The 57,671-nt window shown below is 46.5% G+C and carries 54 protein-coding genes (2 of these 54 cut by a window edge); 34 read left to right on the top strand and 20 right to left on the bottom strand.

What is annotated here, in order from left to right:
* Positions 1-806 carry the 5' portion of an L-histidine N(alpha)-methyltransferase gene (locus RIF36_RS25515; RefSeq protein WP_350125800.1) on the bottom strand. It extends 175 nt beyond the left edge of the window, so only the first 806 of its 981 coding nucleotides appear in the window; the start codon lies at positions 804-806; its stop codon lies beyond the left edge, outside the window.
* A gap of 7 nt (positions 807-813) precedes the next feature.
* On the bottom strand, positions 814-2,079 hold the full coding sequence (egtB, locus tag RIF36_RS25520; RefSeq protein WP_350125803.1) for an ergothioneine biosynthesis protein EgtB: 1,266 nt from the start codon (positions 2,077-2,079) through the stop codon (positions 814-816).
* A gap of 184 nt (positions 2,080-2,263) precedes the next feature.
* Between egtB and RIF36_RS25525 the strand changes: the two genes are divergently transcribed.
* Genes RIF36_RS25525 through RIF36_RS25540 form a run of 4 tightly spaced genes read left to right on the top strand, consistent with a single transcriptional unit; the run spans position 2,264 to position 7,462 of the window.
* Positions 2,264-2,947, top strand: a complete 684-nt coding sequence (locus tag RIF36_RS25525; RefSeq protein WP_350070674.1) for a TetR/AcrR family transcriptional regulator — start codon at positions 2,264-2,266, stop codon at positions 2,945-2,947.
* A 12-nt stretch (positions 2,948-2,959) separates the two neighbouring features.
* Positions 2,960-4,705 (top strand): peptidase domain-containing ABC transporter, encoded by a 1,746-nt coding sequence (locus RIF36_RS25530; RefSeq protein ID WP_350070677.1) that lies wholly within the window; start codon positions 2,960-2,962, stop codon positions 4,703-4,705.
* A 4-nt stretch (positions 4,706-4,709) separates the two neighbouring features.
* Positions 4,710-6,065, top strand: a complete 1,356-nt coding sequence (locus RIF36_RS25535; RefSeq protein WP_350070680.1) for an HlyD family secretion protein — start codon at positions 4,710-4,712, stop codon at positions 6,063-6,065.
* Positions 6,062-7,462 carry a TolC family protein gene (locus RIF36_RS25540; protein WP_350125806.1) on the top strand — a complete coding sequence of 467 codons (1,401 nt, stop codon included), beginning with the start codon at positions 6,062-6,064 and terminating at the stop codon, positions 7,460-7,462. Before RIF36_RS25535 ends, RIF36_RS25540 begins: the two co-directional genes overlap by 4 nt.
* 94 nt (positions 7,463-7,556) lie before the next feature.
* On the opposite strand, the gene RIF36_RS25545 is transcribed toward RIF36_RS25540, so the two are convergent.
* Positions 7,557-8,096, bottom strand: coding sequence for a dihydrofolate reductase family protein (locus RIF36_RS25545; RefSeq protein ID WP_350125809.1), 540 nt, complete (start codon positions 8,094-8,096; stop codon positions 7,557-7,559).
* A 603-nt stretch (positions 8,097-8,699) separates the two neighbouring features.
* On the opposite strand from RIF36_RS25545, the gene RIF36_RS25550 reads away from it, so the two are divergent.
* Positions 8,700-9,671, top strand: a complete 972-nt coding sequence (locus RIF36_RS25550) for an alpha/beta fold hydrolase (RefSeq protein ID WP_350070688.1) — start codon at positions 8,700-8,702, stop codon at positions 9,669-9,671.
* 205 nt (positions 9,672-9,876) lie between these two features.
* On the opposite strand, the gene rapA is transcribed toward RIF36_RS25550, so the two are convergent.
* Positions 9,877-12,708 (bottom strand): RNA polymerase-associated protein RapA, encoded by a 2,832-nt coding sequence (gene rapA / locus RIF36_RS25555; RefSeq protein ID WP_350125812.1) that lies wholly within the window; start codon positions 12,706-12,708, stop codon positions 9,877-9,879.
* 270 nt (positions 12,709-12,978) lie between these two features.
* Here rapA and RIF36_RS25560 point away from each other — a divergent pair, with 270 nt between their 5' ends.
* From RIF36_RS25560 to RIF36_RS25595, 8 genes are all read left to right on the top strand, one after another.
* The gene (locus RIF36_RS25560) at positions 12,979-13,770 is read left to right on the top strand and encodes an alpha/beta fold hydrolase (RefSeq protein ID WP_350125814.1); all 792 of its coding nucleotides are present in this window, start codon (positions 12,979-12,981) and stop codon (positions 13,768-13,770) included.
* A 97-nt stretch (positions 13,771-13,867) separates the two neighbouring features.
* Entirely contained in the window at positions 13,868-14,431 is a 564-nt protein-coding gene (locus RIF36_RS25565) for a DUF7010 family protein (RefSeq protein WP_350125817.1), read from the top strand.
* Positions 14,432-14,553: 122 nt separating this feature from the next.
* A complete protein-coding gene (locus tag RIF36_RS25570) occupies positions 14,554-15,195 on the top strand; it encodes a DNA alkylation repair protein (RefSeq protein WP_350125819.1) in 642 nt (213 codons plus the stop codon).
* A 15-nt stretch (positions 15,196-15,210) separates the two neighbouring features.
* On the top strand, positions 15,211-15,747 hold the full coding sequence (locus RIF36_RS25575; protein WP_350125822.1) for an SRPBCC family protein: 537 nt from the start codon (positions 15,211-15,213) through the stop codon (positions 15,745-15,747).
* Between the two features lie 67 nt (positions 15,748-15,814).
* Complete coding sequence (locus RIF36_RS25580) at positions 15,815-16,441, top strand: class I SAM-dependent methyltransferase (RefSeq protein WP_350125825.1); 627 nt, start codon at positions 15,815-15,817, stop codon at positions 16,439-16,441.
* Positions 16,438-17,385: a M28 family metallopeptidase gene (locus RIF36_RS25585; RefSeq protein WP_350125828.1), complete on the top strand. Its 948-nt coding sequence runs from the start codon at positions 16,438-16,440 to the stop codon at positions 17,383-17,385. Before RIF36_RS25580 ends, RIF36_RS25585 begins: the two co-directional genes overlap by 4 nt.
* Complete coding sequence (locus RIF36_RS25590; protein WP_350125831.1) at positions 17,382-17,783, top strand: hypothetical protein; 402 nt, start codon at positions 17,382-17,384, stop codon at positions 17,781-17,783. The genes RIF36_RS25585 and RIF36_RS25590 overlap by 4 nt, the downstream gene beginning before the upstream one ends.
* Positions 17,784-18,009: 226 nt before the next feature.
* A complete protein-coding gene (locus RIF36_RS25595) occupies positions 18,010-19,128 on the top strand; it encodes a fatty acid desaturase family protein (RefSeq protein WP_350070713.1) in 1,119 nt (372 codons plus the stop codon).
* A 62-nt stretch (positions 19,129-19,190) separates the two neighbouring features.
* On the opposite strand, the gene glgP is transcribed toward RIF36_RS25595, so the two are convergent.
* Complete coding sequence (gene glgP / locus RIF36_RS25600) at positions 19,191-20,846, bottom strand: alpha-glucan family phosphorylase (RefSeq protein WP_350125833.1); 1,656 nt, start codon at positions 20,844-20,846, stop codon at positions 19,191-19,193.
* Between the two features lie 132 nt (positions 20,847-20,978).
* Positions 20,979-21,605 carry a redoxin domain-containing protein gene (locus RIF36_RS25605; protein WP_350125836.1) on the bottom strand — a complete coding sequence of 209 codons (627 nt, stop codon included), beginning with the start codon at positions 21,603-21,605 and terminating at the stop codon, positions 20,979-20,981.
* 134 nt (positions 21,606-21,739) lie between these two features.
* Here RIF36_RS25605 and RIF36_RS25610 point away from each other — a divergent pair, with 134 nt between their 5' ends.
* From RIF36_RS25610 to RIF36_RS25635, 6 genes are read left to right on the top strand one after another with little or no spacing between them, the layout of a single operon-like run.
* Positions 21,740-23,725 carry a vWA domain-containing protein gene (locus RIF36_RS25610; RefSeq protein WP_350125839.1) on the top strand — a complete coding sequence of 662 codons (1,986 nt, stop codon included), beginning with the start codon at positions 21,740-21,742 and terminating at the stop codon, positions 23,723-23,725.
* Positions 23,722-24,996, top strand: a complete 1,275-nt coding sequence (locus tag RIF36_RS25615; protein WP_350125842.1) for a dihydroorotase — start codon at positions 23,722-23,724, stop codon at positions 24,994-24,996. The genes RIF36_RS25610 and RIF36_RS25615 overlap by 4 nt, the downstream gene beginning before the upstream one ends.
* Before the next feature lie 6 nt (positions 24,997-25,002).
* The gene (locus RIF36_RS25620; RefSeq protein ID WP_350125845.1) at positions 25,003-25,524 is read left to right on the top strand and encodes a DUF4199 domain-containing protein; all 522 of its coding nucleotides are present in this window, start codon (positions 25,003-25,005) and stop codon (positions 25,522-25,524) included.
* A gap of 5 nt (positions 25,525-25,529) precedes the next feature.
* On the top strand, positions 25,530-26,048 hold the full coding sequence (locus RIF36_RS25625; RefSeq protein WP_350070729.1) for a DUF4199 domain-containing protein: 519 nt from the start codon (positions 25,530-25,532) through the stop codon (positions 26,046-26,048).
* Entirely contained in the window at positions 26,048-27,016 is a 969-nt protein-coding gene (locus tag RIF36_RS25630; RefSeq protein ID WP_350090620.1) for a glycosyltransferase family 2 protein, read from the top strand. The genes RIF36_RS25625 and RIF36_RS25630 overlap by 1 nt, the downstream gene beginning before the upstream one ends.
* 9 nt (positions 27,017-27,025) lie before the next feature.
* A complete protein-coding gene (locus tag RIF36_RS25635; protein ID WP_350125848.1) occupies positions 27,026-28,018 on the top strand; it encodes a glycosyltransferase family 2 protein in 993 nt (330 codons plus the stop codon).
* A 1-nt stretch (position 28,019) separates the two neighbouring features.
* Here RIF36_RS25635 and RIF36_RS25640 read toward each other — a convergent pair whose 3' ends face one another.
* A complete protein-coding gene (locus RIF36_RS25640) occupies positions 28,020-28,787 on the bottom strand; it encodes a class I SAM-dependent methyltransferase (RefSeq protein WP_350125851.1) in 768 nt (255 codons plus the stop codon).
* Positions 28,788-28,904: 117 nt separating this feature from the next.
* Between RIF36_RS25640 and RIF36_RS25645 the strand changes: the two genes are divergently transcribed.
* Both RIF36_RS25645 and RIF36_RS25650 read left to right on the top strand, forming a co-directional pair.
* Positions 28,905-29,384 (top strand): hypothetical protein, encoded by a 480-nt coding sequence (locus RIF36_RS25645; protein ID WP_350125854.1) that lies wholly within the window; start codon positions 28,905-28,907, stop codon positions 29,382-29,384.
* 153 nt (positions 29,385-29,537) lie between these two features.
* A complete protein-coding gene (locus RIF36_RS25650; protein WP_350125926.1) occupies positions 29,538-30,218 on the top strand; it encodes a 3-keto-disaccharide hydrolase in 681 nt (226 codons plus the stop codon).
* A 42-nt stretch (positions 30,219-30,260) separates the two neighbouring features.
* On the opposite strand, the gene purB is transcribed toward RIF36_RS25650, so the two are convergent.
* The 4 genes from purB to RIF36_RS25670 form a co-directional block, all read right to left on the bottom strand.
* Entirely contained in the window at positions 30,261-31,604 is a 1,344-nt protein-coding gene (gene purB / locus RIF36_RS25655) for an adenylosuccinate lyase (protein ID WP_350125857.1), read from the bottom strand.
* A gap of 114 nt (positions 31,605-31,718) precedes the next feature.
* Complete coding sequence (locus tag RIF36_RS25660; protein WP_350070746.1) at positions 31,719-32,120, bottom strand: PH domain-containing protein; 402 nt, start codon at positions 32,118-32,120, stop codon at positions 31,719-31,721.
* A 44-nt stretch (positions 32,121-32,164) separates the two neighbouring features.
* Positions 32,165-32,563: an SRPBCC domain-containing protein gene (locus RIF36_RS25665; RefSeq protein WP_350070749.1), complete on the bottom strand. Its 399-nt coding sequence runs from the start codon at positions 32,561-32,563 to the stop codon at positions 32,165-32,167.
* A 225-nt stretch (positions 32,564-32,788) separates the two neighbouring features.
* Positions 32,789-33,097: a hypothetical protein gene (locus RIF36_RS25670; RefSeq protein WP_350087418.1), complete on the bottom strand. Its 309-nt coding sequence runs from the start codon at positions 33,095-33,097 to the stop codon at positions 32,789-32,791.
* 160 nt (positions 33,098-33,257) lie between these two features.
* Here RIF36_RS25670 and RIF36_RS25675 point away from each other — a divergent pair, with 160 nt between their 5' ends.
* The 7 genes from RIF36_RS25675 (at position 33,258) to RIF36_RS25705 (ending at position 40,114) form a co-directional block, all read left to right on the top strand.
* Entirely contained in the window at positions 33,258-33,878 is a 621-nt protein-coding gene (locus tag RIF36_RS25675) for a TetR/AcrR family transcriptional regulator (protein ID WP_350070755.1), read from the top strand.
* A gap of 121 nt (positions 33,879-33,999) precedes the next feature.
* Positions 34,000-35,271 (top strand): TolC family protein, encoded by a 1,272-nt coding sequence (locus tag RIF36_RS25680; protein WP_350125863.1) that lies wholly within the window; start codon positions 34,000-34,002, stop codon positions 35,269-35,271.
* A gap of 12 nt (positions 35,272-35,283) precedes the next feature.
* Positions 35,284-36,180 (top strand): HlyD family secretion protein, encoded by an 897-nt coding sequence (locus RIF36_RS25685; RefSeq protein ID WP_350125866.1) that lies wholly within the window; start codon positions 35,284-35,286, stop codon positions 36,178-36,180.
* Positions 36,181-36,184: 4 nt separating this feature from the next.
* Positions 36,185-37,114, top strand: coding sequence for an ABC transporter ATP-binding protein (locus RIF36_RS25690; protein WP_350125869.1), 930 nt, complete (start codon positions 36,185-36,187; stop codon positions 37,112-37,114).
* Positions 37,111-37,836, top strand: a complete 726-nt coding sequence (locus RIF36_RS25695) for an ABC transporter ATP-binding protein (RefSeq protein WP_350070766.1) — start codon at positions 37,111-37,113, stop codon at positions 37,834-37,836. Before RIF36_RS25690 ends, RIF36_RS25695 begins: the two co-directional genes overlap by 4 nt.
* A gap of 28 nt (positions 37,837-37,864) precedes the next feature.
* On the top strand, positions 37,865-38,971 hold the full coding sequence (locus RIF36_RS25700) for an ABC transporter permease (protein WP_350087430.1): 1,107 nt from the start codon (positions 37,865-37,867) through the stop codon (positions 38,969-38,971).
* Positions 38,972-38,983: 12 nt separating this feature from the next.
* Complete coding sequence (locus RIF36_RS25705; protein ID WP_350087436.1) at positions 38,984-40,114, top strand: ABC transporter permease; 1,131 nt, start codon at positions 38,984-38,986, stop codon at positions 40,112-40,114.
* A 29-nt stretch (positions 40,115-40,143) separates the two neighbouring features.
* On the opposite strand, the gene RIF36_RS25710 is transcribed toward RIF36_RS25705, so the two are convergent.
* The 7 genes from RIF36_RS25710 to RIF36_RS25740 all read right to left on the bottom strand — a co-directional run bounded on the left by RIF36_RS25710 (position 40,144) and on the right by RIF36_RS25740 (position 45,029).
* Positions 40,144-40,761 (bottom strand): nucleotidyltransferase family protein, encoded by a 618-nt coding sequence (locus tag RIF36_RS25710; RefSeq protein ID WP_350070775.1) that lies wholly within the window; start codon positions 40,759-40,761, stop codon positions 40,144-40,146.
* A complete protein-coding gene (locus tag RIF36_RS25715; protein WP_350125872.1) occupies positions 40,718-41,920 on the bottom strand; it encodes an XdhC family protein in 1,203 nt (400 codons plus the stop codon). The genes RIF36_RS25710 and RIF36_RS25715 overlap by 44 nt, the downstream gene beginning before the upstream one ends.
* 103 nt (positions 41,921-42,023) lie before the next feature.
* The gene (locus RIF36_RS25720; RefSeq protein WP_152000656.1) at positions 42,024-42,488 is read right to left on the bottom strand and encodes a CBS domain-containing protein; all 465 of its coding nucleotides are present in this window, start codon (positions 42,486-42,488) and stop codon (positions 42,024-42,026) included.
* Between the two features lie 159 nt (positions 42,489-42,647).
* The gene (locus RIF36_RS25725; RefSeq protein ID WP_350125875.1) at positions 42,648-43,040 is read right to left on the bottom strand and encodes a (deoxy)nucleoside triphosphate pyrophosphohydrolase; all 393 of its coding nucleotides are present in this window, start codon (positions 43,038-43,040) and stop codon (positions 42,648-42,650) included.
* A 3-nt stretch (positions 43,041-43,043) separates the two neighbouring features.
* Positions 43,044-43,481: a hypothetical protein gene (locus tag RIF36_RS25730; RefSeq protein ID WP_350125878.1), complete on the bottom strand. Its 438-nt coding sequence runs from the start codon at positions 43,479-43,481 to the stop codon at positions 43,044-43,046.
* Positions 43,482-43,635: 154 nt separating this feature from the next.
* A complete protein-coding gene (locus RIF36_RS25735) occupies positions 43,636-44,160 on the bottom strand; it encodes a DUF2911 domain-containing protein (protein ID WP_350125881.1) in 525 nt (174 codons plus the stop codon).
* Positions 44,161-44,234: 74 nt separating this feature from the next.
* Entirely contained in the window at positions 44,235-45,029 is a 795-nt protein-coding gene (locus tag RIF36_RS25740; RefSeq protein WP_350125884.1) for a hypothetical protein, read from the bottom strand.
* Positions 45,030-45,249: 220 nt separating this feature from the next.
* Here RIF36_RS25740 and lepA point away from each other — a divergent pair, with 220 nt between their 5' ends.
* The 3 genes from lepA to RIF36_RS25755 are packed head-to-tail and all read left to right on the top strand — an operon-like array spanning position 45,250 to position 48,545.
* Complete coding sequence (gene lepA / locus RIF36_RS25745) at positions 45,250-47,037, top strand: translation elongation factor 4 (RefSeq protein WP_152000651.1); 1,788 nt, start codon at positions 45,250-45,252, stop codon at positions 47,035-47,037.
* Between the two features lie 10 nt (positions 47,038-47,047).
* A complete protein-coding gene (locus RIF36_RS25750) occupies positions 47,048-47,926 on the top strand; it encodes a bifunctional 5,10-methylenetetrahydrofolate dehydrogenase/5,10-methenyltetrahydrofolate cyclohydrolase (protein ID WP_350097383.1) in 879 nt (292 codons plus the stop codon).
* A gap of 37 nt (positions 47,927-47,963) precedes the next feature.
* Positions 47,964-48,545, top strand: coding sequence for a 7-carboxy-7-deazaguanine synthase QueE (locus RIF36_RS25755; protein ID WP_350125887.1), 582 nt, complete (start codon positions 47,964-47,966; stop codon positions 48,543-48,545).
* A 12-nt stretch (positions 48,546-48,557) separates the two neighbouring features.
* Here RIF36_RS25755 and RIF36_RS25760 read toward each other — a convergent pair whose 3' ends face one another.
* Together RIF36_RS25760 and RIF36_RS25765 are read right to left on the bottom strand one after the other, a co-directional pair.
* Positions 48,558-49,244: an MORN repeat-containing protein gene (locus tag RIF36_RS25760; RefSeq protein WP_350125890.1), complete on the bottom strand. Its 687-nt coding sequence runs from the start codon at positions 49,242-49,244 to the stop codon at positions 48,558-48,560.
* Positions 49,245-49,418: 174 nt separating this feature from the next.
* The gene (locus RIF36_RS25765) at positions 49,419-50,102 is read right to left on the bottom strand and encodes an MORN repeat-containing protein (protein WP_350125893.1); all 684 of its coding nucleotides are present in this window, start codon (positions 50,100-50,102) and stop codon (positions 49,419-49,421) included.
* 90 nt (positions 50,103-50,192) lie between these two features.
* Between RIF36_RS25765 and RIF36_RS25770 the strand changes: the two genes are divergently transcribed.
* From RIF36_RS25770 to RIF36_RS25780, 3 genes are all read left to right on the top strand, one after another.
* A complete protein-coding gene (locus RIF36_RS25770) occupies positions 50,193-52,118 on the top strand; it encodes an OmpA family protein (protein WP_350125896.1) in 1,926 nt (641 codons plus the stop codon).
* Between the two features lie 27 nt (positions 52,119-52,145).
* Entirely contained in the window at positions 52,146-56,210 is a 4,065-nt protein-coding gene (locus RIF36_RS25775; RefSeq protein WP_350125899.1) for a VPS10 domain-containing protein, read from the top strand.
* Between the two features lie 262 nt (positions 56,211-56,472).
* On the top strand, positions 56,473-57,671 hold the beginning of the coding sequence (locus RIF36_RS25780; RefSeq protein ID WP_350125902.1) for a SusC/RagA family TonB-linked outer membrane protein. Its footprint extends 2,107 nt past the window's final position; only the first 1,199 of its 3,306 coding nucleotides appear in the window; it begins with the start codon at positions 56,473-56,475; the stop codon falls past the right edge of the window.

A 57,671-nucleotide genomic window follows, 5' to 3' on the forward strand; every position in this document is an offset into this window, starting at 1 on the left:
TGCATAGTTACCTCTTGCTCTTCGGTGCTAACCAAATAGCTCTTGCATTCACCTGACTCTGGGTCGTACGATTGGTAGTGTTTGAACCTGTCCAAATCAAAATTGGCGCCGAGCTCGGTGTTAAGCCTCCTCAGCAAGTTCATATTGAAGTCTCTCGTAACGCCTTGCGCATCGTCGTAGGCACTGCGTATCACATGAGGATCCTTCTTCATATCGAAGCCAATAAGTGCCATGTCGCCGTCGGTCAGGCTCGCCCTGAGGGTGGAAAGGAAACCGATAGCCTGCTTTTGCCTGAAATTGCCAATATTGGAGCCCAGAAACAGCACCACTTTTCTCTGCCCATCGGTCTTTTGCATTTGGCTTAGCACTTCGAAATATTCACCTTCCATGCCCTGCACCTGTAGCGACGGAAGTTCGTTCGTGAGCGAGCCTTCCAATTCCTCCAGCACATTGCCTGATATGTCGATCGGCCGGTAGTCGAAGTCCGCATGTTGTTGAACAAAATGATGCAGCAATACCTTGGTTTTCCAACCGTCACCGGCACCAAATTCCATCATGTGAAAGGCTCTTCCCTGGTCAGCGAAATGCTGAAGCAGCAGCTCTTTGTTTTGATCAAAGATCGCATACTCGGCCCTGGAGAGGTAGTATTCATCCAGTTGCATGATTTTTTGAAACAGCCTGTCCCCTTCTGCGTCGTAGAAATACCTCGACGAAATGGCTTTGGGGCTTGCTGAGAGCCCAGCATCTATTTCGGACGCAAAGGTGTCGGTTGGAAGTACTACTTCCTCATTAAGTTCTTTTTCCATAGTTGGTTTAGATGTGTTTGGCCAGCCTGATGCCCGTAAACTGCCAGCGCAAGTTTGCCTGAAAGAAATTGCGATAAGTGGCCCTTATGTGGTTGGCTGGAGTAGCGCATGATCCCCCCCGCAGCACCATTTGGTTGACCATAAATTTGCCATTGTATTCTCCCACAGCGCCTTCTTCAGTTTTGAAATACGGGTAAGGCAGGTAGGCACTTTGAGTCCACTCCCAGGCATCCCCAAAGAGCTGTAAGTTGCCCGGCTTTTGTGCTACCGGGTGGTAGCGCTCGCTTTCAACAAAATTGGAGGTGGAGGGAGCCGAAGGACTTAGCTGACGAGATGCTGCCTCCCACTCAAACTCAGTAGGCAGCCTTAGTCCAGCCCAGCGGGCAAAGGCCTCTGCTTCATAATAATTGACATGTGTCACCGGAAGTGAGGGGTCGATTGCCTGAAGACCTCCGAGTGTGTACTGGTGCCAAACGCCATCCATTTTGTGCCAGTACATAGGTGCCTCTGCCTTTTCAGCATTCACCCAAGCCCATCCGTCCGACAGCCAGCACCGGAAGTCCTGATAGCCGCCTCCTTTGACGAACTCAAGGTATTCTCCGCAGGTAACAAGGCTGTTGCGAATCGCAAAAGGGTGAAGGAAAACCCTATGCACGCCTTTTTCATTGTCAAAATAGAAGCCTTCTCCCTGATAGCCAATGGTGTGCATGCTTTCCGGGAATTCTGAGAACGATAAATCATTGGTAGCAGTCGATTTTGCTATGACTGATTGCTTGTATGCGGGCTGCAATGGATTGTTGCCCAGTATGTATTTGATGTCTGTCAATAGCAATTCCTGGTGCTGCTGCTCATGGTTAAGGCCAAGCTCCAGAAGGGTGGCAGCCCGCTCCGGTATGTTTTCATTGTCTTGTAGCCAGGCCAACAAGTGTGTATCCACATGTTTTCTGTAAGCGAATACGTCGGCCACAGTTGGCCTGGAAAGATTCCCTCTGTCGGTTCGCACGACTCGCTTGCCCACTGATTCATAATAACTATTGAATACAAAATTGTAGGCATCATTAAAGACACTATAGCCCTTTACATAGGGTTGCAGGATAAAGGTTTCGAAAAACCAGGTGGTGTGGCCCAGGTGCCATTTGGGTGGGCTTACGTCCACAACCGGCTGAACCACAAAATCTTCCGTTTGAAGTGGCGTACATAGTTTTTCCGATTGGGTTCTTACCTGCTGGAATGACTCTTTTAGTTGGAGGGTTGGGCTTTCTATCAGTTCCATAGATGAATTTAGGTATTGCTTTAAAGTAAAACCATTTTAGCCCGCTATGGTTCCTGCGAAATAGAAGCGTCACGACATTTTGCAGAAAAAGCGCATGGAAATTTTTTTTTCGCAAAAACATAAACAATTCGATGTTTTGTTCGTAATAGTATTACTATCGTAATAGATACACTTACTTTTGAATATGTCAGTGGTTACTATCCAAATTGGAGAAAAGTATTATAGTAAAGACCCTCAGTCTACTGAGCTTGGCAGAAAAATAATTTCGGCGAGTATTGAGTTGCTTGATCAACTGGGCTTTGAGGAGTTTACTTTCAAAAAGCTTGCGGAAAGTATTGGTTCGACCGAGGCTTCGATTTACAGGTATTTTGAAAACAAGTTAAAGCTGCTGGTATACCTCACTTCCTGGTATTGGGCTTGGCTGGAGTATATGATCGACTACAAAACCCATCATATCCAGGATAAAGCGGTCAAGCTCAAAGAAATCATCAAAATTCTTTGTCATGCCGACCAGGGTGATTCGAGCATAGATATGCCGGGCGTAAACACCGTTTGTCTGCGGCATGTGGTGGTGAGTGAGGCCGACAAAACCTACCTCACCAAAAAAGTGGACGAGATCAATAACCAGGGGCTCTTCATGGGGTTTAAATCGCTTTGTCATAAAATTGCTTTGACTATTTCGGCCATTAGCCCGTCATTCGAGTACCCCCATGCTGTTGCCAGCACAATTCTCGAAGCGTCACATCAGCAAGCTTTTTTTGCGTTGCATTTGCCTTCTCTCACCGAGATAAGGAGGGATGGTAAAGACAGTGTGGAAAATCAGGTATACCGCTTTATTGACGTATTGATTTCTAAATTGCTGAAGTAAAAAATATCCAAAATGAAAGGTGACGGCCTCAACATAGAAAATAAGAGTGTAGGTGATGAATCAAAATTATCACCCGTCAAGCGTTTGTTCAGAATGCTGTCGCTCGACAAGCGAGAGATCTTTGTTATTTACGCCTATGCGATTTTCTATGGACTAATCAATCTGTCGCTGCCACTGGGCGTGCAGGCGATCATCGGCTTTGTCACCAGTGCTGAATTTTCCTCTTCCTGGGGTCTGCTGATTTTTATTGTTGTGCTGGGAGTGGCCACCGCCGGCATCATACAAATCCTTCAATTGTCGCTTACTGAATTGCTTCAGCGACGTATTTTTACAAGGGCATCTTTCGAGTTTGCTTATCGCATTCCCAGATTTAAAATGGAGGCCATTTCCGGTTTTTACCCGCCGGAGCTGATGAACCGTTTTTTTGATACACTGAACGTTCAAAAAGGGCTTCCCAAGATTTTAATAGACGCATCCACGTCCGTTCTTCAGATTTTGTTTGGGTTGATTCTGTTGTCTTTTTACCACCCTTTCTTCGTTTTCTTTGGCATTGTACTCATTGGCCTTATGTCCCTTATTTTTCTTGTCACGGGATCCAGAGGGCTTAAGACCAGTATCATGGAATCGAAGTACAAGTACCAGGTGGCGCATTGGCTGGAAGAGCTGGCCAGGGTGATGGGCACGTTCAAGCTTGCTGGAAAGACCAGCCTGCCGATTGATAAAATGAACTACTATGTCAGCAACTATCTCAAGTTCAGAAAGCAGCATTTTAATATCCTCATTCTGCAGTTTTCGAACATTGTGGCCTTCAAAACTATTGTTACTTGTGGTATTTTAATTCTGGGCAGCATTCTGGTCATCAATCAGGAAATCAACCTGGGACAATTTGTAGCTTCGGAGATCATCATTCTTTTGGTACTTAACTCTTCTGAGAAACTTATTCTTAGTATGGAAACGGTGTATGACGTACTTACGGGGCTGGAAAAGCTGGGACAGGTAACTGACATAGAATTGGAGAGTGATGAGGGCATCGATTTAAATGAAATCGCAAAAGGAAAAGGAATTTCTCTGGAAGTAACGGGACTTACCTACCAATTTCCCGGTACTGACAAGCCGGCTGTGAATGGAGTAGACCTCAAGGTGGCCGTGGGCGAAAAAGTGTGTATCACTGGTGTCAATCAATCGGGCAAGTCAACGTTACTGGCGTTGCTCTCAGGTTTGTACAATGATTATAGCGGTTCGATCCACTTCAATGGCATACCACTGGGCGACATCAACATTATGAGTTTTCGCTCTTTTATTGGTGACAACCTGGGCATGCAGGATCTTTTCTACGGCACATTGGAGGAGAATATCACAGTTGGAAAGGAGGGCATCAACATTGAAGACATGCTTTGGGCCATAGAGGAGGTCGGCTTAGGTGAATATTTCAGGTCACTTCCAAAGGGGCTCAATACCATGATTCAACCTGAAGGCCAGGGCCTGTCGACGAGTACCCGGCAGAAAATCATTTTGGCTCGAACAATCTCAGAGAGGCCTAAGCTGATTGTGATGGATCACACTATGCATGGGCTGGACTTTGAAGACAGAAAACATATCAGCTCCATACTGACGGATTCCAACGCCAAGTGGACATTACTGGCAGTTACCAACGACCCGCTCATGCTCTCAAAATGTGATAAAGTAATTACCATGGAATACGGGAAAATAGTGGACATAGAAACAAGGGCTAACACGAAGCAGCCCAAAAAGAAGTAGACCAATGTTAAACATTTCAAATAATTCGATCAACCGTGATAAGGTACTTAAGGACCAGTCGGCCTATCAGGATGTGATGGAAACATCTGCTTCCCGGAGGTTGGTCTACCTGTTGTCGGCGCTTCTCTTTGCTTTTCTGGTGATATTGTTTTTTCCCTGGACGCAAAATATCAGGGCCCGGGGCAAACTCACTACGCTCCGCCCCGAAAATAGGGAACAAAACATTCATTCGATGATTACAGGGCGAATTGAGAATTGGTTTGTTCGTGAGGGCGAGTTGGTTAGAAAAGGCGACACCATCGTATTTATTTCGGAAGTCAAATCAGAATACCTGGATCCCCAGCTCATTGAGCGATCAACTAATCAGACGGATGCTAAAAAAGCGTCGATAGACACATATGTGGACAAAGCCCGGGCCCTGGCTGATCAGATTGTGGCTTTGCAGAAAAATCAAATATTGAAAGCAGAGCAGGCAGAAAACTACTTTAATCAGTCGAGGTTGAAGGTGCTATCGGACAGTATCGATTTTGAAACGGCACTGGTTAATTATGAAATAGCGCAAAAGCAGTTCGACCGCCAGCAGACGTTGTACGACCAGGGCTTGAAGTCGCTGACTGAACTGGAACAGAGAAAGCAGAAGCTTCAGGAGGCTTTGTACAAGAAGATTTCTATTGAAAATAAATGGCTGGCCAGCAAGAATGAGTTCATCAATGCAAAGCTTAATTTAAGTGTCATACAAAACGAGTTTTCGGAGAAAATAGCGAAAGCAAAATCCGACCGCATGTCGGCGCTTTCCGATGCCTTGCAAGCGGAGGGCGACTTCAACAAACTTTCGATACAGCAATCAAGTTACACCAAAAGGTCGGGGTTTTATTACATCACTGCTCCGCAGGATGGTTACGTTACGAAAGCAAGGATCACCGGAATTGGGGAGACGGTGAAAGAAGGGGAAGCGGTTTTTAGTTTAATCCCAACCAACTTTGACCTCGCTGTGGAAATGTATGTGCGGCCGATTGACCTTCCGCTGATAGAAGAGGGTCGCAAAGTACAGCTACAGTTCGACGGATGGCCAGCACTGGTTTTCAACGGGTGGCCGGGCATGTCGTTTGGCACCTACTCCGGCCGGATTGTGGCTTACGACAAAGCGGCCAGTGCGAACGGCCAGTTTAGGGTGCTTGTTGCCCCCGACCCCAACACGGCCGAGTGGCCGCAATTGTTAAGGCTGGGCTCCGGCACGTATGGCATAGCACTGCTGAAAAAAGTACCTGTTTGGTACGAGTTGTGGAGAAATTTGAACGGCTTTCCTCCCGATTTCTACAAAGAGGAAACAGCCTACAATCCCGACAAAAAATCAAAATGAGACAACTGAGGTTATTGATCATTTTAACTTTTTTGGGAGCTGGTCACCTGGCCTGGCCGCAGCAAGCCGCAACCGGTTGGCTAAGTTTAGACGAGTTTTATGAGCTGGTGAACGAGCACCATCCCATTGCCAGGCAGGCCACGCTGCTCAATACACGGGGAGGCCTTGCGGTCAACCTGGCGAGGGGAGCTTTTGATCCAAAGCTCGTGTCCGATTTCAACAGAAAAAACTTTGACGGTAAAAACTACTACGATATTTGGAACACTTATGTGCAGGTGCCCACGCTGCTCAATGTGGATCTGAAGGCGGGGTATGAGCGAAACAAGGGCCTGTATCTTAGCCCGGAAAACACGGTCCCGGTGGATGGGCTTTACTATGCGGGCGTTTCGGTGCCCGTAGGGCAGGGTTTGATCCGAAACGAGCGAACCATCGGGCTTCAAAAAGGCAAATATGAGGCGCTGGCGTTTGAGAACGAAGCGAACAATGTGCTCAACAACCTTTTTCTGGATGCCAACTATGCTTACTGGTGGTGGTATGAAAATCATATGAAGAGGGAGGCCATGCAAACCAACCTAAGGCTTATCAGGCAGAGGTTTGAAGGAGTAAGGCAGGGAGCTATTAGCGGAGAAAATGCTACGATTGACAGTGTGGAGATGCTGATTCAGGTGCAGCAATGGTCCAATGAGCTGAGAGAGGCCGAGCTCAACCTGCAAAATAGTACGCTGCTTATGCAAAACTTTGTTTGGGTTGATAGCCTCGACGTGGTAGCGCTGCGTCCTTATCCTGAAGACAGCACTGTTGCTCCTGACCTCGACAGCTACCTCGACTGGGCGTTGGCCAATCACCCCGACCTGAAGAAGCTGAACATTGAAAGCAATGTGCTTGAGCTGGACAGGAAATTGAGCAGCGATCAGCTAAAGCCTGTGATTGATGTCAATTACAATATGCTGTTCGCCGGTCAGAACGATTTGGAGATAGCCAATTATGACAACAACTATAAGCTCGGCGTAGATTTTGTATTTCCGCTGCTTTTAAGAAAGGAGAGGGCAAAGCTCAAGATCGTCAAGATCAAGCAGCAGGAATATGACTTGAAGATCACTCAGAAGAATAGGGAAGTGATCAATAAAATTCAGCAGAGCTATAACAAAGTATATACCCTGGAAGAAATGATCGACCAGCAGCGAGAAATGCAAGTCAATTATGAACGCATGCTACAGGCCGAGCTTACCAAATTCGAAAATGGCGAGAGTTCTATTTTTCTGATCAACAGCCGGGAAAACAAGAAACTACAGGGGCAAATCAAGCTGATAGAGCTTGAGGCGAAATACAACCGCTCCCTGGGCGAGCTCAAGTGGGCCACCGGAAAGCTTTATGAAGAGATTGGGGGAGTGGAGTAGAAGGTGCCGCACCTTGCGTTCACAAAAAGGAAGCGCCACGGCAGGTGCTAAATAAAGTGCCGTGGTGCTGGCTTCGGTAGTGTTGAACAAATCATTACAGGTAATCTATCTCATAGTTCAAAAGAAAAACACCGCCTTTATAAGCAATTGAATTCAGCTCACGCAGACGATATGTTTCCCCGGAACCTTCGAAAAGCTTGATGCCGACCCCAAAAAGTACCGGGTTCAGCTTGATTTTGAGTTCATCAATGAGCTTATGGGCCAGCAAAAAGCTCGCAAACTTTCCCCCTCCACACATATAAATCGGCGACCCTACAGTTTCCTTGAGTGCGTGCAAGGCGTCTATCTGATTATCGCCTATGACTTTTACCTGCTCGTGCGTATTTTCAAAATGCAGCGAGCGGGAGAAGATATAGTGCATCATGTGCGGATAGGCGGGTTGCCCTGGCTGCAGACCGTAGCTGTAGCCATATTCATACGTGCGCCTGCCCATGATGACAGTGTCGTAGTCTTTCAGGCTTTCCAGATAGTCCGAAACATGTTCTCCTTCTTCCAGAAAGCCCTGAGTGGAGCCGTCTTTGTGGGCAATGAAGCCATCGAGCGTTGAGGCCACGTGGTATATTAGTTTTCGCATGATGTGTCAGTTTGAATAAAAAAATAGTTGAATCGCCAATATTGAAACTGGCGCATCAGGTTTCAATGATTTCCAGACTGTGCTGCGCAAACGATAAGGTCAAACACCAAAGCAAAATGGAATGGATGGTATCATTAACAATAGAACAACCCGGATCGGAAACCTGATGTAATGGGAGTGGCGGGAATGTGCTTGCCTGATGAATTCAGGAAGCCATTTGTGCCACGGAAAGATGTGAAAAAATTATCTGATCATGTTTGAAAGTCCCTCAGTTTGCACCGAAGCCATGGCAAATATAAGGCCCTGATCCGAAAATAAAAATAGTTGAGAGGGAGCTCGCCGGTTGTGTAAAGGGTTCGGAATTTTTAATAAATTCACAAAGCAGGAGGCCAGAACTGTGATCCGATAAAATCCTACGTTCAAAAAAACATGGAAACTGTTGTTCCTGCCCTTACCACTTCGCCATGTGGCCGGATAAAATGCTGATGCACAACCCTAAGTAAAAAACTTTTCTTATAAAGTAGTGAGTGAGTTTTCGACAGGGAGAACCTGGTAAAGGCAAAAAATAGGAGAAAGATACCAACACCACCAAATGACAGGCTTATGAAGAACTTCCTACTTTTTATAATCCTCATGGCATCGGAAATTTCTTATTGTGCCGGGCAAACCCTCAAGAGTTTTAATAGTGGTACTTTGAAACTGTATTATGAAGAGTACGGCAATGGCCCTGCGCTTTATATTTTATCAGGTGGGCCTGGAGAGGCACCAGAACACCCCTATCGACAGATAGTTGACAGCCTTAAGTCCTTCTACACTTGCATTCTAATCCATCAGCGAGGCGCTGGAAAATCAAGGAATATACCGATTAATGAAGAAACAATATCAATAAAGAATTACACACAGGACATTGAAGTGCTACGGAAAACCCGTGGCGACAAAAAGATTACTCTGCTTGGAGTTTCATGGGGCGGTTTACTTGCCATGAACTATGCCGCACTCTACCCCGAATTTGCCTCAAATCTTATTCTCGTATGCTCTGCGCCTCCGTCTTACACAGTTTGGAATGTTCTTTACGACAATCAATTTGCAAGGCGATCAAAAATCGAACTCGACTCTATGATACTCTTGCAAAGTGTTTTTTCAACGAAAAGTGAAAGGGAGCTGGACTCTCTAAAATTCGCATGCCCTGATTGCAAAGAAGTGATAGCTTACAAAGAATTTATTGCGCTGCATGTAAGGGCTATGTACTATGACAGGAGCAAAGTATCAAGGGCATACATTAACGACATCTTTTACAATTTCAATTTTCAACCTATTCCAATAATTGACGAGGAAGTATTGGAAACCAAATGGGACATCACCGACAAATTAAAGAAACTGAAAACTCCGGCTTTGATTGTCTATGGTCGGCAAGATGATCAGGGAGAATCAACTTTTTTTATACAGAAAGAAAGCTTAAGATTCAGCGAGACACATGTCATTGAACAGTGCGGTCACGAGATTATAGAGGAGCAGCCGACAGCGTTTTTTGAAATCGTTTTGGACTACGTAAGGCGTACTGTCAATAGAAACTGACCACAGTTGAATGGCGACGTATGCTCTCGCAAGCAGCCGCCGGGCAGCGCAGGCTTGTTGGCTCATCTTTTTCGGCGTCTCGCCGCTACCCGCAAATACTAACTCATCCATACTGCCAGTCAGCCCATTTGAGTATGAAAGCGGGACGCTCAAAATGTGACGAGCCCAAACGGACGCCTTAACTATTGACGGATTCTGAACGGATTCACTCCCCCTCCCTCACTAGCTGCACAGCATCCATTCTGATGCGGGCGTTTTTAATGAGAGAGGCAAGTTTAGCCCGCTCTTCGAGTGCCAGCTGTATTTCTTCCGGCCTGACGTTCTCGTTTTTGGCGTGAAGCGCCTTCAGCCGACCGATTTCATGGTTCATGGTCAGGCTCATTTCTTGCATTCCTTTCAAAACTTCGTCTGCTTTTAGCTCTTCGGCCACCGCTGTTGCCGCTTTGAGCATGTTGGGAAGAATTTCATCTACAAGCGTATCATTTTCCAGCATATCGTCGACCCGTCCGGGTCTCAGGTGTTGATCGAACAGTTCAATCGGATAATCATCCGTTACATCTTCGCCACCATGGTCAACGACCACCCTTAGCGGCGTGGCAGGCAGAAAGCGATCCACATGCGTGCTTTGGCCGCCTGAAGTTTCCAGCACAAAGAGTACTTCCAAAAGAATGGCGGAGTTCTTAGTTCCCCGAAGGACGCCATAGCTGGCCCCTCCCGTGCCCAAGCTCAATACCATGTCCATAGCACCGGTAGTCATCGGGTGATCCCAGCTAACGAAACCAATGTCCTCCCTGGCCAGGGCACGTTTCCGGTCGAAAGTAACCGCCATGCCTTCGTCAGGTAGGGAAGGGAATTTGTATGTATTGGCCTGCGTAGGGTGCAGCAAATACGTTCGGGGTGCCAGATCCTCCATGTCAATAGAAAAATGGTGAAAAACCTGAATCATGTACTTCTCCAGCCCCGTATCAAGATCGGCCTCTCCGATCTGTTCAATGAGTTTTTTAGCTACTTCGGGTCGGAAGGAATTCATTTCGAGCAATCGATCACGGCCATTGGCAAGCATCTGCTTTAGGTCTTGCTGAAAGGTAACGGTGTCAGCAATAAGCGATGCCAGTTGACTACCTGCCTCTGGCGACGCAACCAACATGGTAGCCTTTTTCAGCCTGTCGCCAAACAAATGCGCCAGCTGATTGCCGCCTTCCAGATTTTCTTCAAAGGCATTGAGCCCCTCATGAAACCACCTCACAAGCACTTCCTGCGGGCTGCCAATAAGGTAAGGCACATGGATCTGGATGTCTTCCGACTGCCCTATCCGATCCAATCGCCCAATCCGTTGCTCCAGTAACTCCGGATGAGCTGGTAAATCGAACAAAATAAGGTGGTGGGCAAATTGAAAATTCCTGCCCTCACTGCCAATTTCGGAGCAGAGAAGCAGTCGGGCACCATCAGGCTCAGCAAACCAGGCTGCATTCCTATCTCGCTGCACAATGGTGAGGTCTTCGTGGAAAACGCCCACTTTGATGCCGCTGAGCTGACCTAAGGCACTTTCCAATGCCAGCACTTTTTCTTTGCTCCGGCAAATGAGCACTGCCTTTGCAGGCTTCAGCTTCTTCATCAGCTTCACCAGCCAGCTCACCCTCGGGTCTTCTTCAAACCAAAATTTTTGCGATGGGGCATCAGCTGCCGATGGCTCTGAGTCGATGGCATATTCCTGCGACAACCGATCTATCCACAAGTTGTGCTGCTCATCTGCTTTGATAGGAACAAGATGCGCCTTCCGCTTAGGGAACCCACTCATTGCCGATCGGGTGTTTCGGAACACCACCCGGCCCGGCCCGTGCTGGTCGAGCAAATCTTCAATAAGGTTGTTTTTTGCTGCCTCTCCGCCTTTTGCCAGGGCGGCTATTCTCTCTTTGCCAAACATCGATTCCAGCAACTGAGTGTCGGCTGCCTGCAAGGGTTTTCCTGAAGAGAGTGCTTCTACAATATTGGCGATGGCTTTGTAGTCGTGCGGTTCATTTTTGAATGCCTCATAGTTGGCGTACCTGTCCGGATCCAGCAGCCTAAGCCGGGCGAAATGGCTTTCTACGCCCAGTTGCTCGGGGGTGGCGGTCAAAAGCAGTAGTCCTTTTGCTACCCGGCTCAAAAGCTCCACAATGCCATATTCAGGGCTGGCTTTGTCCACCGACCATTCCAAATGGTGGGCTTCATCCACCACCAGCATGTCCCAACCGGCAGAAAGCGCCTGACTGGCCCGTACTTGTGAACCTGCTAAGAAAGAAGTGCTGCAAATAATCAATTGATCGTCGAGAAACGGGTTGCCATCGGGGGCACCGGCATCGAGCGAAGCACAGCGCACTTCGTCGTAAATATGGAACCACAAATTAAACCGCCTGAGCATTTCCACAAACCACTGGTGAACCAGTGAGTCGGGCACGAGAATCAGCACCCTGGAAATACGCCCGGTCAACAGCAGCCGGTGCAAAATCAAACAGGCTTCGATGGTTTTCCCTAGCCCTACCTGGTCCGACAGCAGCACCCGGGGGGCATGCCGTGCACTCACCTCATGGGCGATGTACAATTGATGAGGTATCAGGTCAATCCGGCCCCCTACAAACCCATTGATGGGCGAAATTCTGCGGTTGTGGTCGTAGTAAAGCGTCTTCCTGCGTAAGGCAAATAGTTCGGGTGTATCGACATCCCCCATAAACAGGCGGTCGTCTACACCGTGCCTAACAGACACATCACCAAGGTCGGCCTCCGACAGCTGCCTGCCCTGACCGATATAGATAAATAAGTGCCCGTCCGCTTCCACACGCTCCACCACCAATGGACGTTTGTCCTTGTCGGCAATAGAATCGCCGGGTTTGAAAGCCACTCTGCGCAGGGGTGCGTTCTCTACAGTATACTGTCTTACTTCGTCAGCTGCCGGGAAATGCAGCTTTACACGGCCTTTGCTGGCTTCAGTTACGATACCCACGCCCAACTCGGGCTCGCCGGCACTCGTCCATCTTTGATCGGGAAAGAAGTTTTCCAAAGGATAATTATTGTTCGGTGAATACACTGCTACCCTGGGTAAGGGTGCGTCGTTTTATTAAGAACGCAAAGGTCTTCAATTTTTGGTTATGATGGTGCTTATATATTGAGTACCTGAACCTATTGGCCGTTTTGCAAACGGATAAATTGGCTTTGCATGTGTCAGTCAGCTATTTTGATGGTTGAAATGAAAAATGGTTATAATGGGGGTATGGGCCGGTTCATACCTAATTGTTAGCAGCAACAACCAAAGACCAAAAACTATCTGTCAATGATAAAAATAAGTATCGTAATAACTCTTCTTTTAATGTCAACTAACATTTTCTCTCAGACACCCAAGAAATCTGAATCTGTTTCAATAAATGGAAAAACCGTCTTTTACGAAATTTATGGTGAGGGAGAGCCTTTGTTCTTATTGCATGGTTACACTCAATCTTCTAAATCATGGAAACCGTATGTCAAAGATTACGAGAAAGAATATGAAGTATACTTAATCGATTTAACAGGACACGGGAAGTCGGAGCCCTTTAAGCAAGATTTATCCATAAGATCGGTTGCCGAGGATCTTAATTCCTTAATCCAGTATTTACAATTAGAACAAATCAAAGCTATTGGATTCAGTTTTGGTGGAGATGTGCTCTATCAACTTGCCTTGATCAATCCCTTTGTAATAGAATCCATGATAACTATTGGGGCTGTAGGTACATGGACAATCAATGACTTTCCTGAGTACTTAAAAGTATTTAATTTCGAAAATCGTGACAATTTTCCCTGGTTAAAGACATCTCATGATGGAGATGAACACATCAAAGCCATGATGGATCAGTTTAAAAATTATACCATCAAGGTAAGTGACGAAGAATTGCAAAGTATAAAACCAGAGGTATTAATAATGATAGGTGATGATGATGAAGGCATGGATTTGGTAGAGGTAGCCAGGGTCAAGAAAAATCTACCTAAATCCGATCTTTGGGTATTGCCAAACGTTGCTCATGGGGCTCATGAAGGCGAAACCAAGGATGAGTTTATACTTAAGTCAAAAGTCTTTCTAACTAAAAAATAAAAGATAGTAAAATAGTCTATGAAACATGGCCGCTCAAGCCAACGCAATGGTCCGACCACGGTTCATAGATCGTTGTGGTGCATTTGAAGAAAACTGAATGAAAAGAACACTTGAAGAACAGCGAGTTGAATTTTCCAATCAAAAATTTATCGCCACACCTTTATCCGGGTTGATTGTTTGGGCGGTTATTGGATTTATCGGGATATTTTTCTCTGATTTTATAGCGGTTTGGTCAATATTCATAGGAACCGGAAGCATAGTTTATTTAGGTTTGTTTCTATCAAAATTCACAGGCGAAAATTTCCTGGATAAAAGCAAGCCGAAAAATGAATTTGACAGACTCTTCTTTTACACGGTTGGGCAAGCCGTATTGGTGTATTCAATTGCCATTCCATTTTTCCTGGTGGACTATTCGTCGTTGCCGCTTACGGTAGGGATTTTGACAGGATTGATGTGGCTCCCATTTTCATGGATTATCAATCATTGGGTAGGAGTTTTTCATGCGCTGACGAGAACAATTCTGATCCTTGTTCTTTGGTACCTGTTTCCCGAATACAGGTTCATTTCAATTCCTTTTGGGGTAGTATTAATTTATAGCCTTACAATTCTAATTTTAAGGAAAAGAAAGCTGAGTAAAAGCGCAGTGCGACAATGGTCTTGAGTGACTGACTTTACTTGGTTATCCCTGGAAAAGCGGCTATCTTAGTTGTGCTGCTTCTGACACTTTTTTGCCGATTGATAGCAACAAGCAGGCTTTTGATGCAGGAAAACAATTAATTCGAAATGAACCTCTCTCAAAAAGCAAAAAGGATTTATACTCAAATCGACAAGAGCAATATTAAGTTTGGTGATTTGAGAAAGATCGCAAATGATATTAAGAAGGATCATGAATTGGCGCTTGAGTTGTGGTCAACTGGCAAATTTTTCCCTCGGCAGCTAGCTATCCTGATTATGGATAAAAAACTTATCAAGCAGGAGTTTGTCGACAAAATCGATCGTGACATGCAGAATCATGACATGGACGAAAGAAATCAATTGACTGACTGGTTCATGGCAAATCAACTATCGAAAGACAAGAATACAATAGCTCTTATTGAATCATGGAAAAAAAGCTCTTCGGTGATGCAAAGGCGGATATTTTGGTACCATCAGGCAAGGCTGAGATGGATGGGAAATACCAACCAATCCAATACAGAAGAGCTATTAACTTCAATTGAAAAAAACATAGCTGATGAACAGCCTGAAGTGCAATGGGCAATGAACTATACCGCAGGCCAAATAGGCAAGTGGCAAGAAAAGTATCGTGCTAGATGCATCAGCATAGGGGAGGAAACCGGTCTTTACAGGGACGAAGTGGTGGCGAAAAATTGTACGCCAAGTTATCTGCCTGAATTTATTCGAATTGAAGCCGCTAAAGTAAGATAAACAAAAGCCAGTCCTATGAAATATCTGAAATACGCCCTTGGAATCGTAGCCGTCTTGTTTATTACATTTCTACTTTTTGGGTTGATGAAGCCCAAATTGTATTATGAATGCGAAATAATGGTCGAAAAACCTGTGGCTGAATCCTGGGCTGTCACTCAGGATGAAGAGAAAATGTCAGAGTGGTTGCCAGGATTTCTAAAAATAGAAAACGTCAGTGGCACCCCTGGTACCGTAGGCTCAGTATCAAACGTGTATTTCGATGAAGAGGGGCAGGAAATTATTATTCGGGAAACGATTACAGAGATTGTGCCTGAAGAATCTATATCTATGTCGTACGCATCCGACTTCATGGATATGGACTACAGGATGACCATGACTGCTATCAATGGAAAAACGAAAGTTAGCTCTAGCACGACCGCCATGGGAAATGGTATAATATCAAAATCCTTATTGGCCATTATGGGAAACTCTATCATAGATCAGGAGGAAACCAACCTTATGATGCTCAAGAAGACCATCGAGAACAATAACAAGAACTATTTTCCCAACTAAGTAAACCAATTTCACAGCTAAGAAAGGGTAACGTTAAGTATGGAATGCCATCAACTGACATAGGACGATGATGGAAGGCTCGTCGGGGTATTGCCATGTTTACTTGATGCTGAAAGGGGGAAGGAAAATGACATACGACAAATACTACCAGACGGAAAATTTATTTGGAGAGCCATATGCCGAGTTGATTGAGTTTTTCAAAAGCTACGAACCTAAGGGAAAACTACTTGACTTAGGTTGTGGACAAGGCAGAGATGCCATAGCCCTGGCAAGACTCGGATACAGAGTAACCGGAGTTGACAACTCAAAAGCCGGCATCGACCAGATGATTAGAGTATCCAACTCAGAAAGCCTGAAAATTACTGGATTGGTCAGTGATATGTATGATTTTGATAACTATGGAGATTTTGACATTGTATTGCTCGATTCCATTTTTCATTTCGAGCAACGTGACAGGCAAAAAGAAATTTCTTTGATTACTAAAACTGCAAACGACCTAAGGCACAACGGATTAATTTGCGTATGCATTCAGAATTCTGGATCCAAGGTTAGGGTTTTAAAGGAAGCGATCAATAATGCAAAACCAGATTTTGTCACACTCAATGATTCATCTTTGATTTACTTGTATGAAGATGACGAATCAGGCCATAAATCAACGACTAAATATTGTATGTATATCGTGAGAAAAAAATGAGAAATACCTCGCTGGCTTTTCTTTTAGCACTATCGCTATCGTCTTGTCAATCCAATCAGGAGTCCAACGCACATATTGTCGACGATTTACCTGAAGACAAAGCCGAATATCAAAAGACAATTGTCGGGCACTTGTCCGGAAAATATGAATTGGCCAACAAAACCCTGATCAAAAGTCGTTGGTCTGTAGAAGAAAGGGCTGTGGCAAGATTGTATTTGAAGGAATTGATTGCAACTCTGAACATTGAACCCCGGGAAAATCATTATTCGTCGCCCAACCTCAATCCCGCTATCGACTTATTGCTTGAGCCGTTCAAGGGCACTAATATTTATGGCATTCTTCCTGCCACCAAAAGCAGCGAAGAGTACATTGTTTTGGGGGCACATTATGATACTGGAAAGAGGAATGCACCGGGTGCAATTGACAATGCGACGGGAATTGCATTGATATACAGCGTGGTGAAGGAGTTGGCAAAAAGTGAGGTTAGAGACAGGAATCTGATTGTTGTGTTTTTCGACCAGGAAGAGGAGGAATTGATTGGAAGCAAAGCCTTTGCAAAACACATCAAAGAAAGTGAATGGAATATACATTCGATCCATTGTTTTGATATGGTTGGCTGGGATGCAGACGATGATGGTGCCATGGAAGTTTTTTCAGCTTCAGAGTCCCTTTTGGACACGTATCGGACAACGGCAGGTGCCCATGGCAAGCCCCTTAAAGAAATCGTTATTGACCCGGTAGGATACGACAACAGCTCAACCGACTTTGACGCCTTCGTTCAGGGTGGGTACAATGTGATAGGGGCTGGCGAATGCTACTATTTCAGAGACTCGACGCCCTACAAGGATAGCCCAGATGATACGTTTGAAACAGTCAACTTTCAGTATCTCTTGTCTTGCTCAAACATGATTGAGGACGTCATAAGAAAAATAGTAATACTATGAGCGCTGTGCAAGAGCGAAGGTTTGGCATGCTGGTGAAGCATTTGCGGTTTGTGACCATTTTGGGAATCACATTGCTTTTCTTTTTGTATAAAGGCATCTCTTATGCTGCGATTGGAAGCTATGTTCCGGTCGTTTTTATTATGGCAATCCTGGCACTATTTATCGCTGGGTTCTACAAATCGGAGAAAGCATTTATACGTGTGCTAAGTTTCTGGGCTATATTAGTCGTTCTATGGTCTTTTGTAAGGTTGTTACTAGGCATTGTCAATCAATTTGTGAAACCTATACCCGAGGGGCATGTTCACGGTCAGCTCGGAATGGCGGGTTCGTTGCTCAGTTTGGCCTTCTTATTTGCAGGAGTTTATTTATTGCGGAACAGAAAAAAGGTATTTGGCTAGTCAATCGAGCTTGTCTGCTTCCGGTTTAGTTGATCACTACAATTTTCCGCCTGCCAGATATATCAGATTTGTGTAGCTATGCCCGGTTATAAAGGGTATATTGCAGATACCGTCCCAAATTATTTTCGTTCTTACCAGCAGTTTTCCTTTTATCTTATTTCATTTCGTTGCTCTTCATTGGATCACTCATTCTAGCGAAGGTCACTTAAACACCAATAAAAGCTACATGAGCCAATCCATTAAATTTGTGTCGAAGGAGTACGACTTTTTCACTACTCTCAATCACCGAGTCAACCAGTACTTCAAAACGAAAAACATTAGCCGCAATGCCAACACGGCCATGGTCTTCAAGACTATTGCCATGTTTACGCTGTATTTCGGCCCCTACGCAGTCATTGTTGCAGGTTCTTTCTCAAGCCTTTATGTGTTTTATGCACTGAGTGCCGTTATGGGGTTTGGCCTTGCGGGCATTGGCATGTCAGTGATGCACGACGCCAACCATAGCGCCTATTCAAAGAAGAAATGGGTAAACACGCTGCTCGGCTATTCTCTGAACATGGTGGGCGGCAATGCATTCAACTGGAAGGTGCAACACAATGTACTGCACCATACATTCACCAACGTCGATGGAACCGATGAAGACATTGAACCACGTGGTGTACTTCGCTTTTGTCCCCACACCGACTGGAAGCCCTTCCACAAATTTCAGTTTATATATGCGTGGTTTTTCTACGGCCTTCTGTCGTTTATCTGGATTGTGTTCAAAGACTTTGAGCGCCTGACCAGGTACAAAAGAGCCGGCCAGATCAAAAAACAAAAGACGACAGAGCTGAAGGAGTGGTCAGTATTGATATTTACCAAAATCGTATACTACACTTATATTATTGCAATACCCATGCTGGTGCTGCCATTTGCCTGGTGGCATGTGTTGATAGGCTTCTTTGTGATGCACTACATAGCTGGCTTTATTCTGGCAGTAGTTTTCCAGCTGGCGCATGTGGTGGAGGGCACCGAATATCCTGTGCCTGACGAAACCGGCAATATCTACAATACCTGGGCAGTGCATCAACTCCACACCACCGCAAATTTTGCTCAGCACAACAAGTTGCTCTCCTGGTATGTAGGGGGGTTGAACTACCAGGTGGAGCATCATCTTTTTTCCAATATATGCCACGTACACTATGACAAGCTATCCGAGATTGTCAAAGAAACGTCGGAGGAATTCGGGTATCCATATAAGTCAAAACGAAGGCTTCGGGACGCAGTGGCGAGCCATTTCAAAGTGCTGAAAGCGCTTGGCAAAAAGGATGCATCGCCAGTGCTTGAGGCTGTGTTTGTGCCTTAAAGGTTTTTAAGACTCAACAGTAAAAATAGAGGCAGTTGATCCAATCAACTGCCTCTATTGCTTTAAGAATAAAGCTTTTCGTAGTACTCGTCCGCCATTCTGTGGCTGCTGAAATACGGCACCACATCCCTCATACTGCTTTTCATCACTTCCAGCCACTTGTCTGGTTTGTCGTAGTAAGTAGGAAGAATCTCCTTTTCAAGGATCTTGTACATCCCCTCAAAGTCCTCCTGATCCAGCTTTGGATGGTCGTTGAAGTCGGTGCCATCAGGAATCAGGTAGCTGTTTACACCATGCTTGCCATACTCAGGAATCCAGCCATCCTGAATCGATAAATTCACACTGCCATTCATGCTGGCTGTCATGCCGCTGGTGCCTGAAGCTTCTCTGGGCTTTCTGGGGGTGTTCAACCAAATGTCGCTGCCGTTTTTCAGTGACCGGCTCAGTGCCAATTCATACCCTGTCAGCACGGTGCAGTTGGCAAACTCTTTGGACACCCTCACGAGGTGGTTAAAGATGTCGATGGCGCCGTAGTCTTTGGGGTAGGGCTTGCCTGCCCAAATTATCTGAACAGGCCTTTTTGTATTGGTTACCAGCTTGCGGAACCTGTCGAAGTCTTTGAGCAGCAGATCCGGCCTTTTGTAGGCGGCAAACCTTCTCGCCCAAACGATGGTGAGCACGTCTGGGTCAAACAGCTTGCCCGACTGATCGGCCACAATTTTGAAGAGCTCGCTTTTCATCTCCTTCTTTCTGGCTATCAAAGCCTTGTCATTATTTTTCTCCAGGGCGGCGTTCAGCTCTTTATCGGCCCAGTAGCTCACGTTTTGTGAGTTGGTAATAGGGATGATTTCGCACGTATCATTAAAAGTGCCCCACATTTCTTTCGACACCTTGGCGTGGATTTTTGACACCGCATTGGCTTTTTTGGCCAGCCGCAATGCAGCCACCGTGTAGCTCACTTTGCCGGATTTGTCTGTGATCCAGTCCACTTCTTCCTGCTTCCAGCCTTTTGGGAAAAAGCCAATTTTATTGAGCAACTCAAGAGAATGCTCTTCGTTTCCTGCCTTTTCCGGTGTGTGGGTGGTGAAAACGCATTGGGTCTTCAGCTTCTTCTTGTCGGCGGCTGCCTGCGCATACATGTGAGTGAAGGCCGGCAGTCCGTGGCCCTCATTTAGATGGTAAATATCGGCACCGCCCAGCGCCTCAATCACCTTGTAGCCACCCACGCCGAGCACCATGCTTTGGGCTACTCTGGTGAGCTCATTGTCCTCATAAAGCCTGTGGGTAATCGTGCGGGACAGGTAGTCGTTCTCAGGAATATCTGTGCTTAGCAGATAGATAGGTGCACTGCCAAAGGTGTCGGCCTTGAGGCAATATGCCTTGGCCTTTACGCTGCCATTATCGAAAATGGGAACGTCGACGATGATGCCCGTATCTTCCAGAAAACTGTAGTTTTTCTCTGTCCAAACAGCGCCCAGCGACTGATCCATGTTGCGGGTTTGGTCGTAGTAGCCATACTGCCACAGTATGCCGACGCCTACCAGGTTTTGTTTTAGCTCAAAAGCACTGCGCATGTGCGAGCCTGCCAGAAACCCAAGACCACCGGAGTATATTTTCAGTGCCTGGTCAATGGCAAATTCCATGCTAAAGTAGGCTACCTTCTTCTTGTATTTAGCATCGTATTTATAGGGGTGAAACCATTTACTGTATTGACTCATAGTTGATTGTGCTTGTTTTGATGAGCGAAAATAGGCAAAACAAATTTAGGACAGCAACAATGAAACAGTCGATTTCCCTGAACAGGTTTGCGGTAAGCATAAAGAAGCAATTGAGGGCTGTTTGCTCCTGACTTAGTGGTGTTTCATGCTCATGTTGAGCATGCAGCCAATAGGCTCCGTTTTGTTTGGGTTGATGGCTTTGCCTGCAAAAGCAGCAGCAATGGCATCATCGAGGTAGTGCTCGGTTATTACATTTCGGTATTTGCCCAACTCATAAAACCAATTGTCTATTTTGCCTCTGTAGAGCAGGTCGCCCGTTTGATTAAAAAGAAAAACTTCAGGAGTCACTTTGGCTTTCAGAATGTGGGTGACCACCTGGTGGCTGTCGAGCAGAATAGGGAAGTCGAATTTGTATTTGGCAGCAAAGGCACCGGCGGTTTCTTTGGTTTCTCCTTCGCTGGGAGCAATGCCCACCACGCTGAGCCCATCTACTTGCGCCAGCTCCCTGAACTTGCCTGTGTACTGCTGGCAGATGGGGCAATCGTGCGCCATAAGGATCAAAAGTGTGAGCTTCTGGTGCTCAAATGATGAAAGAGAATAGGGCTGGCCGTCGTAGTTTTCTAACTCAATTTTCCTGAGCGACTCACTGAAGTTACCAAGGTCGGTGGGAATACTTTGCGCCAGCACACCAATGCTCAGTAGCTGACTAGTAATCAGGCCAATGAGGGTTAAGAAGCTTACGTGCCACCGACTGTTCATACCTTAAAGTTAGGGCTTAATACCCTTGATAGAAAAAATATGACAAAGCTTTCCATTATCTTTCCAAATCATCGGCAATCCTTCTACTTTGGATTCCGTTTAGAGATTAACAAAAAGAAGAAGACAGTCATTTCATGAATTTTCTATTTCCTCAATTCCTTTGGGCTCTTCTTGCACTTTCTATTCCGATCCTCATTCACCTGTTTAATTTTCGCAGGGCGAAAAAAATATATTTCTCCAATGTGAACATGCTCAAGCATGTGAAGCAGACGAGCAGCTCCAAACTGAAATTGAAGCATTGGCTGGTGTTGTTTTCGAGACTTGCGACCGTCTTTTTTCTGGTCATGGCTTTTGCCCAGCCTTTCATGCCTTCCAACGACGGCAAGCAGCTGAGCGGCGACGTGGTGCTGTACCTCGACAACTCGCAGAGCATGAGCAACCTGACCGGCACTGAAGCTCCCGGGCTGGACGTAAGCATTGGCATGATCAGTGAAGTGCTCAAGGCTTACCCAAGAGAAACTCGCTTTCAGCTTATTACCAACGATTTTGCGCCGTTTTCTAATCATGCGAAAAGCAAGGTGGATGTCGAAGAATTGCTTACCGAGCTGAGCTACTCATCCATCGTAAGATCGCCCGATGAGATCGTTGGCCGGATGGAGCTGGGCGCCACGGAAAAAGACATTTACTGGATCAGCGACTTTGCCTACAGCCCTGAGCAGCCGGTATCGGATGGCGACTCCGTCAATAATTTTAAGTTGGTGCCCATCGCCTTTCCTGTTTCCGCCAATATCTTTATCGACACGGTATACCTTGAAAGCCCTTTCCTGATCGAGGGTCAAACCAATACCCTTTTTGTTTCGCTACGCAATACGGGCGAAGAAATAAAAACCGATATGCCGGTGAAGTTTTTTGTCAACGATATTCAGGTGGGGGCGCTCACCACCGACCTGGTACCCAACGGGCAAACGACCCTTTCATTTGAACTCAACATGGCGCTGGAAGATTTCAATCGGTGCCATCTCAGTATCGACGACTTCCCTATTCTTTTCGACAATGAGTTTTACCTGACGCTGAATCAGTCGCCCAGGGTGCGCATCATGGAGATTCGGGGCAGGACAGCCTCTTCTGCCATTGGCCGGGTGTTTGCCAACGAGCTTTTGTTCGATTTGCAGTCCTTCGATGCTGGCAATATTGACTACGGAAGCTTTGAAGATGCTGAGCTGCTGGTAATCAATGAGGTTGATCAATTGAATAGCGGGCTGGAAGCCTTTATCAAGAGCTCTCTCGACAATGGACGGACGGTTTTAATTATTCCATCATCCCAAAGTTTTGATGGCGGGTGGACAAATATTTACAGTGCCCTCAGGCAAAGTGTGCAGACCAATCTGCAGGAAATTGCTCAACCCGATCTCAATAACCCATTCTTTAAGAACATTTTTGAGGCCTCTGCTGACAAAATGGAAATGCCTGCCGCTGCCATGCAAATGAGCTGGGGCAACAATGGCGATCATTTGCTGAAATACAGGTCAGGCACCCCCTATCTGACGAGAACAAATGCCTCGTCTGGCGTTTTGTACCTGCTGGCCTCCTCTCTTGTACCCACCAGCAGTACGTTTTCCAACAACGCCCTATTTGTTCCTATTATGTACAAAATGGCTATCGGTGCCCGAAGCACAAAGGGCCGCCTTTACTATACACTTGATGAAATACTGCTCACCGTCAATGGGTCGGAAGTAACTGATAGCGATCTGTACAAGCTCAGTGGCAATGGGCAGGAAATTGTGCCCGGTCAGCAGTCGGTGGGGGCCAATGTAAGGCTGGAACTGCCCAGGTTTATGATGCAGGCTGGCTACTACGACGTGAAGTTCAGGGACGAACTGGTAGATGCGCTGGCGTTCAATCTGGAGAAAGGAGAATCGCAACTCAAACCTTTGTCGGAAGAGTCGGTGCTGGAGTTGTTCAACACGGTGGAGAAAAAAGAAATTATCAATGTGCTCTCACCGGAAGATCTCGAAAAGAATTTGAACGAACGCTTCAATGGAAAGGAATTGTGGAAATATGCCTTAATTTTGGCGTTAGCATTTTTACTTATTGAGGTCTTATTACTTCGTTTCCTATGAGTAGCCTATACCTGAAAGGTGTAAAACTGATCAACCCCTCCTCGGAATTCCATCTGAAAAAAGTCCACCTTTCCGTAAAAAATGGGAAAATCGACTATCTGGGCTTGAAGGAAACTGCCAGCAGCGCAAAAGTCATTGAAGGCAAAGACTTGATCGTAACGCCAGGCTGGTTCGATCTGCGGGCTAATTTTTGCGACCCGGGTATGGAGCACAAAGAAGACCTGACTTCCGGATTGAAAGCCGCTGCGGCCGGAGGCTTTACTGACGTGTGCCTGCTGCCAGATACCCACCCCACCATACAAACGAAGAACGATATCGAATACCTGAAGTCGAAAGGGCGGGGCAAAGTAACAACGGTGCATCCAATGGCAGCGGTTACGCTTGGGCGCAAAGGGGAGGAGCTGAGTGAAATGATAGACCTGCACTATGCAGGTGCCGCAGCTTTTACCGATGGACACGACCCAATCTGGAACACGGATATTCTGCTGAAAACACTGCAATATCTTCAGCCACTTCATGGTGTGTTGATGAACAGGGCAGAAGACAAGTGGCTGGCAAAATTTGGTGTGATGCATGAAGGTGTGCAAAGCACAAGACTGGGCATGAGAGGAGTGCCTGTAGCTGGTGAAACCATCATGGTGGAGCGTGACTTGAGAATATTGGAATACGCCGGCGGGAAGATCCATTTTTCGCAGGTGTCATCCGCCGAGGCTGTGGATATGATAAAAAAGGCTAAAAAGCGTGGCCTGGCAGTGACTTGCGATGTGTCGGCACACCACCTTTGTTTCAACGACACCTACCTGAGCACTTTCGATACCAACTATAAAGTATCACCTCCCTTCCGCACCGAAAAGGACAGGAAGGCACTGATCGCCGGAGTGAAGGAAGGCACCATCGACGCCATTGTGTCGGCGCATGAGCCGCAAGACGAGGAGAGCAAAAAGCTGGAATTTGACCTGGCAGAATTTGGCATCACCGGGCTTCAAACCCTCTGGCCAGTGCTCAACCAACTGGACATTAAAGGCGAGCTTTCGCTGGAGCAGTCGCTGCCCGCTGTCTTCGCCGGGCCACGAAAGGTGCTTGGCCTGGAACCGGTTGCATTGGAGGTTGGCGCTGATGCCTGCCTGACAGTCGTCGATACATCCGCCAAGTGGACGTTCGATAAGAAAACCAACCTCAGCAAATCGATCAACAATCCCTTTTTTGGCAAAGAGCTGACCGGTATGGTGGCAGCAGTTTCCAATAATGGTCTTGTTCAAACCACCAACTAAGAAGGCATGAAGAATCCTTTGATCAAAGTGCCCCTTAAGTATGGGACAATCGGCGCTTTTGTCATGATTGTTCTTTTCATCGTGATCTACCTGTTGGGCGATAATCCCCTGTTTGCCGAAAATGTGATTGACAAAGTGTTGCTGGCACTGTTTTTATTTTCGGCCATCAGAGAATTTCGTGATGTTCACAATGGAAAAATCATGTTTTTCTGGGAAGGGATGACCGTCGGATTCTTTTGCTATATTGTGATTGCAAGTATCGTGGGGCTTTTTACCTGGATGTTTTTGGAGTACTACGATTGTAATCTTTTAGCAGACTTTGTCACTAATGCTTTAAAGAGTGCTGATAGTGAAAAGGCTGAGACTATTAAAGATGTTGGGCAGGAGAGCTATGATGAAATGATTCGGAGTATAGGTGCTACCACCACTATCAAAATCTCCTTCGAAGCTTTTCTGCAAAAAACGGTTTTTGGTCTGCTTTTTACCATTATCCTCTCTATGATTCTCAGAACAAAACCTAAAAACTAAAAACCATGGAACAACAAGTAACAACTAGAGGAGTAGGTCTGCAATACGGAGTTATTGCTGGTGTGGTGATGATTATTTATGGCCTTGTCCTTCAATTGACCGGGCTGGTATTTGAATCATGGGCGTCATGGATCAATTACATTTTTTTAGCAGTTATCATCTTTCTAGCTCATAAAAAATTTAAAGAAGACGGAGACGGATTCCTTTCATTTGGCCAGGGCCTGGGAGTCGGGTTTTGGATATCACTGGTTGGTGGGGTAATTAGCTCCGTTTTCAGTTTCATATACATAACCTTTGTTGACCCATCATTTATAGAAACCATGATGGAAAAGGCGAGATACGACATGGAAGAGCAAGGCATGGCAGATGCGCAGATTGATCAGGCGATGGCAATGACGGAGAATTTTTTGAATCCGGGAATGATGTTTGTCTTTGGCATAGTGGGCGTTTTGTTTTTCGGCTTTATATTGAGCCTGATTGTGTCTGCCATAACAAAAAAGACCGATCCGCAACTTGAAGTTTAATGACAGAAGATAAGCCTGATATTTCTGTAGTGATTCCTCTTAAGAACGAAGAGGAATCATTGCAGGAATTGTGTGAATGGATACAAAAAGTGATGAAGGAAAACCAGTTTACCTACGAGGTGATACTGGTGGATGATGGGAGCACCGATGCCAGCTGGGTAACTATCCAGGAGCTTGGCATTGGCAATAGTTGTATCAAAGGCTTACGATTTAACAGAAACTACGGCAAATCCGCTGCCCTGCATGAAGGCTTTGCGGTAGCGGAGGGCAAAGTGGTCATCACCATGGACGCCGACCTGCAGGACAGCCCAGATGAAATTCCAGAGCTCTATCGCATGATCACGGAAGATGGCTACGACCTGGTGTCGGGGTGGAAAAAGAAGCGGCACGACCCGATTGGCAAGACCATCCCATCCAAATTTTTTAATGGAGTTACCCGCATCATGTCGGGCATTCCGCTGCACGACTTTAACTGCGGCCTGAAAGCCTACAGGTCTGTGGTGATAAAAAACATCAAGGTATACGGCGAAATGCACCGATACATCCCACTTATCGCCAAGTGGAACGGGTTTTCACGCATAGGCGAAAAAGAGGTGCTGCATCACGCCAGAAAATACGGTAGCACAAAGTTTGGACTGGAACGCTTCATTTTCGGCTTTCTTGATCTGCTCTCTATCTCCTTTGTTACCAGATTCAAGCGTCGTCCGATGCATTTTTTCGGCACTCTGGGCACACTCACTTTTGTGTTTGGAGCCGGCGTTACCGGCTTTATGGCGCTGGAAAAGTGGAACAACCTCAGGCTTAAGCTCCCTGTAAGAGAAATTGTCGATCAGCCGTTGTTTTATATTGCTCTGCTGGCCGTAGTTGTAGGCGTTCAGCTGTTCCTGGCTGGCTTCTTAGCCGAAATGATGACAATCACGAGTAATAAGAATGAAGATTATCTGGTCATTGAGAGGTCAGGTTTATAGCTTTGGCCTATGGCTAAGCCCAAATACTCTTTTATAGTACCGGTCTACAATCGGCCGGACGAACTCAGGGAGTTTCTCTCCAGCTTATGTGACCAACAGGCAGATCACTTTGAGGTGATCGTTGTGGAGGATGGCTCGGAACAAAAGGCCGACAAAGTGGTGGACACCTTCACTGGAAAATTAGACCTGACCTACCTTTTTCAACCCAATGCCGGACCAGGAGCTGCCCGAAATAATGGTGCTTCGCAGGCCAAAGGTGAATGGCTTATTTTCCTGGATTCGGATGTGATAGTGCCGCCAGGCTATGTAGCTGCGCTGGAAGCAATGCCAAAGCTTCCTTCGTTGTTTGGAGGGCCCGACAAGGCTGCCTCCGATTTTTCTGCCACTCAAAAGGCCATCAACTATTCCATGACCTCTTTTCTAACCACGGGTGGTATCCGTGGAAAAAAGAAGGCGATGGAAGCTTACAAGCCCAGAAGCTTTAATATGGGCGTTGAAGCCACGCTTTTCCAAAAAATTGAAGGTTTCAGGCCCATGCGATTTGGTGAGGACATTGACCTGAGTTTGAGAGCAGAAAAAGCGGGAACGAAGGGTGTGTTGGTGGAAGAGGCCTGGGTGTATCACAAACGCAGAAGCAACTTCCGGCAGTTTTACAAACAGGTGTTCAACTCAGGCGTGGCAAGAATCCACCTGCATTTGCTGCACCCTGGCTCTACAAAGGCCGTGCACACCTTTCCGGCATTGTTTGCTGTCGCAGTCATTTTTCTGGCTGTATGGGCCCTGCTGTTCAATGCCAACCGACTCCTTCCTCTTTTGATCTATTCCGCCTTCATTCTTATTGACTCAGCAATCAAAAATGGGTTGCCTGCTGGAATCTTGTCAGTACCCGCTGCTTTTGTGCAGCTGGTGGGGTATGGGTTGGGCTTCTTAAAGGCAGGTTTCGAGGTGTATGTACTGAGAAGAAAGCCTAAGTTTGGGTTCGCTGACACCTTTTACAAGTAGCTTATGCCTTTTTGCAAAAGAAAATTGTCTCGTCTTTTGGTAGTGCATACCTGGTAACTACTTCGTCTGGTAATTCCTTCACATAGTCATTGGCATCAACTGTAAACCCGGCGCTTGCCAGCCTTTCCGCATAGTCCTTGCCATACTTCCGCACGTGGTCGTCCTGCCCAAACCTGCGGTAGCGCTCCTTTGGGTCGGTGATGGTGATGTCTTCAACCGTTTTCTCCTCCAGCGGATAAAAGAACGGCACCTGGATAATTGCCCACCCGCCAGGCTTCAGCACTCTGTGCAACTCGCTCATTGCTTTCAGGTCGCTGTCTACATGTTCCATCACGTGGTTGCAAAACGCTACGTCGAAGGTGTTGTCGTCAAACGGCACCTGATGGATGTCCATCTTCACCTTCGCCAAAGGCGATTCTATGTCGGCCGTGGTGTAGTCGTCTTTATGAACTTTTTCAAATACCTCAATAAAGCAGATTTCCGGGGCCACGTGAAGCACTTTCAACTTATCGGTAAAAAAGTCGGTCTTATTCTTGAGAAACAGGTACATCAACCTGTGCCGCTCCAGGGCCAGGCAGTTGGGGCAGAGTGCATTTTCACGGGACTGCCTGCCGTAGGGCAAGAACTTTCGGAAGTGGGCGTTACATACCGGGCATTCCACTTTGTTGCCAATGTAGAAGATGGAGACCACCTTGAGCACCCAATGGCTGAAAAGCTGCAGGTATTTTCTGGGTACTGTCCGTAGCAAAAAACTAATGATGTGCTTCAAAACTATAGCGATCTGGTTCCGAAATGCCTGCAAATATAGTAGATTCGAAACCCAAACCAGCTTGGAATCGAAATAAGGAAATATTGATTGAGTGGAATAACCAGTATATTCGAAACCATGCGTCTTAGGCTCCCTATTCTTTTAATAATACTGACTACAGCTTTCTTTCTGGGAAGCTTACGCATGGCAACTGCGCAGTCGAAAGAAAAGCCCATAGACAAGGATTCCCCTTCATGGGTGCTGAAGCAAAAAAAGAAAAACGACGCAAAAAAGGATTTCCCAAAACAAGAATACCCTCGCTATATTATCATAACAGAGACAAAAGGAGTGCTGTATGGGAACCCCTGTGCCCTGCAGGAAACGCACAAGATGGGCTTTGAGTATGTACTGCTAAAGGAGGGCCAGCCAGGCTACGAAACTATGTGGAAGAAGATGACCAACAACTTCTTTGTGAAAACGGGATTGGTATTTCGACGGTCACCCTTTTGGAAACTCATACTAAAGCACAGGATCGAAGACTGCCGTGTGAATACCGGCGACTTTATTGGAGATAGTTCAGCTCCGGAGGCACTTAATATCGAAGCAGTCTCACTTTGATCTGGTTCGCTTCACAGCCAAAATTGACCATGTGCCATTCATTCGGTACATTTAGGTATATTCACTAGGTAAAAAAATAAAATCATTTCTACTTAGGGTTTTGAAGTTGAACAACGCCTTTTGGGCACAAAACACATCAATATGAATAAAGTAATGAAAAGCTTAAGCGTCGTGGCTATGGTGATGCTTTCTTTTTCCTTTGCTGCCAATGCGCAAAAAGGAAAGTGGGTTTCTTTGTTTGATGGAAAAACCATCGATCAGTGGCACATTTACAACAAATCAGGAGTTGATCCGAAATGGCAGGTGGAAGATGGTGCCATTGTGCTGACTGCCGGTGGCGCTGGCGACCTGGTTACTAACAAGGACTACGGCGATTTTGAATTAGAGCTTGAGTGGAAAATTTCTGAAGGAGGAAACAGCGGTATCATGTTCCACTGCATAGAAGACGCCAAGTACAACGCTCCTTACTACACAGGCCCTGAAATGCAGGTGCTTGACAACGAACGCCATCCAGATGCAAAGCAGGGTAAAAATGGTAACCGCCTTGCGACGTCTCTGTACGACATGATCCCCCCCAGCGACCCCTCAGCTTACAAGCCAGCGATGGAATGGAACAAAGTAAAACTGGTGATCAAAGACGGAAAGGCCACTCACTACATGAATGGAAAGAAAGTGGTTGAATACCCTACCAGCGGCCCCGTTTGGGATAAAATGGTCAGCGAAAGCAAGTTCGCCAAGTGGGAAGCTTTCGGGAAATCATCCACCGGCAAGATTGCCTTGCAGGACCACGGCAACAAAGTGTGGTTCCGCAATATCAGAATCAGGGAATTGTAGAAAGCCGTTGGCTATTAGTAAAAGCCAACAGCCAATAGCTTCTTATATTCCCGTAAAACTGAAAGGGCTGATTAATCTCAGCTCTTTTTTTATGTCTTCACTTACCTCCAGCTTATCAATAAAAGTGCTGATGCTTTCCCTGGTGATCTTGGTGTTGGTGCGGGTGAGCGCTTTCAGTGTTTCGTACGGATTGGCGAAGCCTTCCCTGCGAAGCACGGTTTGGATAGCCTCGGCCACCACTGCCCAGTTGTCTTCCAGGTCGGCGTCAATGGCTGCCTGATTAAGCTCAAGCTTGCCAATGCCCTTTGCCAGCGAAAGCAGAGAAATATAGCTGTGAGCAATTGGCACGCCAATATTTCTCAGCACTGTTGAATCCGTCAAATCCCGTTGCAGCCTTGAAATCGGCAGCTTGGCTGAAAGGTGCTCGTAAATGGCATTGGCCATTCCCAGGTTTCCTTCTGCATTTTCAAAATCGATGGGATTCACCTTGTGTGGCATGGCCGATGAGCCAATCTCACCTGCTTTGATGCGTTGTTTAAAGTAGTTCATGGAAATGTACTGCCACACGTCCCTTGAAAAGTCGATCAGGATGGTGTTGATGCGCTTGAGCCCGTCAAAAAGAGCTGCCATGTGGTCGTAGTGCTCAATTTGGGTAGTGGGAGAGCTTCTTTTCAATCCCAGGCTATTGCTTACAAAACCGTTGGCAAACTCAGCCCAGTCGTAGGTGGGGAAGGCCACGTGGTGGGCATTGAGGTTGCCGGTAGCACCTCCAAATTTAGCCGCAAACGGTATGTTTTTCAATCCGTTTATCTGCTCCTCCAACCGTACCTGAAACACCCTGATTTCTTTACCAAGACGGGTAGGCGAAGCGGGCTGCCCGTGAGTTTTTGCCAGCATAGGTATTTTCTCCCAATCTACAGCCATAGCTGCCAGGGAGGCAATTATTTCATTCAATTTGGGCAGGTAAACTTCTTGCAGAGCCTCTTTCAGGCTTAGAGGAATGGCGGTATTGTTAATATCCTGCGAGGTGAGACCAAAATGGATGTATTCTTTATAGGCTGAAAGGCCGGCAGCATCCATCTTCTGTTTGATAAAATATTCCACCGCCTTCACGTCATGGTTGGTCGTTTTCTCTATTTCCTTAATGGCCAGCGCATCTTTCTCTGAAAAATCTTTATAGATGGCTTTCAACTCGGCATACTTAGCTTTTGGAAAAGAGCCAAGGGCGGGCAGTGGTATATCACAAAGCGCTATGAAATATTCGACTTCTACCTGTAGTCTGTAGCGAATAAGGCCCCATTCTGAGAAGTAGGGAGCCAGCAAGGCCGTTTGTTTTCTATAGCGACCGTCAACAGGAGATATGGCCGTCAAATGTGTTAAATCCATGCTTAAAAAGAGAAGGGGCAAAAGTACGGAATTATGGCTAGAATAGTGTTCTTGATTGAAACAAAGTAGGCAGGGGGCAGCCTCGACGAATTTCAAACTCCTGCTGGGGCCAGCTTAAAGCATGGTGGCTGTTTCCAAATCAATAAATATTTGTGGATTTACCGCCTTCAGTTCCGCCAGAAATTCTCCTTCCCGCCCTGGGGTAATCAAAGCGTGCCCACCCTTGAACCTTACCTTCAATTTTTTCAGCGAGGGGCCGGAGGACGAACTCTGCAATTCATAGCTTCTATGGATAGTTAAAATCTCGCCGATGGGAATTGTTCGTTCAATGAGGGGGCCGATCTTAACCATCAAGTTCCCTTCTTCAATGATATAGCGGATGCCAAACCATGTGATTCCGAATACTCCCAGAATGAGCAGCCAAATGGAAAGTAAGATAAGATTCCCACTTCTTATCGCCGGAAGGCCCATCAGGAAAAACAGCAAACAGATCAATCCCAGGTATATTAAACCCACAATCGGCCCTTTTTTCGATGGAAAGCTTGTCCTCATCAACGATACTAGTCTTCAAAATACGCCTTCAGTGGCTCCCAGTAGTAGTCGATCCAACCCTGGTCAATGCTGTCGGCCACTTCTTCGGGCACACCAAGCTGTTTGAAAGTAAGAAGCGTTCCGCCAGGAACTGCCGTAAACTCGTAGATGACCTTGGAGAAATGACCCTCTGGCCATTCGTCTTCATCAGCTTGCCAGGTTTGAACAATGCGCTTTCCATAGGAAAGCTCCAGGTTCTCACCAAAACAGTAGCCATCGAAGGCGCTGTGTTCTCCGCCTACTTTTCCGTCGTTTTCTGCGGGGCTATCTGTAAAGTCGCTGTGTTTTTTTGGGTCAATAATGGCTTCATAAGCCTGGTTGGGTCCTGTTTTCAGGATCACCTTGTGGTGTAAGTCACGAGTTTCCATTTGTCATTCCAGGCCGGCTGGAGTGTTTTGTCTTGGTTAGGTACTGCTTTGATTTTTCAGGTCGGAAAATTAGAAAAGCTTTCAAAATATCTTCTCAACCCTGTTGTTTTTTTTCACTAGTAAAATACGAAAATATCAGGAAAAAACCATGGAGATAGGGCTTTTAAGCCTGACTCGAAGTAGCTCTTATTGTGATCAAAGTATTTAAAGATTGCCGTGAAAAGTTCACGACTGATTTTCTATTGCTCTCAGTAGCCTCACAACATTTCCCGTTAGCTCTGATGAAAGGCGCACATCCACCAACACCTCCTGCAAGTGGTCGATAAAAATCTCTTTCTCTTCCAGCGACCTGTGAAGAGGTATTTTTTCGATCAGCTCAATGAGTGTGTCGAGTCTTTCATTGGCCAGTCGGCTGTCCAGAAGAATTTCCCTCACCTGAATAAGCAATTTGTACTCAGGGAGCACGGGCATTTTGGCAAGCTTTTGCTTGAGCTCAAATTCCGTCCAGGGCCTGGTGAGTATTTTGTCCGACATCAGAAATTATTAAAAGATTAATCTAATCTATTTTTGGCAGAAAACTTAGAATATCTGTAAAGCATTGTAATTCAATTAGATAAATGCTCCTCAAGGAAATTAACCAAAAAATTTAACCAAATGGTTAAACCTTTCGGTTAATCATTCGTACATTTGAAGCATGACGAAGGACGTAAGCACAGAAAGGAAGATACTGGAAGCTGCCAGAGAAGTATTCATTCAGCAGGGTATGGTGGGGGCAAGAATGCAGGAAATTGCTGACCGGGCCGGCATCAACAAAGCATTGCTGCACTACTATTTCAGATCAAAGGACTTGCTTTTCGAAAGGGTTTTCATGGAGACGCTCCAGTCAAATGGCCCGGCGCTGTTTGGTATTCTTGGGAAGGAGATGCCTCTAAAGGAAAAGGTGATGCAGTTTGTGGAGCACTATGTTGAACTGATGAAGAACAATCCCTTTATGCCTCTCTTTGTCATCAACGAAATCTCAAGAAACCCTGAAAAGCTGTTTGGGAAAATTGGCTCGCAAATTTCACAAGTGGCTTCGGGTTTGAATGCGCAATTGAAAGCGGAGGCAGATAAGGGTACGATTAGGCCTATTGAGCCGGTGGATCTGATTAGTTCCATTATGGGGCTGTGCGTTTTTCCTGTCATTGCAAAGCCTATTCTCAGGCCGGTCTTCGGACTTAGTGAAGAAGACTATAACAAATTTCTTGAGAGAAGAAAAAAGGAAGTTCCGGTGATCATCTGGAACTATTTAACTGACAAATCAACAAACGAATAATATGAAATAGCCATAAGGAATACCCTACCCAACGGAATGAATAACCAGTCAACAGACTACGATCTATTCCGTAATGGTGCAGGCTATTCCATCTGGCCTCTAAAAAGTAAATTTTATACAGATGAAAAGGTTTGTACTAACAATGAGTGCAATGGCGATGGTGGCCGGGGTTTACGCCCAGGAAACCATCAGCCTGCAGGGCTGCTACGAGTTGGCGCTTCAGCATACACCCCTTTCGGGGCAGGCGGCTCTTTATGGTGAGTTGGCTGCATCCAAAGAGGAGCGACTGGGCCTGGCGTATCGCCCACAAGTAAGCGTAAATGGGCAGTGGAGCTATCAGAGTGATGTGTTTTCGCTGCCTTTCAGTATTCCGGGTGCTGAAACGCCGGAAATTCCAAAAAGCCAGTACCAGGCTACACTGGGGATTGAGCAAAGTATTTACGACGGTGGCATGGTTCGGCAGTCGAGGGAAGCTTCCAAAAGAGAGCTGGCAGCCAATCAGCAGAAAGTGGAGGTTGATCTGTACAAGGTAAAAGAGTCTGTGAACAGCTTGTATTTTGGCATCCTCAGGATTCAGGAAGCTGAAAAAAACCTGGAAGCTGCGAGGAACACTTTGCTGGAGCGAAAGAAAGTGATTGATGCCGGATTTTCAACCGGGGTGCTTTTGCAGAGCGACAAGTTCGCCTTCGAAAAGGAGATTCTTTCTATTGAACAACAGCTTGTGGCTGCGGAGGCCGAAAAGGAAGGGCTTGTAGCCATGCTGGCCGACAAACTTGGGCAGCCTCTCTCGGTAGATGCAGTATTGACCCTTCCCGGAGGCACCATTCCACTGGATGGTGAGGCAACGATCAACCGGCCGGAGCTCAGCTATTTGAGTGAGCAGAAAACTGTGCTTTCTCAGGCTGGGGAGCTCATCGCCGCCAAAACCAAACCCAAAATAAGTGCTTTTGCCAGAGGCGGCTTTGGTAGCCCCAACCCGTATAATTTTTTTAAAACTGACCTGAGTGGCTTCTATATGGCCGGCGTAAGGCTTTACTGGCCACTATTCGACTGGGGAGCCAGCAAGCAGGAACGGCAAGAGCTGCAAATTCAGGAGCAGCTGCTCGAAAACAGCCGCAGCGACGCCATGAGCCAATTCGAAAATGGCACCCTGCAATGGAGAAAGAAATGGTTGGCCTCTGACGAGGTGATGAAAAGAGACGCTGAGATCGTCAGGTTGCAGGAGTCAATTGTCAGGGAATATGCTGCCAGGCTCGAAGGCGGAACTGTCACCTCTTCCGACTACATCACTGCGCTGGATCAGCTTACAAGGGCAAAGATTACAGCTCGCATGCACGAAATCGACAAGGCATGGTATCAGGTACAATACTTTACACTTACAGGAAATCTTTAAGAATCTATAAAAATGAAAATTTTTACATACACAGCAAGCGCATTACTGCTGATAGGCTTGGCAGGATGCAACAAAAGCGAAGAGAGGTCGGATGCTTATGGCAATTTTGAAGCGACCGAAGTGCTGGTTTCTTCGGAAGCCACAGGCAAACTCCTGCAGCTAAAGGTGGAGGAGGGCAGCGAGGTAAAGGCTGGCGCTGCCATTGGACTAGTCGACACCCTTGGCCTTCATTTGAAGAAAAAGCAACTTATGGCCGCTAAGCAAGCGATAAGAAGTAAGCTTCAAAATGAAAAGGTACAAATTGATGTACTGCTTGAGCAGAAGGAGAACCTCGAAAGGGAGATCAAACGGGTGGACAAGCTGTTCGCCGAAGGGGCAGCGACTGCAAAGCAGCGTGACGACCTGCACGGGGAGTTGAAGGTGCTGAACAATAGAATTGACGCCACCAAAAGCCAGCTAAGCACAGCCAACAGAGGCTTGTTGTCTGAGTTGGCTCCTCTGGAGGTGCAGATAGAGCAAATAGAAGACCAGATTCAACGCAGTGTGCTGGCAAGCCCGCTGGGAGGAACAGTGCTGTCAAAATATGCTGCAGCAGGTGAAATAGTCACTTTTGGCAAGCCGCTGTTCAAAGTCGCCGACCTGAAGGAGTTGACACTGAGGGCCTACGTAGATGCGCCGCAGTTGGCCTCCATCAAAATTGGCCAGAAGGTGAGAGTGCTCACTGACGGCAGCGATGGTAATTTGAAAGAGAATGAAGGTACTGTATCATGGATCTCGTCATCCGCCGAGTTCACACCAAAGATTATCCAAACAAGGGAAGAGAGGGTCAATTTGGTATATGCGATCAAAGTAGTGGTGCCCAACGATGGGGCGTTGAAAATAGGAATGCCAGGTGAGGTTAAATTCTAAGGTCATGGAAAATCAAAATGCAGTTATTGTAAAGAACCTGGTGAAAACCTATGCCCATGTGGAGGCATTAAAAGAAATTTCTCTGAATGTTAAAAAAGGAGAGCTGTTCGGGGTAATTGGCCCCGATGGTGCTGGCAAAACATCACTTTTCAGGATCATGTCTTCGCTGTTGCTGCCCGATAGCGGCGAAGTAAATGTTTTGGGTATTGATGTAACCAGAGACTACGCCTCAGTTCGCAAGAAAATGGGCTATATGCCCGGTCGCTTTTCTCTTTATCAGGACCTGAGCATTGAAGAAAATATCAATCTGTTTGCTTCCATTTATGACACAACGCTGGAAGAGAATTATGACAATATCAGGTACATCTATTCCCAAATAGAGCCATTCAGGAAACGCAGGGCCGGAGCACTATCGGGTGGAATGAAGCAAAAGCTGGCCCTTTGCTGTGCCCTGGTGCACAGCCCTGAAATACTATTCCTCGATGAGCCCACCACTGGTGTAGACGCCGTTTCGAGAAGCGAGTTTTGGGAGATTCTTCAGATGCTGAAAAAACGAGGGATGACCATTTTGGTATCCACTCCCTACATGGACGAGGCCAGCCTTTGCGACAGAGTGGCGCTTATGCAAGACGGCCGCATTCTTTCTGTGGATACGCCGGCAAAAATTACGGATGCTTATGCCTATTCGCTTTTGGCTATCAAAACAAACGAAAAGTATAACATGCTTTCGTCGCTTAGAATGCTGGAGCATGCCACGCTGGTGTATCCTTTTGGCGAAAACATCCACGTGGTGTCGGACAAGGGCAAGCTGACAAATGAAGAGCTGACCAAATACCTCAACGATCAGGGGATGGAGAACTGGGAAATAGTGCAGGTGGCGCCAGATATCGAGGACTGCTTTATTGCCCTGATGAATCAACATGTAGCGGCATGAGCAATTCTATCATAGAAGTAGAAAACTTAACCAAGAGGTTCGGCACTTTTAAGGCCGTCGACTCCATTTCACTAGAAGTGAAGCAGGGAGAAATCTTCGGGTTTCTTGGAGCCAATGGCGCTGGCAAAACCACTGCTATGAAAATGCTCTCAGGCTTACTTAGTCCCACTTCTGGTAAGGCGATGGTAGCTGGGTTCGATGTGTTCAAGCAGCAAAACCAGATCAAAAAATCCATCGGATACATGAGTCAGCGGTTTTCGCTCTACGACGACCTGACCATCAAAGAGAATATCCGGTTTTATGGAGGCATTTATGGTTTGAAGAGAAAGCAGTGGAAGGAAAAAGGAGAAAGGCTTATAAAAAGACTAGGGCTCGACGAAGTGGAGGGTAAGCTTCTGAAAGACCTGCCATTGGGCTGGAAACAAAAACTGGCTTTTTCTATCGCCATTCTTCACGACCCCAAGATCGTTTTTCTCGATGAGCCTACAGGGGGAGTAGACCCCATCACCAGGCGACAGTTTTGGGAAATGATTTACGAAGCAGCTCACGACGGCATAACTGTGTTTGTCACCACTCACTACATGGACGAGGCAGAATACTGCGACAGGATTTCCATGATGGTGGATGGCAGGGTGGAGGCCTACGATACGCCTGAAGGCTTAAAAAAGAAATATGGTGTAAAAACCATGAACGAAGTATTCATTAAGGTGGCCCGTCCATAGGATGCCCCAAAGAAGATAGCATTTCATTATGAAAAGACTGACTTCACTTATACGAAAGGAGTTTTACCACATCTTCAGAGACAAGCGAACGCTGCTGATACTCTTCGGAATGCCTGTGGTGCAAATCCTGCTTTTTGGCTATGCCATTACCAATGAGATCAAAGATGCCCACATAGCCATCCTCGATCAGTCGAACGATGAGGTGTCCCGAAGGTTGACTGATAAGCTGGTTGCTTCAGGATACTTTCTTCCCGACGGGCAGGCTGAAAGCATTGGCGACGTTGAGCAGCTATTCAAGGAAGGAAGGATCAAGATGGCTGTGGTGGTCGAGCCTGACTTTGCGGACAAGCTCCAACATGAAGGAAGAGCTTCGGTGCAGCTACTGGCCGACGCCACCGACCCAAACATGGCTAATACATTGGTTAATTACGCCACTGCCATCATCCAGAATTTTCAACTGGAACTGAATCAGCCCGGTCAGCCCCCCATTCTTGTGGGTGCTGAAGTGCGACTACAGTATAATCCGAGCTTAAAAGGCGTGTTTCTTTTTGTTCCGGGCCTTATTACCATCTTGCTCATGCTGGTATCGGCCATGATGACATCCATTTCGATAGCCAGAGAAAAGGAAACGGGCACAATGGAAGTATTGCTTGCCTCGCCTATGAACCCCGGTCAGGTGATTATTGCCAAGGTGGTGCCCTACTTCAGCCTGGCATTCCTTGATGCGGTGGTCGTCCTTTTGCTCGGCAGGTATGTGTTTGGAGTGCCTATTATGGGAAGTGTGCCGCTTTTGCTGGCCGAGATCATGCTTTTTATTATTATGGCGTTGTCGCTGGGCATCCTTATTTCCACGGTGGCTCAAACACAGCAAACGGCTCTTTTGCTTTCACTCATGGGGCTGATGCTGCCAACGATCCTGCTCTCAGGGTTCATTTTTCCGATTGAGAATATGCCTTTGCCTTTGCAAATTATCTCGCACATTATTCCTGCCAGGTGGTTCATTGTGATCGAAAAAGCCATTATGCTGAAGGGAGTGGGCATAGCCTATTTCTGGAAGGAGACCCTCATTTTGATTGGCTTCACAGTGTTTTTTATTGGAGTAAGCATCAAGAAATTCAATGTCAGACTTGGTTAAAATGAAAACGCCATGAGAATCATTCTTTACCTCATACAGAAAGAATTTTTGCAGATTTTCCGGAATAAAACGAACCTGCCCATTTTGTTTGTGATGCCGGTATTGCAGCTGATTGTTTTAAGCTATGCTGCCGACTTCGAAATCAAAAACCTGAAGGTGTATTGGATGGACAATGACCAGAGCAGTGCCAGCCGTCAGCTTTACCGTGACTTAACGGCCTCTGGCTACTTTACCATAGCGGGCACTGGTTTCGACCATGCGGAAGCGGCAGCAGCGCTCGACAAAAACGAGGCTGATCTGGTGGTGGAAATACCGGCGGGCATGGAAAAGAAGCTGGTTCGGAAGGAACCACAGCAGTTGCAGGTGATTGTGAATGCCATTGACGGCACCAAAGCCGGCCTGGCCAACTATTACTTTGGTAGAATCCTTGGCGACTATAATCAGCGGGAGGTGGCAGCGCTGCAAATGAGAGTGGTGGCCGGTGGTCAACCCACTGCCCGGCAGGTAATCAACGTCGAGTCGTCTTTCTGGTTCAACCCGGAACTCAATTATAAGACCTTTATGGTGCCCGGCATTTTGGTGCTTTTGGTCACGATGATCGGTGCATTTTTGAGCTCAATGAACATCGTGAGGGAGAAAGAGATCGGGACAATCGAGCAGATCAATGTGACGCCCATTCAGAAATACCAGTTTGTGATTGGCAAGCTTTTGCCTTTCTGGCTGCTTGGCCTCATGGTGTTATCAATTGGCCTTATCGTGGCCAAAGTAGTGTTTAATATCCCGTTTGTAGGTAGCGTAGGGCTTATCTATGCTTTTTCAGCTGTCTACCTGCTTTTGATTCTTGGCTTTGGCCTGTTGATTTCCACGCTTACTGACACACAGCAGCAGGCCATGTTCCTTGCCTGGTTTTTCTTGGTCGTTTTCATCCTAATGGGTGGACTCTTCACCGCCATCGAAAATATGCCTGGCTGGGCGCAAACGATCACCTTGTTCAACCCTATCCGGTATTTTATAGAGTTTGTGCGGCTTGTAATGCTCAAAGGCGCTGGCTGGCAGGAGACCAGGTTCTTCTTCGCCGTGATCTTCGCTTATGCTTTGTTGCTCAACGGACTGGCAATTTTGAACTATAAAAAGACGGCTTAAGTCGAGAATGGAGCGAAACTTTTGCAGGATCAAAGCCCAATAGCCTTCAAATCCTCCAGCGTATCAAGGTCTATACTTGCCTCAGGCAGGGGATAGCTAACGATTTCGGCGTCAGATAAATTCTTTAGAATTTTCCTGGCACCCTGGTCACCCTGCAGCGACAACAGCTGTTCGAAATAGCTGCGGGGGAAAATGGCCGGAACACCAATGATTCCGGAATAGGCCGCACCTAAGACTTTACTTTGGTCGTTGAGCCATTTACCGACCATTTCTGAGAGGTGTTTTTCCGAGACAAACGGCTGATCCACAAGCAGAAACATGACGGCTTCAGCATCTGGTGGAAGGAAGCTCAGTCCTGCTTTTATCGAGGTGCTCATACCTTCGGAAAACTGGTCATTGTAAACTTCGGTGTACGAAAGACCAGTCAGTTCTTTGCAAATTTCTTCCCGTTTGGCACCAGTGACGACAAAAACATTGTATTCGTTTGCAAGCGCTTGCGTAATTGTTGTGACACGATGGCGCACCAGGGTTGAGTTTTTGAACGGTAGCAACTGCTTGGCCTGCCCTAGCCGGGAAGACGAGCCTGCCGCCAGCAGAACGATGCTAAGCTTTGCCTTTTTTGGAGCTTGAGGCATTGAGCTGCTCATAAATATTGTTTAACAGTCGGTCGTCGTAGGCGCTGCGGTCGTGTATGGGGCCGTCAAGGTGTTTCAGGTAGCCACCTTTGGAATTGTTGAAAAATGCCTGAATCTCGGCAATGACCGACAATGCAATTTCATCGGGTGTTTCTGCACCCAGGTCAAGACCTATGGGTGAGTGAACGGTAGCTGCCCAGGCATCTCCCGGGTAAATACCCTCTTCCTTCAACTGGTCAACCATTTTATCGAAACGCTTCTTGGGGCCCATAATGCCCAGGTACGCCGGTGGGTTTTTGATCAGCTCTTTGAGCACGGCGTAATCGTACTTGTAATTGTGCGACATAAGAATGGCAGCGCTGAATCTTTTGAATATGATATCAGTAGACACGTGGTCTCGCTGACAGAGGGTCACATTCTCAGCATCAGGAAAACGCTTAGCACCGAGGTGAGCGATACAGTCATCGGTCACTGTCACTGCCCAGCCCAGGTTTTTCGCCATCGAGGTCACTGGTGCCGCATCGAAACCGCCGCCAAAGACCACCAACTGAATGCCGGGGTGCAGCGTTTCTACCAGCACTTCTACCATGGCCTCGTCCACTGTGTATTGGCAGATGGCCGGGCGGTTGGCCACAAATGCTTTTTGAGCATCGGCAGCGATGAGCGCTTCTAAATTTGCATGGCCGATAGTACTGTATTTTTCACCCAATCCATTGAGTAAAAATCTTTGCCCCTGATACGGATTTTCAGGGATGGAGGAGTCGAACACTGTGGCCATCACAGCCAGCTCACCTTTCTCCACGAACTTTTCAAGGAGATGAATAGAGTTGAAAATATCCAGTTCATTGATGGGCTCTATGAGCACATCTATAATGCCATTGCAGCCGAGGCCGACGCCCAGGCTGGTGGCGCTATTGTCGTCCATGGTGTCGTAAGTAACAAGCGACGGGCGATTGCTAAGAATCGCCTGACGGGCCTTGCGGAGTGCGTCACCTTCGAGGCAGCCACCGCTGATGGCACCTGTCCAGCGTCCGTCGTCCGTCATTAGCATTCTCGCACCCGGCCTTCTGTATGACGAGCCATGCACACGCATAACAGTGGCCAGCGCAGCTTTTTGAGTTGAAAAATTAACTTTTCTGTATGCCTCAATGATGCTTTTTGCCTCTTTCATAATATCAACTCAATTTACAACTCTTCACCAATTCTATCCACCCATTCAAAAAAATAAACCCCATGAAGGGGTTAGTTAATACATATTTAAGACCAATCAAGTTTCACCAGGTGGTGCCTTTCAGATCTCTTGCTGCTTTCATGATGTCCCGTCTGCTGATCTGGCCTTTCAGCACACCTTTGCTGTCAATCACAGGAAACCTGCGAAAATGAGTAGTGAGAAACTCATTGGCCACATCAAAAATGTCTTTATCAACATCCATGGTTTTCACTTTTCTCGACATGTAATTTTTTACTTTCCCCTCGTGATTTGGGTGATTATGGTAAGCAGAATCAATAATAATTCTCAGGCAGTCTTTTTCCGAAAGCATTCCTACCAACTCGCCGACGTCATTCAACACAGGGCCGCCAGATATCCGCTTGTCCAACATAAGGTCGATGGCTTCCTGAATATTTTGATCTGGATGAAAAGTGAAGACATCCTTGACCATGTAGTCGGTAACGGGGGCGTATTTAATGGGTTCGACAGTCCTGGTAGTACCAGTATCTTTTGGGGGAGTAAAATTCATTGTCAGTTGTTTAAGTGATATGATAGGTTATATAATGAGCCTGGATAAATCAGGAAGTATAAGTTACGGAACTATCAGGAGGATTCAAACTAGACTGACTATGTTTTCTGTAAAATCAGTACATAGTTTTGAAATTTCAGAATTTACAGAATAATATTTTTACGACAGAAAATCTTCGATATAAGATTTTATTTGGGGGATAAGTAGCACATCTGCGCCGCTCAAGTCTATTGCCTTCAGGTCTTGCACTTCTACCCAGTCAAAAGCCAGGTGTTCGGTAAGGTGGACGTCTCCGCTTATCCACCGGCAATTCCAGGCCGTCAGGTCGATGCGGGGCACCTTTATGGATACGGTGCCAATTTTCTCAATGGGACTCACCTCGATGGACAACTCTTCTCTGATTTCCCGGGTGAGCGCTTCTTGCTCTGTTTCTCCCGGTTCAACCTTGCCTCCGGGGAATTCCCATTTGAGGCCCTCTTTTTTGTGAGCAGGACGTTTCGTCACCAAAATTTTTGACCCACTTATAATAATCGCACAAACAACTGAAAGCATGGGCTAGAAAATCTCTACTCTGCTGAGCAGCATGTCCGATTTGAAAGTGTTATTTTGAAATGACAAAGTGAGGTCTTTCTTGTCGAGCGAAATCTTGCCGCCCAGCATATCGATAGCTGAGTACTCTATTTCCTGCTTGGTTAAAATGTCAAGAAAGTACTCCTCGTTGGCACGTCTTATCTCGAAGCTAAACTTTTGAACCAGGCGGTCTTCACGAAAAACCTCGGCGTTTTTACCAGAGATAAGCACCTTATATAGAATACCTGTTTTTAGCGTGCTAACGGTGATAGCACCAAAAGGTGTAGGGTACTTTGTGTTTACCCAAACCCAGACGCCACTGACCTCAACATTCTTTCTATTGATGGCCTCCTCCATCGGATCAACTTTGGAGCATCCGTCCAAAAGCACCAAAACTGTCAGGAAAAATAGCGCTTTTGTCATAGGATAAGCTTGGAGTAAATGTAGGCCGACGGAACGCCGGATACCCTCGCCCCATCAATTTAAGGAATAAACAGTTATAGTCCTTTGCATCCCTACTGGACAAAACAAAAAAAAAGCGAGCCCTGCCCGCTTTTTACTGTTGATTTCGGTCTGATTATTTTACGTTGAACGAAACGTCCAGGTCGCCCCATAGCAGGCTCACTTTGCCCGACTTGTCTATCGTGTAGGTCAACCTTTCGGAGGCAGTTGCAGCTTTTTTCGGCTTTACACTTACTTGCAGAGCATCTTCTCCCATATTTTTTTCGTAGTCAAAAGCGCCCCAGGTGTCCCAGGTTTTGTTGAAGATAAGTGTCCAGTCGTCACCGTTTTTCAATGTAAAAAATGCGTATTTTCCAGCCGGAAGTGCCTTGCCTTCTATTTTTACATCTTTGTCAACTTCGAATACAGTGGCGTTGTTAGCCCCAGCTCTCCATACCTTGCCTTCCATTGGCTCCACGTCTTTCCCCATTGTTCTGCCCTTCAAAGCAGGTGAGCTGTAATTGATTGATACGGTGGCTCCACTCTTTATCTTTTCTGATACTGACGCAGCAGGGCTTGGTTTGTCCTGGGCGAGAAGGTTGCCAAAAGCAATGGTGAAGAGTCCCAAGCAAAGCGCAAAAATTTTGTAGCTAGTTTTCATGGTTTGTGATTTAGTTAAAGGATACCACTGTAGACGAACCAGCAACCCAAAATGTTTTGACTTTGATGTTCGTTTCAATAAATGGTTCCGATCCAGTCAAACATATCCACCTTCACATACTGTGAGTATTTGCCTCTGAAGTCTGATATGGCAATTTTTAGATTGCTTCTGCTTACTGAATCTTCGTTCAGGTAAAAGACAAAAGCAGACGTGCCAGCGGGAGTGGCGTTTGCCCGCCTGAGAGATACTTTATTTTCTTCATCGATGAGAAAATAAGTGTAGTCACCTTTCACCAGCGCAGTGTCGGCAAGCCCGTTGTCGCTAAGGAGGTCAAAAAAGTTATCTACAAGCGTGTTCGACTGCTGCGATTCGGAATATTTCTGGATGCTACCCCAAAGTATCCCTTCAGGCATTCGGTAAACCTGAGGGTTCACAAACTCAAAATCATCGCTTTCCGTCATGTCCAGCGTATAGCCAGTGTCTGAAATAACAAGAGTGCCTGTAGACGCTGGCTTGTCTTTCACTTTCAAGCTTAAGTTGTACGTTCCATTAACAATTTTTGAGAAGGAATAAACATTGTAGGCAGGGCCGGTTTCAGAGCGGCAAGTACTGTTTTTGTAAATCTCATTGAATACGATATCAAGTTTGTTTTCCTCTGCATCTACCGTCATTAAGATGTTGTAATTGGAACATTCGTACAGATTGGTCGACTCAAATAAGATTTGAAAGAATGGATCTTCTCCGCTTACGTCTTCCAGCATTGTTACATTGATTTTGCTCGTGATAGGGCCCTGAAATTCGTCGCTATCCAGGCTGCACGAGAATAAAAATCCTAACCCCACCACTGCAATGATTGCAATCTTCTTCATACACTATTTTTTTTGGTATTAAGAGACAAATTTGGTGACAAATGGTTGGAATGTTGCACCTCAAAATCACAATTCACTAAAAAATGTCGGTTTTGCCTGTCAGAAAATTGCAGATCGCTGAAATACAGGCCAGTTGATATTCCACAATCCCAAACTTTGTTTGCACAGGCTCTTCAAATCATAAATTATTACCTAATTTTGCAGACTTTTAAAGGAACGTATGGATCACATCCGCAATTTCTGCATAATAGCACACATAGATCACGGTAAAAGCACCCTTGCTGACAGGCTCCTTGAGGCCACTCACACCATCACTGATCGGGAAAGGCAGAACCAGCTTCTTGACAACATGGACTTGGAGCGGGAGCGAGGCATCACCATTAAGAGCCACGCCATTCAAATGAACTACAAGAGCGGTGGCAAGGATTACGTGCTCAACCTGATTGACACACCAGGCCACGTTGACTTTTCTTACGAGGTATCACGCTCCATTGCCGCCTGCGAAGGGGCACTTTTGATTGTTGATGCATCTCAGGGCATTGAAGCGCAGACCATTTCCAATCTGTACCTGGCTTTAAATCACGACCTCGAGATCATACCGGTGCTCAATAAAATTGACTTGCCCGGCGCTATGGTGGAGGAGGTAAAAGACCAGGTGGTGGAATTGCTCGGTTGTACCCGGGAAGAGATTCTATTGGCCAGCGGAAAAGAAGGTATTGGTATAGACGAGATACTGGAGGCTATCGTTCAGAGGATCAAGCCACCCAAGGGAGATCCTAACGGCCCCTTGCAGGCGATGATATTTGACTCCGTTTTCAACTCTTTCAGAGGCGTTGAAGTTATTTTCAGGGTGTTCAATGGCACCATGAAAAAAGGAGAAAAGGTAAAATTCATGAATATCGGCAGCATTTACGATGTGGACGAAATTGGCGTACTCAAACTCAAACAATCACCAAAAGCAGAAATTAGCGCTGGTAATGTTGGGTACCTGATCTCTGGCATAAAAGTGGCCAAGGAAGTAAAAGTAGGAGACACGATCACCCATGTGGACAGGCCAGCGGCCGTTGCCATCAAGGGTTTTGAAGATGTGAAGCCAATGGTTTTTGCAGGAATCTACCCGGTAGAAACTTCGGAATACGAAGAGCTTAGGGCATCAATGGAAAAGCTCCAACTCAACGATGCCTCCCTCGTTTGGGAGCCAGAGACTTCAGCAGCTCTTGGCTTTGGCTTTAGGTGCGGTTTTCTTGGCATGCTTCACATGGAAATTATCCAGGAGCGCTTGGAGCGGGAGTTTGACATGACTGTGATCACCACAGTGCCTTCTGTGCGGTTTCATGCCACGCTCAAGGGCGGGGAAATGCTGAAAGTAAGTGCACCGTCGGAAATGCCTGACCCCATTGCTTTAGATTTCATCGAAGAGCCTTTTATCAGGGCCCAAATAATAAGTAAATCGGAGTATATCGGTCCCATCATTTCGCTGTGTATCGACAAGAGGGGCGAAATAAAAAACCAGGTATACCTTACCTCCGACAGGGTAGAGTTGACCTTCGAACTGCCACTTTCAGAAATTGTATTTGACTTCTTCGATAAGCTGAAAACAATTTCAAGGGGCTATGCCTCCCTCGACTATGAGCTGATAGGTTACCGTCAGTCGAACATGGTGAAGCTCGATATTATGCTCAATGGTGAGCGGGTGGATGCGCTTTCGGCCATTGTGCACAGAGACAAGGCCTACGATTGGGGCAAGAAGCTCTGCGAAAAATTGCGTGAGTTGTTGCCACGCCAAATGTTTGAAATTGCCATTCAGGCAGCTATTGGAGCTAAAATTATTTCCAGAGAGACTGTGAAGGCCATGCGCAAAAACGTGTTGGCTAAGTGTTACGGCGGTGATATTAGCCGTAAGCGTAAGCTGCTCGAAAAGCAGAAAAAAGGTAAGAAGCGAATGCGCCAGGTAGGCAATGTAGAAATTCCGCAGGAAGCCTTTATGGCAGTATTGAAAATAGACTAAACCAGAAGAGATGCCTCAGATACTTGATGGTAAAAAGGTAGCTGCAGAGATCAAGCAGGAGATAGCAGCCAAAGTAAACGAACTGGTAGCTCAGGGTAAGAGAGCGCCCCATTTGGCTATCATTATCGTGGGCGACGACGGCGCAAGCCACACCTATGTAAATGGAAAAATCAAAGCCTGCAAGGAAGTTGGGTTCGACTTCACGCTCATGCATTTTGCCAAGACCATCTCTGAGGAAAAGCTCATCAAGCATATTGAACAATTCAACGCCGATACAGACATCGATGGTTTCATTGTTCAGCTCCCCTTACCGGAGCACATTTCGGTAGAAACGGTGACCGAGAGCATTTCAGCTGAAAAAGACGTCGATGGGTTTACCAATCAAAACTTTGGAAGTATAGGGTCGCAAACCCCTTTGCTAATGCCAGCTACCCCTTTTGGGGTGATGGAGCTGCTGAACCGCTACAAGATTGAAACCAAAGGGAAATATTGTGTGGTGGTGGGTGCAAGTAGGCTGGTGGGGGCGCCGCTGGGCATACTCATGACCCAGCAGGGGCAGGCTACGGTGACACTTTGCCATAAATACACCGAAAACATTTCTCAATACACAAAAAACGCCGACATCCTGCTGGTGGCAGTAGGCAAGCCGCACCTGGTAACGGCCGACATGGTGAAAGAAGGGGCCGTTGTTGTAGATGTGGGGACTACGAGAATCGACGACCCAACCAGAAAATCCGGATTCAGGCTGGTAGGTGATGTGGACTATGAAAACGTAGCGCCAAAAACGTCTTATATTACTCCAGTGCCAGGAGGGGTGGGGCCTATGACCATTGCGTCATTGCTGATGAATACCCTTCGAGCCTACGAAATGCTTCTTGAAACAGCCTGATACCATATTGCCTTCAATAAAAACAGCCCTTCCGTTAATGGAAGCTTTCTACACCATACAGGGTGAAGGAGCTTTTCAGGGGCATGCGGCCTATTTCATTCGCCTTGGTGGCTGCGACGTCGGCTGCATATGGTGCGACGTAAAAGAGAGCTGGGAAGCAGAGGCTCATCCGGATACAGAAGTAGCCCCGATGGTGAAGGAAGCCTTGCAGTTTCCGGCAAGAGTGGCTGTCGTTACCGGAGGAGAGCCCCTGATGTACGACCTCGAAGAACTGACCCGGCAGCTAAAAGGCAATGGGTTCAGAACCCATATCGAAACTTCTGGCGCCTATCCGCTTTCGGGAAGTTGGGACTGGGTGTGCTTTTCCCCTAAAAAATTCAAAGAGCCGCTTCCGGAAGTAGCTTTGGCGGCAGATGAGCTAAAGGTGATCGTCTACAACAAGTCAGACTTTAAATGGGCCGAGAAGTACGAAGCCCTTGTTGGCAAAAATTGCCGACTGTTTCTACAGCCCGAATGGTCACAGCAGGAAAAGGTGACACCTCTGATCATTGACTACATCAAAGCCAACCCGCAGTGGCAGGTTTCACTTCAGGTGCACAAATACCTGAATATTCCTTAATTCAGGAATGCTCTATATCTGTATAAAAATCCGCCAGTGCCCTTCCCGGTAAATTTCGAAGTTTAGCTCGCAGTCGAGCTGGTAGGAGTTGAAAGCGCTGGGCGCATAAAAATTAATAGTGGCATTGGTCAGCGGATACACCACCTTGGTAAAAGCCACGATAGTTTGGCTACTTTCAAACATAGGTGACTTGTCGGCCGAAGCTTGCAGCTGACTAACCCCAATCGGAAGCCCGTTTCGTTGAATCAGTATTTCGACCTGGTTGGGGGTGTCGGCCATATGCACAAACCTTGTTCTGAGAATATTCCGCTTTTGTCCCACAGTGTAAGAAGAAACGTACTCACCAATATACTTGTCTTTGTCCCAGTAGCCAGTTACAATGCTATCTGGCACGCCAAGTTTTCTGATATAGAGCTCACCCTTACCATCTTTGAGACCATTTTTGAATTCACCCTTATAAAGGTTTCCATTCGACCAGGTGTAAGTGCCTACGCCGTCCGGGTAGCCTTTCTTGAAGCTCCCCTCATAGGTGTGAGAACCAAGTGCCTTACCAATACCATGAGCAAGCCCTTTTTTGCATTCACCATCGTACTCAAGGGCGAGCGTTTCCATCAGTACCTCGCAGTCTTTCTGAATGGTTGGGCCGGGCCCTAAAAAAAGAAACAACCCGGCAAAAAGTGGTGTAAAAAATGTGTTCATATGTAGTTTAGGTTTTAGGCTACAACAGGTTGCTTTTCAAAAGCACTTACTGGAAGATACAATATAACCCAAACAGGGGGAGTAAATCTATATGAAAAGTCAATCTGGAGGCAAAGAATTCAGTTTTTTTGGACAAACGCTTGTTGAAAGAGCTTGGAGAAGCTCAGTATAGTCTCAATAAACCTCGATTGTGATCAGCCACCTCGCTTTTTTGAATATGTCGAATTCAACATGGTATTCTAAAATCTCAGAACCAACCGGTGCCTGGCTGCGGAAGTCTAGTTTTGCACCAGTAAATGGAAAGTCCAGCTTGCGCAGCACGGTGTATTCAAATTCAGACAGCGGCTTAACCTCCTGATCACTCACCAACCTCAGCCCGTCTGCCACTATCGATTGCTTGTTCCTGGCATAAACAATCATTATTTCCGACCCGTTCTCAGTTATTTCTTCAATCATCACGCTTTTGACATTGCTGGAGTGCGATTCTCTGTAGGGCAAATTTGAAGCCCCTACGAAAATATCTTTGATCCAGTATCCTGCAAGAAGGCTGTCCTTTTGACCTTCCCTTTTCATCTTCATTTCTCCATAGCCTTCTTTCACACCTTTTACAAAGTCACCCGAGAAATAGTCACCATTCTTCCAAATGTATCGCCCCTGTCCTTCGGGCAGCCCTTTTTTGAACTCACCGATATAGGTGTCAATGCCTTTAGCAGTACCCGTTCCCTCAGCCAGCCCTTTTTTACACTCACCATCGTAAGTGCCCGAAATAGTTTCCAGAAGTACTTCGCAGTCTTTTACAGGTGAAATGGCTTGATCACCAAGAAACACAATTAGGAGAATGATAAAGCTTTTGATCATGATACTTTAAATAGATGTCGAAGACAAATCTATGGCTTCTGCCGTTATGTATTCAATTTTTTATAATAGGATAATAGCTAATTTAGTGTGATGATACGATTTGCTTCTCTTTTGGTGGTGATACTAATCTTCGGTGTAGCTGACATGGCTGCCCAGTCCACTTATACCACCGAAGATAAAAAAGCCATAAAATATTATGAACAATCGGCCTTGCAGATCAGAAGCCGTGACTTCAATGGCGGTATTGAATCACTGCAAAGTGCCTTGTTGCGTGATCCCTCATTTATAGAGGCTCACCTGCGACTTGCTTCAGCCTATAAGGTGCTGCTGAGATACGATCTTGCCGAGACACAGTACCGGGAAGCGCTGGCGGTGGACTCACTTAATAAACTAAATTTTGACACCTACTTTGCCCTTGGCCTGATGATTTACGACAATGGCGAATATAAGGAGGCTAGGAAATACCTCTCAAGGTATATTCAAACCAACCCAAACAATGCAGGGAGAGAGGGCTTGGCGATGGATCTTATCAAGAATATTGATTTTGCGCTCGACCTGATGAGTAACCCCTTGCCGTTCAATCCGGAGCCCCTGCCTGCTCCGCTCAACAAGTATGTGATGCAGTACTTTCCGGCCGTTACAGCTGATGGGAAGCAGCTTTTCTTCACTGTTCGGAAAGGTAACACAGCCAACGACGATGAGGATATTTATGTAACGGAGCAAAATGATGAAGGCGTTTGGTCAGAACCCGAGCCTATTTCTGATCTGATTAACTCACACAGGAACGAAGGCACTAGTTCAGTTTCTGCTGATGGTCGTATGCTGATTTTCACCTCCTGCCAGGCACCTGGAGGGTTTGGTAGCTGCGATCTTTATTTTGTTCAAAAAGAAGGAGATACATGGGGCAAGCCTCAGAATATTGGCCAGCCAATCAATTCTGCAGGCTGGGAGTCACAACCATCGCTATCGGCTGATGGTCGCACGCTGTATTTTGTAAGTGACCGAAGAGGAGGGCAGGGCAAAAGAGATATTTGGGTCAGCACGCTTTCGGCTCGTGACAACTGGATGGAGCCGGTGAACCTCGGGCCCGTTATCAACACGGAAGGCGACGACCTGTCGCCTTTTATTCACGTCAACGGCCAGTCTTTGTACTTCTCCTCGTCAGGGCATAAGGGGCTTGGTAAGTATGATTTGTTTCTGAGTGAAAAAAATGGGCTTGAGTGGTCCCAGCCAAAGAACCTTGGCTACCCCATCAATACAAAAGACGATCAGGTATCGCTGGTCATTACTTCGGATGGCACCAAGGCCTACTACTCCCATGAGGTTATTGGGAACAACCGGGATTTTCAAAGCTCATTGTACACATTTGATGTTCCGGAGGAAATTCGTGTGCAAAACAAAAGTAATTTTCTCACTGGCAGAGTAATGGATATTGAGACCAAAAAGCCCCTGGGGGCGTCCATTGAGATGTTCGACATCAACGATGCGTCGCTTAACTACAAAGTGACCTCCGACAAGGTGGATGGAAAGTACTTTGTAGTGCTTACCGAGGGCAAGGAGTACTCTATTTACGTTACCCGCAAAGGCTATCTGTTTGAAAACCTTACATTTAACTATCTGGAGAAAAAGTCAAGGGAGCCTGAAGTCCTTGATATCTATTTGACGCCTATTAAAGCAGGAGCTACGTCGGTACTTAAGAATATATTTTTCGATGTTGACCAGTATGTGCTGAAAGAGAAGTCTAAAACAGAATTGGACGAAGTGATAAAGTTTTTGAAAGACAACGAGCAGATAAGGATGGAAATAGAAGGGCATACCGACAATACGGGCAGTACTTCTCACAACTTGGAACTGTCGACAAATAGGGCAAAATCGGTTTATGATTTTTTAGTCAAGGCGGGAATCCCAAAGGAAAGGCTTCAATACAAAGGGTACGGATCAACCAAACCCAAAGTTGACAATAGCACGGAAGAAGGAAAGCAGCTTAACAGAAGAATTGAGTTCAGAATACTTTAGCACATTAACCAGCACATGGGGATCCAAATGAAGAGAGTTTTAACCGCAGGCCTTTGCCTTGTCGCTACGGTGGCCGTCTTTTTAAAGCAGCAGGCGCCAGTTTTAAACAAAATTCAGCCCAAGCTTAGTATCAAGCACCAAAGATTGTTGGAGAAAATCAACGATGAAGGGGAGGGTGAAGAAAAACAGGATGGCTATTCCAGATTTGCTGAATTCCACCGACTGTTGCGAACACCTGACGGCAAGCCTGGCCCCGAATATGATTTTAATTATAAGCTAAAGGAACTGGAAAGGTCGACGGCAAGAATGGCCAATTTCAGAACGCTGGGAACGGTGCTGGATTGGAAGTCCAGGGGGCCTGGAAACATACCCGGCAGAACAAGGGCACTTGTTGTCATGCCAAACGATGCCACGGGCAATACCTGGCTGGCTGGGTCTGCCGGGGGAGGTGTCTGGAAAACTACTGATAGCGGCGCAAGCTGGACAAATATGACACCGGACTTGCCCAACCTGGCTGCGGCTACGCTGGCGGTTTGCGCCACCAGTCCGGCAATTATTTACGCTGGTACCGGCGAAGGCTTTGGCAACCTGGATGGCATCGGTGGCGCAGGCATTTTTAAGTCAACCGACGGTGGAGCCAGCTGGGTGCAGTTAACTTCAACAGTTGCTGACAATTCGTTCCGGGTGGTCAACAGGATCATTGTCGATCCAAACAACCCCAACCTGGTAATAGCCTGTGCAAATACATCAACCAACACATTCAATACAGCCACTTCCGGTATCTTCAGAAGCACTGACGGCGGAACTACATGGACGAAGGTGTACACCTCCGATGAGCCCGTTCAGCAGGTAATAGCGGCGCCTGGGGATTTTTCGGTGCAGTATGCGGCCGTGCGGGCGGTAGGTGTTTTAAAATCTACGGATGCAGGTGCTACCTGGTCAGCCACATCATCCAACCTTAAGTCCTCGGGAAGAATTGAATTGGCTGTGTCAGCAAAGAGCCCGCTGAAAGTAGCTGCCTCAGTCGAAGGAAGCCTGAGTGGAGAGGCAGGTGCCGATCTTTTCATCAGCGAAGATGGTGGAACTAGCTGGGCTTATGTTTCCGAGAAGGACGAAAACAACTTTGACTTTCTTGAGCAGGGCGACTACGACAACGCCATCATGTTCCATCCCTTTCTCGACAATGTGGTGTACGTGGCAGGTGTCAACATCTTCAAATTCACTATCGACTCTTCCGCTCCTTCTCTTATAAAGTCGGTCGAGGCGTTCGAAAAAACTGGTACCTCATCGTTTATCGATTTCACGCCGTTCAATGGCAACAACTTGCCCGGGCTGGAAATCGGGGACATTGCCGCTGAGGAACTGGTGGATGTGGAAATAAGATTCGGACCAGGCATCAACCAGCTTGCAGCCAGATTCACTGTGAACAAGCAGGGTGCTGGAGTGCCAGCAGCCCAGTACCTGTACAAAGACTATGTGGAAGTCCCTTTTCAGGTTTGGGACGTTACCAATAACAGGCAGCTGATGGCTTCATTTCGGGATCAGCAGGAAGATGGGGAATTCACACTGATTGGAGCCAACACCGAAGGAGACGGTAGCACGCACAGCAGGGAGTACCTCTTTGTTCATCTTGTCGATTATTCGACGACAGTAGATGCTGAGATTGCAAAAAATGGTGGTCATGAGTACCAGATGGAACTCAACCTTTGGCCGGTGCTGGCTAGCGGGGGCGCCTGGAGTCCCAAGAGCCTTCCGGACTCAAAGTTGAATATCACATTTTCAAGCATAAGCAAGCTCAAAAAGCAAGTAACTATTGTGGCCGATGGTTATGGAGAACATACCGAATTTTCAGGGGGGAGTGTCATTAACCCTACTTCCTCCATCCATGTTGACCATCATTCATTGACAGCAGGCACAATTTCCACCTCGGACTCTACATTCAGAATAATTTCGAGTAACGATGGTGGCGTTTATCATTCGACCGTAAGCAAAGACCCGGGTACCGCCAATGGAGATTGGACATTTTCGGGAACGGGCATGGTTACAGGGCAATTTTACGGAGTGGATAAACGACCAGGCGTAGACCAATATATTGGAGGCCTTCAGGATAACTCGACCAACATCTCTCAGGAGGGTACCTCACCTGGCGGCAATGCGAGCTACACACGGGTGATTGGTGGCGACGGCTTCGATGCAGTCTGGAACTACGGAAATGCTGCGCAGGTAATAGGGTCTGCTCAGTTCAATACTTTTTTTAAGTCTTCCAACTTTGGCGCCCCTGGTAGCTGGATCCCTGCCGTCTCCGGTTTGCCTCAGGACGACACAGAGACTGACTTCCCCTTTTTCTCAAGGCTGGGAAACTCCAAATCTGTGCCTGAAGTACTTTTCTGTGTTGGCACAAACGGAGTTTACAGGTCAACCGACTTTGGCGATAAGTGGGTGTCGGGCCAAATGGACACAGATTGGTCATACAGAGGTTCGTTCACCAACGTTGAAGTCTCTCAGGCCAACTCAATGATCGTTTGGGCAGGAGGCGCTATGTCTTCCAATCAAACCTTGCAAGTATCCACCGACAGAGGAAAAACTTTCAAAAAAGTAAACAACTACACAGGCAATGCGCAGCTCAAAGGCGTGATCACAGGTATTGTCACTCACCCCGTGGAAGACAGCACAGCCTATGTGCTTTTTTCATATGCCGGGCTGCCAAAAGTGGTGAGGACAACCGACTTGGGGCAAACATGGCGGGATCTTTCAGGCTTCGAAAGTAGCACCAGTGGAGTAGCAGGATTTCCGGACGTAGCGGTGTATTCCCTTTTGGTGCTACCAAACGATCCATCAGTTATTTGGGCGGGAACAGAAATAGGTATTTTCGAAAGTGCTGACGCTGGCCAATCATGGACACGCCTGGTTGGTTTACCAGCGGTGTCAGTTTGGGAAATGAAGGTGGTGGATGATCAGGTGGTGATAGCCACCCACGGAAGAGGTATTTATACAGCACAGCTTTCCAATGTTCCACAGGTTACGATGGCTCCCTTTATCCAATCGCTTGGTGTGAAGCCGTCAGGCCTTGTTAATCTGGAAGCCCAGCTACGGTCGGCTTACGACAGCACTCAGGTGCTCGTAAATAATCAGGCAATCAAAACGCTTGGCCCCAATAATGCCGGAGACACAAGTATTGACTTTTTCATTGATGGAGAAAGTGAGATAGAGGTGGTTCTTCGCTCATTTAAATCAGGCAAAGAATTTGTGTCCGTTTCGAAGTCTGCGGTGTCGGATCTCAGGACTCCGTCATTGAGCTATTCCAGCACCTTTGATGACCCTCTGGCGGCAAACGACTTTACAGGCAATGGCTTTTCAGTGGCCACGCCGGTTGGTTTTTTGTCGTCGGCTATTCACTCCAGGCATTCTTACGATGAAGACACCACGTACATCTACAAACTGCTAACCCCTATCGTCATCAATGCCGAAAACCCAACCTTCAAGTACCGTGACATAGCCATTATTGAAACCGGCGAAACAGGAACTGTGTTCGGAGACGATGAATTCTACGATTTTGTTGTAGTGGAGGGCTCTACAGACGGAGCAAACTGGACGCCCATTGAGGATGGGTATGACGCAAGTTATAACGCAGCCTGGCTGAGCACTTACGATAACGAAGGCAAGGGTAATGATGGGCTGTACGTGCAGCATTCTGTTAATTTGCTCGACACGTTTAACCAAGGTGACACTGTAATCTTCCGATTCAGACTCTTCTCTGATCAGCTCAGCAATGGCTGGGGCTGGTCCATCGACGACCTCAAGATTCAGACAGAAAGCGACAACACCCTGACTGCCACAGGAAATAGCCTTGACACATGGAGCTTATACCCCAATCCTGCTGGTAATTTCGTCACTCTGGGGCATCCAGACAGATACAGGGGACTACTTGGTGTAACTATCCTTAACATGGGCGGACAAAAAATGCTTCAAAAGGAAATGAATGTTATTTCAAAGAGTACAGAAGTTAACCTTACCACTTTAGAACCGGGCATTTACATCTTAATTGCCCATTTTGCCGACGGCGAAAAAAAATTCCGATTACTGAAAGAATAAAAATTGATTATTCCAAGTTTACTTTTCTTAACATTCTCAAAATATTGTTCGGCGACCTCCCCCAATTTGCGTGATCTCGAAAAATTAAATTAAGCAAAACAGCATTTTATGTGGGTTTTGAAAATTTCACAACGCTTGATTTGATATAATGTGACGCCACGAAAGAATCTTAGATTTTTTTGAGATTTCAGTGAAAAACTTTAAGTTTGAGTTTACTTACAATCGAAAACTATTACCTATTTCCAACTTTAAACAAAACAGTATGAAGAGGATTCTACTACTATGTTTCATGCTGGTTTCAGTCTTCGTATCCGAAGTCTGGGCCCAAGACAGGGTGGTGTCAGGAACAATCACATCTACGGATGATGGTTCTTCTCTACCCGGTGTGAACGTTGTACTCAAAGGTACAACCGTAGGTACCATCACTGACATTGATGGTAACTACAAAATTAGTGTTCCTGCAGCAGGCGGAACGCTCGTGTTTTCTTTTATTGGTCTCACCACTCAGGAATCTGAAATTGGTGCAAGATCAGTTATTGATGTTGCAATGGCATCTGACGTTAAGCAATTGACTGAAGTAGTTGTAACAGCTGTGGGTATTGAGAGAGAGAAGAAGGCACTCGGTTATTCCGTAGCCAACCTTTCATCTGATCAGGTATCTCAGCGTGCTGAGCCAGATCCTCTGCGTGCGATGCAGGGAAAAATGCCAGGTGTTAACATCACAGGTGGTAACGGTGCTCCCGGTTCATCCACTAAGATCAACATTCGTGGTATTTCTTCAATGACTGGTAACTCCCAGCCACTTTTCATTGTTGACGGTATTCCATTCGACAACAGTGTGAACGGTAATGATGATCCAGGATCAAACACAGTTACTTCTAACCGTGCATTTGATATTGATCCTAACAACATCGAAAGTATCTCTATCCTTAAGGGTGCTGCTGCGTCGGCGCTTTATGGTTCTAGAGCGACAAACGGTGTTGTGGTAATCACAACCAAAGCAAGCAAGAAAAATACTAAGAAGGGAATGGAGATCAGCTATAATGGCTCTGTCAACTGGCAGGAGATTTCCGGTATTCCTGACTATCAGGATGTGTATACTCAAGGTTCTAACCAGGTATACAATGGTGGTTTCATCGGTAACTGGGGTGCTCCTATGCCTGACTACGTTGATCAGATCAACCAGCAGTATGGCACTAACTACACCAAGACTTACTCTTTGTACCCTGATGGTGCTCCTTATCCTGACGGCACAGCTAGTAACCCGATAAGCAACAGATACCCAGGCTTGTTCCCTGATTTGATGCAGGATTACACAATGCCTGATGGCTCTGTAAGAAGCGTATCCGCACCTTACAAAATAGAGCCACATGATATCATCGGTGAATTTTTCCAAACAGGTCGTGTAGTTGAGAATGGGGTAACACTTTCATCTGGTTCGGAAAAAGCTAGTATCAATAC

The sequence above is a fragment of the Imperialibacter sp. genome (assembly GCF_040222815.1).
Classification (GTDB): Bacteria; Bacteroidota; Bacteroidia; order Cytophagales; family Cyclobacteriaceae; genus Imperialibacter.

Bases quoted from the DNA above. Each gene is read 5' to 3' on its own strand.
- egtB (WP_350125803.1), bottom strand. From the start codon at position 2,079: ATGGAACTGATAGAAAGCCCAACCCTCCAACTAAAAGAGTCATTCCAG.
- RIF36_RS25525 (WP_350070674.1), top strand. From the start codon at position 2,264: ATGTCAGTGGTTACTATCCAAATTGGAGAAAAGTATTATAGTAAAGAC.
- RIF36_RS25530 (WP_350070677.1), top strand. From the start codon at position 2,960: ATGAAAGGTGACGGCCTCAACATAGAAAATAAGAGTGTAGGTGATGAA.
- RIF36_RS25535 (WP_350070680.1), top strand. From the start codon at position 4,710: ATGTTAAACATTTCAAATAATTCGATCAACCGTGATAAGGTACTTAAG.
- RIF36_RS25540 (WP_350125806.1), top strand. From the start codon at position 6,062: ATGAGACAACTGAGGTTATTGATCATTTTAACTTTTTTGGGAGCTGGT.
- RIF36_RS25545 (WP_350125809.1), bottom strand. From the start codon at position 8,096: ATGCGAAAACTAATATACCACGTGGCCTCAACGCTCGATGGCTTCATT.
- RIF36_RS25550 (WP_350070688.1), top strand. From the start codon at position 8,700: ATGAAGAACTTCCTACTTTTTATAATCCTCATGGCATCGGAAATTTCT.
- RIF36_RS25560 (WP_350125814.1), top strand. From the start codon at position 12,979: ATGATAAAAATAAGTATCGTAATAACTCTTCTTTTAATGTCAACTAAC.
- RIF36_RS25565 (WP_350125817.1), top strand. From the start codon at position 13,868: ATGAAAAGAACACTTGAAGAACAGCGAGTTGAATTTTCCAATCAAAAA.
- RIF36_RS25570 (WP_350125819.1), top strand. From the start codon at position 14,554: ATGAACCTCTCTCAAAAAGCAAAAAGGATTTATACTCAAATCGACAAG.
- RIF36_RS25575 (WP_350125822.1), top strand. From the start codon at position 15,211: ATGAAATATCTGAAATACGCCCTTGGAATCGTAGCCGTCTTGTTTATT.
- RIF36_RS25580 (WP_350125825.1), top strand. From the start codon at position 15,815: ATGATGGAAGGCTCGTCGGGGTATTGCCATGTTTACTTGATGCTGAAA.
- RIF36_RS25585 (WP_350125828.1), top strand. From the start codon at position 16,438: ATGAGAAATACCTCGCTGGCTTTTCTTTTAGCACTATCGCTATCGTCT.
- RIF36_RS25590 (WP_350125831.1), top strand. From the start codon at position 17,382: ATGAGCGCTGTGCAAGAGCGAAGGTTTGGCATGCTGGTGAAGCATTTG.
- RIF36_RS25595 (WP_350070713.1), top strand. From the start codon at position 18,010: ATGAGCCAATCCATTAAATTTGTGTCGAAGGAGTACGACTTTTTCACT.
- glgP (WP_350125833.1), bottom strand. From the start codon at position 20,846: ATGAGTCAATACAGTAAATGGTTTCACCCCTATAAATACGATGCTAAA.
- RIF36_RS25605 (WP_350125836.1), bottom strand. From the start codon at position 21,605: ATGAACAGTCGGTGGCACGTAAGCTTCTTAACCCTCATTGGCCTGATT.
- RIF36_RS25610 (WP_350125839.1), top strand. From the start codon at position 21,740: ATGAATTTTCTATTTCCTCAATTCCTTTGGGCTCTTCTTGCACTTTCT.
- RIF36_RS25615 (WP_350125842.1), top strand. From the start codon at position 23,722: ATGAGTAGCCTATACCTGAAAGGTGTAAAACTGATCAACCCCTCCTCG.
- RIF36_RS25620 (WP_350125845.1), top strand. From the start codon at position 25,003: ATGAAGAATCCTTTGATCAAAGTGCCCCTTAAGTATGGGACAATCGGC.
- RIF36_RS25625 (WP_350070729.1), top strand. From the start codon at position 25,530: ATGGAACAACAAGTAACAACTAGAGGAGTAGGTCTGCAATACGGAGTT.
- RIF36_RS25630 (WP_350090620.1), top strand. From the start codon at position 26,048: ATGACAGAAGATAAGCCTGATATTTCTGTAGTGATTCCTCTTAAGAAC.
- RIF36_RS25635 (WP_350125848.1), top strand. From the start codon at position 27,026: ATGGCTAAGCCCAAATACTCTTTTATAGTACCGGTCTACAATCGGCCG.
- RIF36_RS25645 (WP_350125854.1), top strand. From the start codon at position 28,905: ATGCGTCTTAGGCTCCCTATTCTTTTAATAATACTGACTACAGCTTTC.
- RIF36_RS25650 (WP_350125926.1), top strand. From the start codon at position 29,538: ATGAAAAGCTTAAGCGTCGTGGCTATGGTGATGCTTTCTTTTTCCTTT.
- purB (WP_350125857.1), bottom strand. From the start codon at position 31,604: ATGGATTTAACACATTTGACGGCCATATCTCCTGTTGACGGTCGCTAT.
- RIF36_RS25665 (WP_350070749.1), bottom strand. From the start codon at position 32,563: ATGGAAACTCGTGACTTACACCACAAGGTGATCCTGAAAACAGGACCC.
- RIF36_RS25670 (WP_350087418.1), bottom strand. From the start codon at position 33,097: ATGTCGGACAAAATACTCACCAGGCCCTGGACGGAATTTGAGCTCAAG.
- RIF36_RS25675 (WP_350070755.1), top strand. From the start codon at position 33,258: ATGACGAAGGACGTAAGCACAGAAAGGAAGATACTGGAAGCTGCCAGA.
- RIF36_RS25680 (WP_350125863.1), top strand. From the start codon at position 34,000: ATGAAAAGGTTTGTACTAACAATGAGTGCAATGGCGATGGTGGCCGGG.
- RIF36_RS25685 (WP_350125866.1), top strand. From the start codon at position 35,284: ATGAAAATTTTTACATACACAGCAAGCGCATTACTGCTGATAGGCTTG.
- RIF36_RS25690 (WP_350125869.1), top strand. From the start codon at position 36,185: ATGGAAAATCAAAATGCAGTTATTGTAAAGAACCTGGTGAAAACCTAT.
- RIF36_RS25695 (WP_350070766.1), top strand. From the start codon at position 37,111: ATGAGCAATTCTATCATAGAAGTAGAAAACTTAACCAAGAGGTTCGGC.
- RIF36_RS25700 (WP_350087430.1), top strand. From the start codon at position 37,865: ATGAAAAGACTGACTTCACTTATACGAAAGGAGTTTTACCACATCTTC.
- RIF36_RS25705 (WP_350087436.1), top strand. From the start codon at position 38,984: ATGAGAATCATTCTTTACCTCATACAGAAAGAATTTTTGCAGATTTTC.
- RIF36_RS25710 (WP_350070775.1), bottom strand. From the start codon at position 40,761: ATGAGCAGCTCAATGCCTCAAGCTCCAAAAAAGGCAAAGCTTAGCATC.
- RIF36_RS25715 (WP_350125872.1), bottom strand. From the start codon at position 41,920: ATGAAAGAGGCAAAAAGCATCATTGAGGCATACAGAAAAGTTAATTTT.
- RIF36_RS25720 (WP_152000656.1), bottom strand. From the start codon at position 42,488: ATGAATTTTACTCCCCCAAAAGATACTGGTACTACCAGGACTGTCGAA.
- RIF36_RS25725 (WP_350125875.1), bottom strand. From the start codon at position 43,040: ATGCTTTCAGTTGTTTGTGCGATTATTATAAGTGGGTCAAAAATTTTG.
- RIF36_RS25730 (WP_350125878.1), bottom strand. From the start codon at position 43,481: ATGACAAAAGCGCTATTTTTCCTGACAGTTTTGGTGCTTTTGGACGGA.
- RIF36_RS25735 (WP_350125881.1), bottom strand. From the start codon at position 44,160: ATGAAAACTAGCTACAAAATTTTTGCGCTTTGCTTGGGACTCTTCACC.
- RIF36_RS25740 (WP_350125884.1), bottom strand. From the start codon at position 45,029: ATGAAGAAGATTGCAATCATTGCAGTGGTGGGGTTAGGATTTTTATTC.
- lepA (WP_152000651.1), top strand. From the start codon at position 45,250: ATGGATCACATCCGCAATTTCTGCATAATAGCACACATAGATCACGGT.
- RIF36_RS25750 (WP_350097383.1), top strand. From the start codon at position 47,048: ATGCCTCAGATACTTGATGGTAAAAAGGTAGCTGCAGAGATCAAGCAG.
- RIF36_RS25755 (WP_350125887.1), top strand. From the start codon at position 47,964: ATGGAAGCTTTCTACACCATACAGGGTGAAGGAGCTTTTCAGGGGCAT.
- RIF36_RS25760 (WP_350125890.1), bottom strand. From the start codon at position 49,244: ATGAACACATTTTTTACACCACTTTTTGCCGGGTTGTTTCTTTTTTTA.
- RIF36_RS25765 (WP_350125893.1), bottom strand. From the start codon at position 50,102: ATGATCAAAAGCTTTATCATTCTCCTAATTGTGTTTCTTGGTGATCAA.
- RIF36_RS25770 (WP_350125896.1), top strand. From the start codon at position 50,193: ATGATACGATTTGCTTCTCTTTTGGTGGTGATACTAATCTTCGGTGTA.
- RIF36_RS25775 (WP_350125899.1), top strand. From the start codon at position 52,146: ATGAAGAGAGTTTTAACCGCAGGCCTTTGCCTTGTCGCTACGGTGGCC.